The following is a 57,671-nucleotide window of genomic DNA, read 5'->3' as shown; positions in this document are numbered from 1 at the left end:
CGTTTCATATTCCAAAGGTTACGAGGAGACAATCCCATATCCGGAAACTGTTCTTTCAAGTCCACTGACAATCGTTTAACCACGCCACTACCATATCCACTCTCTAAATTTCTATCAAAGAGTAACTTCCCGATATTCCAATATACAGAATTGACGGTAGTGTTTACTTGCCGAGCAACGGTCGTGCGAGCAGTTTGAATCTCAGAAACCGCCTGCTGCAATATTTGAGCGTACTCGTTATCATTTATTCTTATTTCTTTTGCCATATCATGAATCTTTTCAATGCTAATCTATTATATTTTCTTCAGTAACACCTTCTTTGTTATTTTTTTCAACAAATAACATCGGTAACGGAGCACCAGCATATCGGGCATTCTCATGCCTTAACACCCTTTGGGTACGGTGCAAATGTCCGAGTGCCGTGTATGCAATCTTTTCGTCGAATACTTCAGACGAAAAACACTCTAACCTTCCGATAATAGTGCGTTCGGCACGGTTCTTTTCCAAAATCTTCGAACACGTAGCCTGCAAATACCACATTACAATGAAAGGTTTACTTTTGTCCGGCATAGGTAGTATATCAAAAAGTTCTCTGTACATCACTTGCACTCCTTTCAGCCGATAGGTTTGGGATATCAAACAAATCTCCGGCAATAAACAACCCATCCACCTCGTGAACTTTCACTTGCTCTCGAAGCCACGTCAAAAATAGAGTATGTTCACCTTTACGGTCATATTCAAAAAACGTTTGCCCTAAATGCCAATCTGCGGTATGGATTATTTTCATTTATTATTATTTATACCATTCTTTTTTTATCTCATCTATTTTGAGATCTTTCCATTCCTCTTTCCATAATTTCCAATAAGGGATATCATTTGACGATGGTTCTGGGCTACAACGATCTATTTGAACTATTGAAGGTAGTATAACTGATTCACCTATTAATATACACTCTCCGGCTTTGAGTGTCGGCATTTTATCAATAAGATTTCCAAGTGTATCCGGCAACAGTCTCTTTACATAATTTTGATCGTTTGGATTTGTTAATCGCATGGCTAAAAAATTGTTACACTGAGAAAATATTGTTTCTGATATTTCAGAAGGTCTCTGACTAGCTAAGAGTAAAGATACACCATATTTACGTCCCTCTTTTGCTATTCTTTCAATGGAGTGTTTAGATGACCGATATTTTGCCAAATCACTATTGGGAACATATTTGTGAGCTTCTTCATACACAAGTAAGATAGGGACATCGTTATTAATTCTTTCCTCACCATTCTTTGAGCATCTTAGTCGTTTATAAAAATAACCATATTCAAATATTATCCTTGAAATCAAAGAAACGGTAATACTTAACACATCAAATGGAACCCCACTTAAGTCTATAATTGTGATATTGGAATGTTTTGTTTCCTCATAAGCAATTAAATGCTTTAAAGTATCTTCGAATGTAACGTCTTCTGTGATTTCACCTAAAAGAAAATTTAATCTTTTATCATTAACTTTACTTTTTATTCTAGAGATAAATTTGTCAATGCTTCCGTCTGCGTACGTACCCTTTGAATAATTTTGGCTCTTTGGCTCTTCAAATGTATATATTTTCGTAAAGTAATGATTAATTTTAGCTGACTCATCATTAAAACACTGATGCGCTTCTTTTATTGCTATTTCATTTGTCTTTTTATAATCCTTCGTTTCTCTAGAAAGATTTGACAAACAAGTGATTACTTCATTTAAAATAAATTTCACGGGTGTATCAAAAGATATATTTTCTAGTTCTGAATTATATTTTTTCTTGTTTTCAGTTATCACTTTTTGTAACAAAGAAGCCTGATTGTAATTATTAAAATCTCCTGATTCTAAAAAAAGCTCTTCCAATTCATCCCCATTAAGAAGCCAATATGGGAGTATAAGATTATTGATATCAATAAAGTTTGCATCTGGAAATGCTGATTTGTATTCTGAATGAATATCAAATATTATAATATGAGAATTATTCAAACCAGAATATTCTCCTGTTTTTTCATGTGTAGCACTTTGAATTAGTTTCGCTACAGTATGGGATTTCCCTGAACCTGTTGATCCTACGATGGCAATATGCTTATTGAAAAACTTATTACCATTTACAGGAACCGAAATATCTTTATTTGTAGAAAGTTTAGAGAAAGTGAACTTGTCTTTTGCCTCAAGAGATTCTTCATAAATTTTAGAAATTTCTTCTTTCTTAGCAGGCTCAACTTTTTTAGGTGGAATAGCTATTGTATCTCCACCACGCTCAAACTTGTCACCACGAATCAATCCTAAGGGATTAGCTTCAAGAATATACTTTCTTGTTGCATTTCCTTCCTTATCTGCTCCAACTTCAATGGAAAAGTTCTCAATAATGGCAATTAACACAGCATTATCATTGTCTGCGATTCTTAAATATGAACCAACTTTAAGCTTTTCTTCTGCTAAACAGAAATCTTCTAATTTATCTACTGATATTTTTACTTTATTGGGAAATACAGATATTACTTCTGCATTAATTTTTTCTTGTTCTACCATAATAATTATATTATTTTATTGATATGAATTGTTTGTTCAACTAATATCTTGATATGTTCATGGTTCGTATTTTCATAAAAAGGTATTCTTGTATAAAATTGATAAATCTTTCGAGTCTTTTGTATACTATCTATTACAGAATCTAAATCTTCCTTATTGTACAAGATTTTAAGTTTTAATCCATTGTAACAAGTAGCCTTTTTAACAATTGAATTGACTGAAAATTCAGCATCTTTATAATCGTAGCCATCTATAAAAATAAAGTTGTCATCATGTAAACTTTTTAAAATATTTTTCAATCTATTCTCAGGTAAACCATATAGATATACATAAGGGCAGAATGGACTTGGATTTTTTGCTTCTATTTTTGAATATTTATTTCCAATTTGGATTAGTAAAGATTTTATTTCTGTATCAGAAATTATCGAGTCGCACTCTATAACAAAAAAACGTTCAAAAGGAGATAAATTTAAAGGAGAAAAATATTCTCTTTTAATCATTAAGCAATATTCTTTGATGCTTTTTTTTATCAAGAACCACTGGTTGAAAAATATATCCTTACTATTGATTTTATCAATAAATTCACGTTTTGTTATTCTTCTTTGAGAAATATCCGGATTTATCGATAATTCTTTTACTATTCTTAATGAATTATTGTAATAAAAGTATTCTGCTTCAAAATCATTACAGCTAAAGAGTCTTTTTAGTTCATTAAAAATATCAGTCTCTTGCTGTTCAAACTCTCTTGCTGCAATATCTATCTCCAAATTTGATAAAAATGATATTATTTGTTTATCTTCTATCGAAAGACCTTTAAATGCTTTTAGACTTATAAAGTTACTTTTAAAAAATTCTATATTAATAGGTAATATAAGTTTATCTTGACCTGATTTGTAATACCCATAAATCTTATATTTTATACCATTATTAGCTTTTGATAGATAATGATCTAACATATATCGCAATGGTTGAGCTATAACAGAATGATTATATTCTGTTCCTGCATAATATTTGCATTGAATAGCAGTACTTTCATCAACTGTTTTTAAATCAACATCCTCGATGCCTTCAATACAAATGGAATCAGTTTCATTATTGCATTTTAGTAACTGAAGGATAAAATAGTCAAATTGATAATAATATCCTTTGATTGTTGCTATTGCTGAACGTTCTTTTGCCATATTTAAAAGGTTAATTTCGGTAATCCATTCACTATCTCCATCATCTCTATACTTAATAAAATAACGCTGAGGAGCAAATCCAATATATAGCGGGGATTGTCATGTTCCGTTGCCCAGTCATTAGGATTATTAGTGATGCCGCTATCTTTGTGAGTGATGACGGCATAACGCTCCATAATCCATTCGATAGCACTTTTGCCATTTACTATGTATTCATAAGCTGTGGCTGGTAGATTTTCAATCGTTATCTGGCTGTTGTATATAATTTTGCTTTTATCCGTTTTGGAGGGAAAGCGCATCTTTTCAACTTGATAATTGATTGTCTCCATCTCGCCTGATTGCATTACTTTTTCTATTTCGCTCTGCGGAATGGTATTATAGGTCACAATGACTCCGGTTGCCGAAGGACGATTCTCATAGTTCAAATGCAATTCCGCTAAGTTTCTTCCTGCTTTGCTAAAACTCCAAAAATCAAGGGCTTCATCCACTAATGGAATACGGGGCAACATCTTTTTAAGGTCGGCGGCAAAGGCGGTGCGATATTCCGTGCTGTGCAGAATGCCGTAAACATAGTAAAAAATATCTTCTTTACTCACATGTGGACCGTAGGCTTTGCGACAACGTTCTGAAATGAAATCGGAGATGGCATCACGACGAATATAATTATTCTGAATGGTGTCCTCGGCATCATCAAACAAAGTTTTACTCTCAATTTTACGTTCCTCATAGTGATACATTGGGAAACATTGAACTCCAGCCTCAAGAAAATTCAAGTCAACAATCGTTTCAGACATTAAGAAACTGTTTAAAAATGAATTAAAACAATTACTATATAATTATATATCATATTGAATATCAGTTAATTAACCGATATATTATTTAAAACCTAGTGGTTACTAAAACATTAAGTTATGGAACAATATTCAACCAACCTCACTGATAAATAGTGGCAATTTATAGAAAAAATAGTGAATACGCAAAAAAGAAGACGAAAATATTCTGTGGTCAAATTATTATATATCAGCTATCGATATTTAATTTTCCAATTCTTTATTTCTCTTTTTCCACAGCTGATAACTGTTAAAAATATTTTGCCACAGTACATAGCTTCCCGGGCCAACAGAAGACAAGGGGTTCAAATAGGTGTAAGACATCCAGATAGCTAACACGGTATTTTTTTGTCCCAAGGCTTGTCCAGCGCTAATACGGTCATTGTATTTCTTGCCGATGCGCTTTCCCCAATAAAACTGCGCGATACAGGTTATCAAGCCGCCTAAAGCGATCAGGATTTCTACATAAATCTCCGCCTCGCTATTGACCAAGGATTTCACGGTCTGCCCGGTCACGATAGCTAGAGCGACGGCCCAGAGGTAAAAGGCCATGTCTCGAAGCCCCGCAAGGAAGCGATGGATAGGTGGTATGAATCTACGCAAGAACAAAGCGAGGAAAAACGGGAATAACAGCAATGGAAAGACTTTTCCCAAGATCTTCAAGAATGCGGCGAAGAAAGTAATCTCGGCATGCGGTTCCACTAATGGGAAGACCAGCGGCACGACAATCGCTGCCAATAGATTCGATAATAAGGTATAAGTAGTCAGACTAGAGGCGCTTCCCCCTAATTTACCCGTAATCACGGCGGCCGCCGTAGCGGTTGGGCAAATCAGGCAGACCATCGCTCCCTCGAACACATCCCGGTATTCCTCTCTCATTGGCAGCCAGAGCAATAAGGCGGCAAGCACCAAACTGGAAACCGCTTGGATAAGCAATAGCCAACCATGCCAAGGGCTGGGCATCAATTCCCGGACAGAGATCTTACAGAAGGTTAAGAGCAACTGCGCAAAAATCAAAAAGGGCGTCAGATACGCTATTAAAGTGTACATGAACGGCTTTGTAGGCTCCAGAAAAGTAACATTGGCGAAAACAAAATACCCTATCGCACCCGCTAACATGGAGATAGGGAGTGTCCATGTCTTGAAGAATTTCAACATAACGCCTATTCTTTTAATTCGGGATGCAAAATAACATCTTTCCACCGAAAGAGGCAAGAGAAACGGGGATTAATTAGGGATAAAGAGAGACGGGGCATGCCCCGTCTCTACATTAGATATTCTTACAGCTTACTTTTAATGTCCTTATCCCGTAACGAGGGATAGAGAGACGCATTGAACTGGCGCCTTTCTTCTCGGTGACGGTTAAGTCCTCAACCAGACGGTTATCCAATTCCACCAAGCTCGCTTTCACGTCTTGTCCTTGGAAGGTTATCGTTTTAGGGGAGGCATCGCTTTGGGCATTGAATAGGCGGATGTAAAGGTCATTACCTTTATAGACCATGGAGACCAACTCGTAGGCATTATTCTCTATCCGGAAAAGGGAACCGGATGTCAAGGTAGCATCGCCGTCCAAGGTTGCGACCAAAGGCTCATTGCGTCGTTCGCTTTGTGTCCAAATACGGCTTTTCTCCCAAGTTCCGGCATGAGGGATCAAGGCATACGAGATCTCGGTCGGACGGTCTATGATATAATCCCGGCCCCACAAGCCTTTACCGGCGTATTGTACGTTCAAGGCCAATGGGAAATCCTTACCATGCGCATAGCTGGTCGTATGATCCGTGAATAATGACAGACCGCAAGAGTTATCCTTGCTCGCTACATCCACCCAATTCAAGATGATATTATGCTTGATGCTATCCCAACGATTGAAAAAGGTATTCTCCAACCGGCTCTCGCAAACATCGAACGGAGCATCCTTATAAATCTGTTGGTTGGCGATCTGGATAGGCAGATATACCAGAAGTTTGTAACGGTCGTCATAGAATGACTTACGAGGATTATCCGCACGGAATTCGATACCCGGCTCACCAATACGAGGGCTTCCTATCCAATCCAGCTTAACACTCATATCGATGCGAGGCTCTCCCTGCGTTAACCGGATCGTTTGGGTAAATGAATACTTTCCAATCTTGCCTTTCACAGCTACCTTCACGAATAAGGGCCCTTGCTCCAACACGCTCACCTCAGCCGGTTGATCCATACTGGAAAGGAAACCACCCTCATCGATAAAATATCCCCGAAGCTCATTGAACCCACGTTCATTCCGGTTATCCACGAATTCCTTGCCTCGTACGGCTTTCGCTTTCAAGCTTTCTATTACACCTCCTTTAGAGGGGTTTAGCACCAAGGTGTATAAATCACTTTCCATGCGAAACGTACCGTCTTTCTGTCTCTCAGCCTTCAAGGTTCCGGACTGTTTATCCTCTGCCTTCCGGATCGCATAAGAGGCATAACCGGCAGAGGGGACTTGCGCACGAAACAAGAGTTTTGAAACGCCGTCTTCCGTCAGCCATTGAGCCGGCTGTTTCTTCCCTCGCTTATCAAGAACCACCCAATCTGAGTTTCTCCATGAGGCGGGAACTTCCACCGCCACCAATTCATTCCGGTCGGTAGCCAAGGTATTATATACGTACACCGTGGATTCACCTTCCTTTTCTTTCAATAAGGACAAGGCGTTATCAATTATCTGACGGCTGTTTTGAATGGTCACCCCAGTCCAATCCGTAACCGTCTCCGCCCATGTCTTTTTCCCTTGTAGTTGATTGTAAGGAACGATCCAGCAATCATGATGCTGCGACAATAAAAGCGTGCGCCATCCCTCATCGATACGTTCGGTCGGCCATTCCATGCCTTTGTATAAGCGAGCGTAAGCCGCCATTTTCTCCGCACGCACGATAGCGTTCTCGGCTACCCGTACCTCTCCGGCCAAACGCTGCATGACCTGCGTTCCCCACATCAAGCCACCTAGGACATCCTCTTGCGAGAAATGCCAATCATCCTGAGTAGTCCCGACGGAACAGTCTTGGATGTAATTCCGCCAAGTCTTATAGGCGGTCGGCGTATAATAGCCCGTCGTATCCTGTCCCAGCCAAGGGCCTTTATCCCAACCATGGCTCCATGAGGCATCTTGGATACACATGCCGACCGGGTGCTGGATACCGGCATCCAAGCATTTATGGATGTAGTCCTCCGTATTGAACCACGAGATGGATTGCCAGCAAGAGCCGGGTTGTAAATCCTCGCAGGCGTAACGGGGGACGGTGGTAAGTCTCGTACCATCCGGCCCTACCCAATTCACCAACTCACCTCCGTAGGCGCTTACGTAGCCACCCCACATCGTATTCGGGTTCTTAGTAGAGGCATACGAGAAGCCGAATGACTTCAATATATAGGGCAGGCAACTGGTAAAGCAAGGCTCCTCCGCCGAATAGGTGGTGAATACCGCCTCGGGGAAATGTTTCCGGATCAGCCGTATTCCATATTCGAATTGGCGGATAGCGCTCTCGCCGGATGTCCCGAAGAAATAACTTTGGGCATAGGTCGGGTTTACGTACTCGATCCGCCCGCTCTCCACGGATTGATCCTTAAATAAGCGCTTGAAAGCCTCGTAACCTTCGGGGTCTCGTTGCCGTACGACTTCCCATGATTCAGGCTCGATCTCGATATTGATATTCCAGTTGGGATTCTGCCTTAATTTCTGGGCGATAAAGGCGGTTTGTCCCACCGGGTAATGCCCGTAGATACCGCCATGATAGCCATCGATGAAATAGGCTTGTTGGGCATCCGCCCAACCGGCCAACAAGAATTGGCTTAATACGAATATCGCTAGTTTCTTTTTCATATAATATGTACTATTAATTCACATTTAGAATACTTCCAGTCGGTGGAAGACGGGGCACGCCCCGTCTCTACAAGTCTGTAAATTTCTTGATCTCTATTTGCAAGGGGATTGGTTTATTTTGCTCATAGATCCGGTCGACCAGATCCTGTTGCTCATTCACGCAATCCTCACGAATCCCCTTGTGCATGTATTGTAGCCAAAGGTCGCCGTTCCATTGCAAGAAGATGTCGTGGGGACGGTATTTGCGTAAAGTGTCCACGGCAGCCTCGTCGCAGGCCCAAAGCATGCCCGTCTTCCGCATCAAGTTATATTCCACCCAATAGAACTCGCGCATCTTACGCTCTTTCAACCAGCGTTCCTCGTTCATCTGGCGGATCTTCATCGCTTGTTTATACTGCGGGGTATTCTGAAGAAGAGCCATATTGATGCCTCGCTCCAACTCCCTCGCCGTAAAACGACCGATAAACTCCCCACCGATCGTCAACCCGTAATATCCATCCGACAAACCGCTCACGGACAATCCCTCATAATTCATCTCATCCATAAAAGGGATAACACTCAAGGCATCTGCCTGCGTATGTTTCTCATTATCATAATAAGAGGTATCGATAGGATACGGAAGCGATTTCGCCTCGTACGTAAAAGTAAGGTTATCCGAGGAAACAGACAAATCCGAGACACGGCAATTATCCGAGCGAGTCACCTTTTTCCCCGCTCCGTCTATCCGGATATCGGCTACCAGCTTACCGGCCAGGCCTTGCGCTTTCAAGAAAAGATAAGCCATGACCAGATGTCCGTCCGTAGAGGGATGTATACGATCCTTCCCGCATAAGGTATACATGGAATCCGCCGCTTGCTCCCATTGGTTGATCGCTACCATCGGGCGATTGAAATCCACGAATCCCCATTGATTCTCCCGGGCACGGGCATTCAGGAAATCCACGATCTTCAAGATCTGCGTATTCTTCCCCGGGAAAGCGACCTTATTGAAACGGGAAGTCTCGTCATAAGGAGAACTTCCGATCAAGATTTTCCTCACCTCCGGATACTTCTTATAGACCTCCTCGATAAGAGCATAATCCCGACAAGCTTTCTCTACCCGGTTCCGAGCGATCGTATCGGCCCCCGGCTTCCGAAAATCCATATAGCCGACATCGTTCATGCCAAAAGATAGCGTCACCACTGTAGGCTCATGTTCGAAAACCTTATCCAACCGCTGGTAAATCATCTCGGCTACATCCCCACCTACTCCCTCGTTAAAGATATCGATGCGTTGATCCGGGAAACGGGTCATATAGTACAGCCAGATATATGAATGATAATGACCACCGCAAGTAATGCTGTTTCCCACGAAGGCGATCCGATCTCCTTTCTGAAACGGAGCTATCGACTGAGCATATACTCTTGCAAGACCTGATAAAAGCAAACAGACAAACAAAACATATCTTTTCATCTCTATTTCTCTCTTCTCTAATTTTCTGTGATGAATAATATATACCGTGTTAAAAAATATTACTATCAATAGTAATCGTATTTATCATGGATAATAATCCGGATTACTACGGATAGTAATATCCTCCCACACACCTCTAGTCTAGAGAATCGCCCGCTTACTTTTAGCGAACGACATCCTCACCGAGCAGAGGGTTCAGTTCTTTCTCACGCAAAGGTACCGGGAAAACCAAATCCGATTCTTTAAACGGATACGTATGATTAACCGCCTGATAGCCGAATAAATCAACCATTTGCTTCGATACCGGATCAAACGCACGGTGAGTACGCAACATATCATACCATCCTGTAAACTCATAACAGAGTTCCCACGCACGCTCTTTCAATACTTGATCAACCGTGATCGAAGTTGGTCTCGCCTCATCAGGTAACGCACGGTGACGAACTTGGAAATAAGCATCAACCGCCGTAGCGTCAGAAGTAGATCCTCCATCCAAGGTAGCTTTTGCCTCCGCACACATTAATAGAACATCCGCATAACGGTAAACCGGGATATTCGCCCCGCTCTTTCCTGTAGATTCCGCATTCTCATCCCAATATTTGCATAGATAAGGAACATCCAAAGTAATCGTTGTCTCCGGATCACCATATTTGGGTTTAGAAGTATAGAAAAACTCCTCATTCCGTTTACGAATATCTTGGTCATCATAACTTTCATAAAACTCTTTACGAGGAGCCAAACCACCCCCATAAGCCGGAGTAATGGAAATCGGTTGTTCCGGATAAGGCAAAAGGCCAAAATGGAAAGGAGCCCCGGCATCTTGCGCCTCACGCTGGATCATAAAAATATGCTCACCACTATTTTCGTTCTCTAACGCACGTAAATCCTTATAATCAGCGAACAAGCTAAAGGCTCCACTGTCAATAACCTCCTTGGCTTTCTCGTAAGCCAATTGATAATACTCATTTCCTTTTTGAAGCGGATAACCTGCCATTGTCAAATAAACCTTGGCTAAAAGGGTTTTGATCGCTCCCATAGAGACATGGCCTGTTTTATCACTCCAATCCAAACCGGACTGCTCCGCCTTTTTCAAGTCTTCCACGATCTGGTTATAAATATCTTCCTTAGGAGACCTTGGAATCTTCACCGTATTCAAGTCTACCGTAGGTTCCGTCTTCAACGGGATATCCCCGAATAATTGTACCCCTTGAAAATAGTAATACGCCCGCAAGAAATAAGCCTCTCCCAGATACTTCGCTTTCTGGCTCTCGCTAATAATATCCGTAGCGGAAACATTTTGAATCACGCTATTACAATTTTCCAAAGGAAAGAAAGTAGCCTTCCAGAAGTTACGAATAATGCCGTTACTCTCTTCCAAACCGGAAAGCAACAAGAACTGGTTCTGCTCATTACCGGCCGCACGAGGACGATAACTAGTACCTACAAGATATTCCAAGTTAAAAAGGTGAACTGTGGCAATCTCGAGGTCGGAACTCAACAGATCATCAAGCCCGTCATAAGTGCCATCCACAGCCGCCTTTATCTGGTTCTCTGTCGTATAATATTCAGAAGGACTCAAGAAGGTTTTCGGGTCTTCCTCTAAAAAATTCGTACAGGATGTAAAAGCCATTGTCGCCGAAAGCAAGCCACACATCCATACATGCGCTTTATTTTTCATATCTTAGTTTTTTACGAAGTAAAGATTAAACAATTAGAAATTAACACCTAAAGTAAATGAATACGTACGAGGTTTGGGATAGGTATAAAAATCCACTCCTTGCTCAAATACAGCATCATAACTCGTCACCTCCGGATCACTACCAGAATAGTTCGTAATCAAGAACGCATTCTCCACATTGAATCCCAAGGATAAACTCTTGATGTGAGCGGCAGAAAGCATACGGGAACTAAAGTCATATTTCAAGCCGATATTACGTAAACGCAAGAACGAACCCGGCTCACAACTCCAAGAATCTACGTCATTCTCATATCCATCTCCCGGAAGGCGCAAGCTAGGCACCATCGTGTTTTGGTTTTCCGGCGTCCAAGCGTTCACCGGAATGTCCGCATAAGCATTGGAGAATGTCACACGGTTACCCATCAACTGGCGAGTGAAGTTAATCAACTTATTACCATACACCCATTGTAAATCAAACATAAACGTGAAGCCTTTCCACGAGAATGTATTTGTCATATTCATCTCGAATTTAGGAGCGCCATTTCCGATATAGTCTTGGTCTTCACCATCCTTCATTCCATTACCATTTTTGTCCCAATACTTGATATCGCCGGGTTTCTTATTATATTTAGCGGCTTCTTCCGCCTCATCGGTTCCCCATGTACCTAGGCGAACATAGCCGTAAAGGGCATTTAAAGGATGTCCCTCTTCAATACGTCCTCCCCATTTACCAATGATATTATCATTTATATCCAGTACCATCGATCGGTTCATCGTATAATTCCAAGAGGTAGTCCATAAGAAATCACGGCTTTGGATATTGCGTGTATTCAAGCTCATCTCAAGACCTTGATTACGGATCTTACCCAGATTTGTCATAGTTTTCTCATATCCCGAGTTAGAAGGCAATTGTAGCTCATACAATAAATCAGTCGTAATCTTATGATAATAATCCGCCATAAACTCGATACGCCCATTAAAGAAACTCAAATCGATACCCGCATCAAGTTGTCTGGATTTCTCCCAGCGTAAATCCGGATTTGCCATACTTTTCAACGTAACGATCGTCGTCATATCCTTGCCAAAAGGAAGGCGTTTATTCTCATAACGTGCCATAGACGCATAATCACCGATTTCCGCGTTACCCACCGTACCGTAGCTCAAACGGACTTTCATATCATCAATCACCTTTTTTGCGTTCTCGAAGAAATTCTCATTGGATACACGCCAAGCGGCCGAGAATGAAGGAAAGAAACCATATTGGTTATTCAAGCCAAAACGAGAAGAACCATCCTCACGGAAAGAAGCGCCCAATAAGTAACGATTGTCAAAATTATAGTTGATACGGGCATAGTAAGAATTCATTTTATTATCCGTATAGTCTGAGCCAACCTTAGAACGTACGGTGCCGACTCCCATATTATTGTACTCAAAATAATCATCGAAGAAATTCTCGGCCCCTAGCTCGCTTTTCTCTGTTTTTGAGTAATACCAACTGGCTCCCGCTACGACATTCAAGTTATGCTTATTCCAGCTTTTATCAAAAGTCAAGTAGTCCTCATTCGTCCACGACATCGTATTTCGATGTGCTTTCTCCGCTTTACCCTTTTGAGTATCTCCATAGCCGAATAAGGTACTCGGGTTATAAGATGAATTGATATAAGAACCATCCTGGCGGCTGAAGCTAGTCGTTAACTTTAACCAAGAGGTAATCTTAAACGTACCAATCACGTTAGCCAACGTGTACTGATTCTTATCGATATTCTTACGTTCCTTTAAAATCCTCACGGGATTCTCCGTATCTTCCGCACCTGGATAATCTCCTTTACGGGAATAGGTACCATCCTCATATTGAACCGGAAGGAACGGTAATGCTTCCAATGTATACCGAGAGATCGCATTCTCCGAGTTTCGGGCATTACTAGATCCAACATTCAACATGGCCTGTAAATGGAACCATTCTTTCAAATCCCATCCGACATTGATAAATGCGTTTAACTGACGTTTATAGGTCTCCAACATTATACCTTGATTATCTTTGTAACTTACATTCGCCACAGCGGTCAGCTTATCGCTTCCTCCAGAGAAACTAAGTGAATGCTGATGAGAAAAAGCCGTACGAGTCACGGCATCCTGCCAATCCGTATCATATTTCGGAGTCCCGTCCGGATTGAACAGGTCATTCTTATGCGTAAACATATTGCTCGGATCCAGATGGGGAGCGATACGTCCCGGTTGAGCCTCATAAGCACGCTTGAATACATCCAAAGCCTCTTCCGCATTTAAGACATCGACTTTACGAGCTAACGTTCCTGCTGACAGAACTGTATTATACGAGATATTCGTCGTATTTTTCTTACCTTCCTTTGTTGTTATCACCACAACGCCATTCGCACCTCTCGCACCATAAATAGAAGAGGAAGTAGCGTCTTTCAAGATATCGATAGACTGGACAATATTCGGATCAATCTGGTCCGGATCCACGCCAACCACACCATCGACCACATATAGCGGTGTATTAGAAGAATTCAAAGAACCGATACCACGGATTTTTATCGCAGGACTACCACCCGGCGCACCAGAATTCAAGGCGATATTAACACCAGCCACCTTTCCGGCCAATCCTTGGAATACGTTCGTGGCATTCGGACGCTCCAATAACTTCTCCGAGTCTACGGAACCCACTGATGTTGACAAGTTTCGTTTCAACATCGTACCATATCCAACGACAACGACCTCTTCAAGCGCCTTATAATCCTCGGCCAACTTCACGTTAAACAGTGTACGATTCCCGACCTCGATCTCTTGCTCCGCATAGCCGATATAGGAAAATGACAGGATATCGTTATTAGCCGCATCCAAGCTAAACTTTCCATCCAGATCCGTAACCGTACCGACCGTCGTACCCTTTATCACGACATTGGCCCCGATAACCGGTATGCCATCCGGATCCGTAACGATACCGGAGATCTTTTTCTTTTGTTGCTGTACGGCGTCTTTCTTCAAGATCGTGATGTGCTTACCTGATATGCGGTAGGTCAAGTTCGTGTTTTTCAACAACTCATTCAACACGTCGGTGACTTGGCGATTCTTCACCTGTATATCCACCTGCTTACTATTATCGATATCCTCGCTCTTATAGAAAAACATGAACTCGGTCTGTTTCTCAATCTCCGAGACGACATCATAGAACGTCCCGTTCTTTACTTCTACCGTAACTTGAGCTTTTTGCGCATAGGTATCCGCCGAGACATGCAATATACCCAGTATTAAAAAAAGCAATGTGATCTTCATGATTGATTTAATTTTTTTAGGCAATAGCTCATCGCTATTCCAGACTTTTTCCATAAGTTTGTAATTATTTTTTATTAATGACTTACCTTGCTCGCTACTTTTTAGAGGACAGCGATAAAGGTGATTAAACGAATAATGAACGTCTAAGAATCGGGGGTGAGTGGTGTCAGTCCCGATTCTTTTTTGTGATCAGGTATTTGTCATAGGCAATTCGAATGTTTAAGGTTATACATCTATTATTTTGTTATTTGCTCCTCGCCGATATCAGGATATCTTTTCCGTCTTTCGTGAAAGTGAATTGTTTCTCCGAGTTAATAATATCTAGCACCTCTTGTATACCTTGATCCAAGGAGAAGGTTCCTGTGTAGCGGATGTTCCGCAGACTGTCATGCGCCAAGCGGATATTTACCCCATAGTAATTCTCCAGACGTTTTACGATAGAGACTAAGGTCTCATCCTTGAAACGATATTTCCCTCCTACCCAAGCGTTCGAGATCGAGGCATCTGTCTCTGACAAGAAAATAGAGCCGGTCCGGTTATCCGACCGGGCTTGTTGATTCGGCTTTAGCTTCATGCTACTCATTTTCCGTCCTTGAGCGTCAAAAGATTCCAACAGGATACTACCACTTAATAAGGTGGTGACGCTAAAGCGATCATCGTTGAAAGCCTGTATATTGAATGAGGTTCCGAGTACCGTGATTTGTTGGTTCTTTAGTTTTACGATGAAAGGTTTCGAATGATTCTTCGCAACCTCGAAATAGGCCTCACCCTCCAGATGAACCACACGCTCATCTCCATTAAAAGAGGTGGGGTATTTAAAACGGGTGGAGGCATTGAGTATGATCTTACTGCCGTCGGATAGCAATAGCGTGTTCGCACGTCCGCCTTTTTCCACTACGATCTCGTTATATTCCATATCGCCGGCATATAAACGATTGCTTATCCATTGATTCATACCCACACCTATTCCCATAGCGATTACGATAATCGCCGCATATCTCAAGAATGAAAGCCAGAACTGTTTGCCAAGGACCTTGGATTTCACAGATACGCCAGAGATCGCATCCAGCTTTCCAGCCATTCGCTCCCAACTACGCTCCACGGAATAATGGTTCAAGAACGCCACTTCTTTCCGAGTGTCAAAAAGCCCCTTAAGCTCAAAGAAGTGGGCTTTATTAGCGTCACTCTCATGAATCCAAGCATCCAACACTCGAAGTTCATCCTCTTGAATCTCGTTCTGCAAATAGCGTATGATCAGTTCTTCTATCGAATTATTAGATTCCATTTTCTGTTTCATTTATAATATATACGACCGGTTTCCTCTTTTTACTTACGTATTCTACCGTATTTTCATCTAAAAAATAAAACCAGTGCCAGAAGCGCCAACACATTCCGTATGATCTTCAATCCTTTATAGAGTTGCGCCTCTACCGTACGTTGAGAGATATTTAGCATTCCTGCGATCTCCACTGATTTCTTCCCGTCCACATAAGCCAACGTAAAAACCTCTCGGCATCTGTCCGGTAACTTGGCTATTTCCCGGTAAACGGAGTCCAGACGCTCTTTCTCCAGCTCCGCCGCATCCGACTGATTATAATAATCTATCTCCTCTATCTTTAGTCTACGAGCAACCTCATCCGCATAAGTCATTTCTATTGATTTATGCTTTAGGTAATCGAGGCAAGCATTTTGAACGGAACGGAATAGGTATGTCTTCAAGCCTTCTTCCACGGAATAAATCTCTTTCTTTTGCCAGATCTTGATGAATATATCATGCACTAAATCTTCCGCCGTATCGCTATCCACATATTTCGAGGCATAAAAGATCAGTCTGGGGGCATTCTCCAGATATAATAATTTAAATTTATCCAACTCATGGTTCTTAATAATATAGTCTTTCATGCTCAATGTGGACATTTCTTGTATTATATTAGACAGTTCAAGGCTTCTCCTTTATCTATATACGATCATAGAAACAGATCTACTTACGCCCACACGAAAAAAATAACACAAAAACAAAAAGCCCTATCCGAACTTAATCAGATAGGGCTTTCAGATTATTCTATCGCTAGATATTATCTCAACGGGATATATTGTACAAACGCCTCGATCGCCTCATAAGAAGCCAAACCTAATTGGCGATACAACTCTGCGGTAGCACGGTTGCGATCTTCGGCACGCTGCCAGAACAAACGCTCGTCGTCACCCAGATACGGAGCGCTCTCGGCCTGCGATTGATGCTTCAAAATAGCGTTACGTTTGAAGCGCAACTCCTCCGGACTGATAGGTACGGCCATCTCAATATGGTCCATTTCCCATTCTGCCCATGCGCCGCGATACATCCATACACGGCAGTTCTTCATCCATTCCTCGTCTTTCACCTCGTCGATAGCGGCCAGTACGGCATCCAGACAAACCTTGTGGGTTCCGTGCGGGTCAGCCAAGTCACCGGCGACAAACATTTGATCCGGCTTGATCTCGAGCAACAGGGCCTTTACGATATCCTTGTCGACCTCACTCAAATCATTCTTTTTCACTAATCCGGTCTCGTAGAACGGAAGATCCAAGAAATGAACATGATCGTCCTTCACGCCCGAGTAGCGGCAACCGTGACGGGCCTCCTCCCGACGGATCGTTCCTTTCATAAAGAGGACATCCTTCCGCTCCGGCTCGCCGTTCTCCACCTTCTCGTAACGCAGGTAGTTGATGATCTCGTTCGCCTTATCCTTCACGGCCGAGTCGGGAGAGTATTTCTCACATACATCACGCAAATACTCGCAATAACGGATTACCTCCTCGTCGCCTACGGCAATATTACCGGAAGTCTCGTAAGCCACATGCACATCATGATGCTGGTCGCACAAACGACGCAAGGTTCCGCCCATGGAGATCACGTCATCATCCGGGTGCGGACTGAATACGATCACTTTCTTCGGATACGGGTTAGCACGCTCCGGACGATTGGAATCGTCGGCGTTCGGCTTGCCACCCGGCCATCCGGTAATCGTATGCTGGATATCATTGAATATCTTGATATTTACGTTGTAAGCGGAACCATATAACGCCAATAGCTCACCCAATCCGTGCTCGCTATAATCCTTGTTTGTCAATTTCAAGATCGGTTTGTCCGTCAACTGACACAACCAAACGATCGCACGGCGGATCAACTTATTATCCCACTCGCAGCTAGTCACCAACCAAGGATGGCTGATACGAGTCAAGTCGTAAGCGGCGGAAAGATCGATCACGACCTTGGCGTTCGGATGATTCTGCAAATAGCTGGAAGGAACGGCATCGCTAACCTTGCCCTCAACGGTCTTAGCGACAATGCTAGCCTTATCCTCGCCCCAAGCCATCAAGATCACGCTGCGGGCGTTCATCATCGTAGAGATACCCATCGTGATGATACCTGCCGGGACATTCTCCTGCGAAGGGAACGTACGGGCAGCCTCCTTGCGAGAAGCGCCTTCCAACAAGACCATACGGGTACGCGAGCTGATCGTCGTTCCACCCACGTTGAACATGATATTGCTGGAGTTACCGATACCTAGCAACATGCAATCGATACCTCCCACGGATTGGATCGTCTCCTCATACTGGCGACAGAAATCTAGGATAGCGTCTTTCGGCATGCTTCCGTCCGGGCAATAGATATTCGCAGGATCGATATCGACCTGATCGAATAACTCCTCTTTTAAGCGAGCCAGATTTCCGGCGCTGGGATTAGCCAATGGATAGAACTCATATTCCACGAAAGCGATCACGTTGCGAAAACTTAATTTCTCCTCTTTATGCATACGGATCAACTCCTTGTAAACGCTTAGCGGAGAACGTCCGCCGGGTAAAGCGATCACGAAGGGCTTACCGATATCTTGTTTTTTACGGATTTGTGTTGCTATCTCTTTAGCGATAGCGAAAGAACCTTCCTCGGCCGATTCATAAATGTTTGTCGGAATCTTTTCCAAACGGGTTAAAACTGAATGCTCGAAAGCATTTTCCGGGCGATAATACCGCAACGGTATACGCGTCAGAGTAATTTGAGAACTAAGGTTCGTTTTCATGTTTAATTATTGATTTAGTATTACAATCTTACTTGAATCACAAATATATGAAATAAGTACTGATTTCGCCATACGTTGATAGAACAAATTTATTAGCCGAAAGGTTTGATCTATATCGCCTAAAAATAAAAAAGGACCGTCCCGGCCAGCCAAGACAGCCCCTCTCTTTATTATTAACGTGTTTAGACCAATGTATTTGTCTCTGGAACTAAGTTTCCCATGCTCCATACCGCACGCACGTTCAACTTACGATCCAAGATCACGATATCCGCATCCTTCCCTCTTTGCAAGGTTCCGGTGCGATCGCTTACCCCCATCAGGCGGGCCGGAGTCTCGGAAGCCATACGGACTGCATCGGCCAAAGGAATGTCAGCCTTCTGCACCATCGTACGTACCAGTACGTCCATCGTGGCGATACTTCCCACCAATGAAGAATGATCCGCCAACTTGCATACGCCATCCTCAATGATAATGCGGGGATCGGATAACGGCTTACCCTCGTTGGCTGCGCATGAGAGAGCGTCCGTAACCAAGCAAGTACGTTCCACTCCTTTCAGCTTATAGACCAATCGGAGGATCGTAGAGGGTAAATGACGCCCGTCAGCAATCACCTCTACCGTCATATCGTCCATCAAGAAAACACTTTCCACCGTTCCCTCGTACTTATATTCACGACGCTTATGGAAACCAGGCATGGCGTTATAGAAATGAGCCGCATGCGTGAAACCGGCATTGTAAGCGGTCTTAATATCATCAAACTCCGCTTCCGTATGCGAGATAGCGGATAGGATTCCCCTCGACTTCAAGTATTGGGCGAACTCAAGCGCACCCGGTATCTCCGGGCTGGAATCCCAGCGCTTGATGCAATCCGTGCGTTCCAATATCTCTTTATATTCTTTCGGGTCGGCGGGATTCTCCTTATCGATAAACAGGCTCGCCGCCATCTTCGGATTCAGATACGGTCCCTCGATATGCAATCCCAAGATAGGGCCGTCTTTTTTCCTCATCATCTCCTCGCATACGGCCACCGCCTTATCGATCACCCCGATTTCCGGAGCCAACACGGTAGGGAATATCGTCGTGGCCCCATGCTTCTGATGGGCAGCTACCGCACCGTGGAAAGCCTCTTCCGTACATTCGGAGAAGTCGAAGCCCCCACCGCCATGGATATTCATCGCCACGAAACCGGGAACGATCGACATTCCTTTCGCATCCACCACCTTGGCGCCAATCACCGCTAAATCGCTATTTGTAACCTCCAATATCTTCCCGTCGCTAATCAATACGGAACCATCCTTCATCCATCCTTGCGGCGTAAGGATATGGCCATTTATAATCTGTGTCAACATAATCGTTCTTGCTTAGAATAGTTTATTCGTACCTTCAACCAACTTACCCATCGCCCAGACCGCACGGACATTCAAGTCACGGTCCAACAAGACGATATCGGCGTCTTTGCCCCGCTGCAACGTTCCCTTGCGATCGGATACGCCCATGATACGGGCGGGAGTCTCCGAGGCCATACGCACGGCATCCTCCAAGGGGATCTCGGCCTTCTGCACCATCGTACGGATCAGGCGGTCCATCGTGGCGACACTACCCGCCAAGGCCGAGCGGTCGGCCAACTTACACACGCCATCCTCGATGATGACACGGGGATCGAAAGCGACTTGGCTATCACTGGCAGCGCAAGCCAAGGCATCCGTGATCAGACAAGTGCGTTCCACACCTTTTATCTTATAGACCAGACGAAGGATCGTAGGCGGCACATGGATACCATCGGCCACGACCTCGACGGTCATATCATCGAGTAGATAGATACTTTCCACCGTTCCCTCATACTTATACTCGCGGCGTTTATGGAAGCCCGGCATGGCGTTATAGAAATGGGTGGCGTGGGTATAACCTACCTCATAAGCGGTCAGGATATCCTCAAACTCGGCTTGGGTATGCCCTACCGAGGCGAGCACGCCTTTCGAGGTGATATATTTACCAAACTGCATCGCTCCCGGAAGTTCCGGAGCGGCATCCCAGCGCTTGATACAATGCGTTTCCTCCAGCAAAGGGATATATTCCTCGGGATCGGGATTCTTGATGTTCTCAGGGATTTGTCCACCAGCCATTTTCATATTGAAATAATGTCCTTCTAAGTGAAGCCCCAGAACCGGGCTATCTTTCTCGGCCATCAGTTTCTCGGTGGTCTCGGCGGCGGCACGGATCATCGGGATGGTAGAAGAGGATAAGGTGGGGAAGATACTGGTAGTACCGTGTTTCATGTGTGTGGCCACCGCCGCATGGAAAGCTTCCTCGGTGCCTTCCATAAAATCACGGCCTCCACCTCCGTGCACGTGAATTTCCACGCCTCCGGGGACGATGTACATACCTTTGGCGTCTATCAAGGTTGCCCCCACTACCGCTAAGTCGCAGTTTGTCACTTCTAAAATCTTCCCGTCGCTTATCAATACCGAGCCGTCTTTCAGCCAGCCTTGCGGGGTAAGAATCTTTCCATTAATGATCTGTGTTAACATGATATGTGTTTTAAGCTTTCGCGTTTCTTTGGATAGCAAAGTTAAGGACTTTCTTTTTAAAACGAGTAAGCTATTAGAGGTTATTTTCAAAGAATAATCAAAATGACACTTTGTAATCCGAACCTCCGGAGAATCGAATATTCCGGGCCCTAAGTACAGCTCGCCTCTAAATCCGAAAGAAAATTTCAGTAATCAACTAATGGCCAACACCATACCCCAAAACAGCCTTTTATTCTAGCGAAATCAATTCATCCTAATTCATATCAAAGGGAGAGATTGGTATCATTTATAGGGTTACAATACGGTTCTAGCAGGGTAAGAATGCCTATTCACAAGTAGTCATAACCCTATTCTTGAGTAGTCACGATGCCCAACGGCGGCATATGCGTCGGCCGATGGCAGTACTGGCGTAGCCCAATGCGGCCTATCACGCATGGGAAAAGGGATATTCTCCCTTTTAAAAGCCAGCTCTCGCACTCTCTCTTCCGCTATTTCGCATCATCAACGGCAAGCACTTGTCACGAAAACAGGAGTATTTGAATCAAAAAGATCAGATAAGCTGCCTTTCACTGGCTAGCAGCCTTTTCATGAATCCTGCGTATTCAACTCTTCCAACTCCATTGTCCGTTCGGTCCATAGATCCATCGCATCGGAAAGTTCTTTTTTTAGGGCAGAATATTCACCGTAGAGAGAAGCGTCGGAGGCACCTTCCGGCGTAGCCAGCTTCGCCTCGATAACGGCAATGCCATTCTCAAGCTCCGAGATACGGGCCTCGGCCTCGGCAACAGCTTTCTCCGCTTTCTTAATCACTTTACTCAGTTCCTTCCTTGCCTCATAGGAGAGCTTGTTATGGGATACCTGAGCCTCACCGGTACCGGACATGGAAGTACTCGTCCCAGTAGAACGTTCCAATTCACGCAAGCTATCCATTTTCTTATGCTCCAAGAAATTATAGATGCCGCCTAAATGCTCGACGACTTTCTGGTTACCGAACTCATAGACCTTATCGACTAGGCCATCCAAGAACTCACGGTCGTGGGAAACCACGATCACCGTGCCGTCGAACTCCCTCAAGGCGTCTTTCAGCACGTCTTTCGAACGCATATCCAAGTGGTTCGTCGGCTCATCGAGAATCAGCAGGTTGACCGGCTCCAATAACAAGCGGATCATCGCCAAACGGGTACGCTCGCCACCCGACAGGACTTTCACCTTCTTATCGGAGGCCTCGCCGCCAAACATGAAAGCACCTAGGATATCCCGTATCTTCAAACGGATATCCCCTTGGGCTACGTAATCGATCGTATCGAAAACGGTAAGGTTCTCGTTCAATAGCTGCGCTTGGTTCTGGGCGAAGTAACCGATCTTCACGTTATGGCCTAATTGGAGCTTTCCGGTGAAATCGGCAATCTCTCCCATGATACATTTCACCAAGGTAGATTTACCCTCGCCGTTCTTTCCGACGAAAGCTACTTTATCGCCCCGATTGATTGTCAAGGTCACATGGTCGAAGATCAGATGATCGCCATAACGCTTCGCCACCTCCTCACAGATCACCGGATAGGAGCCGGAACGGGGAGCGGGCGGGAATTTCAGTCGCAGCATGGCTGTATCCACATCATCTACCTCGATACGTTCCACCTTCTCCAATTGCTTGATGCGGGATTGTACCTGTACAGACTTCGTGGCTTTATAACGAAAACGCTCGATGAAAGCTTCGGTATCGGCCAGTTTCTTCTGTTGGTTCTCGTAAGCGCGTAGCTGCTGCTCGCGGCGTTCGCGGCGAAGTACGACGTACTCCGAATATTTTACCTTATAATCGTAGATGTTCCCCAACTCAATCTCAAGGGTACGAAACGTGGTATTATCGATAAAGGCACGGTCGTGCGAGACTAAGATCACGGCGTTGGCACGGGTAGCGATAAAGTTCTCCAGCCATTGGATGGACTCGATGTCCAAGTGGTTCGTCGGCTCATCCAGTAGCAAGACATCCGGCTGGCGGAGCAAAAGCTTAGCTAGTTCGATACGCATACGCCATCCACCGCTGAACTCGGACGTCGGGCGATCGAAGTCCTCACGGGAGAAACCTAACCCGATCAACGTACGTTCCAGCTCGGCGTGATAATTATTGCCGCCCATCATCTGAAAATGCTCGGTCAAATAAGTGACACGGTCTATCACCTTTTGATAACCTTCCGACTCGTAATCCGTACGCTCCGCCAATTGGGTATTCAAGCGGTTGATCTCCTCCTCCATCTCATGGATATGCTCGAAAGCGCACTCCGCCTCCTCCCGAACCGTACGGGTATCCACCAATTGCATGTGCTGGGGCAGGTATCCGATCGTGACCTCCTTCGGCACGCTAACGGTTCCCGATGTGGGTGATTGCAGACCGGCGAATATCTTCAACATCGTCGATTTACCCGCTCCGTTCTTGCCCACTAGGGCGATACGGTCCTTCTTGTTTACCACAAATGAAATGTCATCAAAAAGCGTGAAACCGCCAAACTCAACTGTTAGTCCTTCAACCGAAATCATACTGTCTCTTTAATTTATGACCGCAAAGATACAACAGTTCAAGGTTTACTCACAAACTTTTCAATTAATATCAGCACATCCTTATGCAACGGAAGGGCCGGATCGGTATAGGTAGCCATCTGTTTTTGCTGATCCATCGTATCGCAAGTCTTCATCAGATGGTTCATATTCCCGATCAAATGGTAATCGGCCGAAGGTTGGGATCGCTTCAATAGTTCGGCGTCTTTTACGGATACTTGCATATCCTTATCCCCTTGCAAGATCAACACCGGGACTTTTAGTTTCTTGATGATTTCCTGCGGATTATACGTATACCATGAGATCATATAAGGCTGTACCGACGAGCGGAACAGGGCTTGCAAACCGATCGGCACGTCCGGTACGAGCTTCCCTTCCTTCAAGGACGTGTTTATGGATCTCACCATATTCCGGATCACTTCCGGTTGACCGGCCATCTGTTCCTCTATGATCTCATAAGCGGGACGCCCCGCACCCGCCACCGAAATGTATCCTTTCACTTTCGGATTATCCACCGAAGCCGCCATACCGACCAACGCTCCCTCGCTATGCCCCAACACATAGATTCCGGAGATCCGTTTGTCCTTGCTTAAATAATCGATCCAGCCTCGTGCGTCCTTGATCCCGTCCTCGAAACGCATGGAATACTCATCCTTTCCGGCCGAGGCGCTCGAAGCGATACCCCGCTTATCATAACGCAGGGAAGCGATACCCTTCCCTGCCAGCCCTTCCGCCAAATATCTCAAGGAATTATTCTTACCCGGCAAGGCGGCGGAGTTCCCGTCCATATCCGTAGGGCCGGAGCCGGGGATGATCAATACCACAGGATAACCGGACTCCTGATTGGGAGTTACCATCTTCCCTTTTAATACCCCGGTAGACGTATTCAACACCACCGGACGCTCATTCAACCGTACAGGCAACTGGGGCAGACCAGACAAGGATACGAGAAGAAAGCAAACGAAAGCTATCAGTTTCTTTTTCATAACGGAATCAATTTATATACTTAAAGCACACATGAGACATACAATCTCAGTATCCGCCAAATGTAACTAAAAAAGGGGAAAACCTCTCGGCCTTCCCCCTTCTTTATCTAACATCTTTATAGGAAATTAATAACCCGGATTCTGTTTCAAGTTCGGATTCTTATCCATGCTTGTTTGAGGAATCGGCAAGTAACGGTTACGAGAAGAGAACTGGCGAGTCTCAATAACAGCCGTACCCGTGATTTCCGCACGTTTAGTAGGCTCAGACTCCCCATAATTAATCGTTCCTGTAACACGTAACAAATCACCATTCATGACTTTCTCGGCAAGCATCTTTCCATCTTCCTGCCAACGGACGATGTCCGCACGGCGCAAGCCTTCGCCGGCCAACTCTACCGTACGCTCACGACGGATCAATTCACGAAGTTTATCCTTCGTCCCATATTTAGCCTTATCCACTTCCCCCATTCCTACACGCTGGCGGATCTGGTTCAAATAACCATAGATCTCATCAGAAGGACCGCTCAGCTCATTCGCGGCCTCCGCATACGTCAATAGAACCTCCGCATAACGGAATACGATCGGACAAGCTCCCGAACTCCAAACATCTCCATATTGATCCATCGGATCCAAGTATTTCGCCCAAGTCAAAGCACTCTTGGAAGCATTATCTGTATAAGTCGGGAAGTTCTTGTTGACAGTACCATCTTGAAGTTTCTCATCCAAAGTATTCAAGACATCACCTCTCCAGTCACGTCCCGGATATAAAATGGTCATGGCCATACGAGGGTCGCGATTCGCGAACGGATGCTTTGCGTCATAAGTCTTCGACTCTTCTTTCGTCAATCCATCTGACATTTCATACATATCCACCAAATTCTGGGTCGGGACGATAGAAGACCAACCTTGGTCAACATTATTATACATTTGCCCGATGGTTCCCAATCCGTCCAACGTCTCAATATTCTGATCCGCTAGGATTATCTCTTTAGAATCCACTCCCGATACCTTAAAAAGATTCGTATAATCCGGATCCAACTCATACTGCTTCAAATCAATGATTGCCTTAGCTGCGTCTTTTGCCTTTTGCCAATCACCATAATACAAAGCCTCACGCATCTTGATAGCTAAAACAGCACCTTTAGCGATATAGCCACGAGCCTCCGGAGCCTCCGCGATCCCAGCTAAGGCCTCGTCTAAATCCTTAGCTATATAATCGCGTACCTCTTGTTCCGTATTGCGTTCCACTTTAGCCTCGTCCGCACTTGAATAAGAACTAATAATAGGCACACCACCATACCACCAATTCATCAAGAAATACTTATAAGCACGGATCGCTTTAGCTTGAGCCACATAATTAGCTTTTACAGCGTCACTAGAAAACGTCACCTTGTCTACATTCTCCAAGAATGTATTCGCCTTACGAATCGACTTGTAATCATAAAGGATCTGCCCAGGATTAGAACTAGACAATGACCCATCCCCCCACGGGCGGAATCCTTCCCAAGGGAAATTATTATAGCCTATATCTGAGCCACAATCCAGATAAAGCAACGTATTTCCATCTAGCAAATCCTTATAACAGCCTACTATGAAGCCCTTCGCATCCGCCTCTGTCTGCCATGTGGTAGAAGGAGCCAACTGATCCTTAGGCACCGTATCCAGAAAATCTGAACACGAAGTAGATAACGCAGCCATACCAGCCGCCAACATATATATTGATAATCGTTTCATAAAATCTTCTATTTAAATGGTCTTAACTAATTAGAATGTCACATTTACGCCAAAAGAATTTGTCATCACTAATGGGTAGCTAGACAAACGGGAACTAACAGTCTCCGGGTCTACGTTCAATGGCATAGAATCTATCGTAAACAAATTCTCCGCAGAATAATAAACACGTACATTCGACAAACCGATAGCGTTCAGCACACTCTTTGGAAGCGTATATCCCAATTGCAATGTCTTCAGACGCAGGTAACTGGTATTAATTACCCAGAAATCAGACATCACGTTAGAAGCCTCACTCGGAGATTTTCTAGACTCCGCTACACGCGGCATACTTGCATTGGTATTTTCCGGTGTCCAGCTATCCAGCCATGCAGTAGAAGGATGTCCGGCACTACCCGAGAACTCACCAAACGCTTCTTTCGTAAACGCACGGCCTACATTAGCCGCACCGGTGAAGTTTAAAGTCAAGTCAAATGCTTTATAGCCTACATTCAAGTTCAAACCAAATGTAACAACTGGATTGATAGTCTTAGACAATACACGGTCATCCGCATCCAGCTTTCCATCTCCATTCGTATCTACATAACGTAAATCACCAGCTTGGAAATCCTGTCCGAACGGGTAGCCGTCTTTTCCTTTATAGGTATCCATCCATTGCTGTGCCTCCGCGTCAGATTGGAAAAAGCCATCAGCCTTATATACATAGTAAGAATCGATTGGCTTTCCAACAAAACGCCACAAATCACCGTCATCAGGATTTGTCATACGGTCTACACCTCCTAAATCCTCGATCTTGTTCTTATTATAGGCCATATTTCCCATCACATTCAATGACCAGTCATTCCACTTATTGTTATAACCTAGCTGTACCTCGACACCTCGGTTACGCATAGAACCCACGTTATCGAAATAAGGATCCAAGCCAAACTCAGTCGGGACCGGTACCTCCATGATGATATCCGTAGTCTTGCGATCATAGTAATCAAACGTGAAAGTCACATGATTAATAACCGCATCCAAGCCAATGCCCCAAGTCGTAGATTTCTCCCATGACAAATCCTCGATACGATAGGCTTTCTGATAATATCCCGTCGTCAAGTTGCCTCCCATAGGATAATTACCATCCAAATTATAAGTCTGCATCCAAGGATAATATTGGTTCTCCCAAGGATTCGATTTATTTAAGGCGTCTTGATTACCTAACATACCCCAAGAAGCACGAATCTTCAAACTGCTCAACCAATCATGCGTACTTTCCATAAACTCCTCCTCGCTGATACGCCAAGCACCGGAGAAAGAAGGGAAATATCCCCAACGATGTCCCGGAGCAAAACGAGAGGAAGCATCCGCACGGAAGTTTGCCTCTAATAAATATTTTCCCGCAAAATCATAATTAATACGCCCAAAATAGGAAAGCATGGCAAGCTCTCGGCTCAAACCATCATTTGTTTGTGTAGAAGCCCCACCGGCATCCATATCATTCAGGCTATTACTCGGGAAATTATTCCTCTGCATCTGATTCTTGCTAACCTCATACTTCTCCGCATGATAACCTACCATCACTTTCAAGCCATGCTGACCAAAGTTCTTGCTGTAATTCAGCAAAGCATCGAAATTATAACGTTTCCAATTCACGAAACGTTCAACCAAGGAAGTGGTACGAGACGCAGATGCCGGATCATCCGGTATGCTCAGAACTCGCTCCGTATGACGTTGGTCCTCGTTCACATAGGCACCCGTCACAGTAGCCTTCAGCCCATCAATAATATCATAATCAACAGAAAGTGCCCCCGTAAAATTCTGGTTACAATTATCCACCGTCTGCCCGGAATCCAACCATGCGATAGGGTTACCATCGTTAGTTTGTCCGTATTTGCCATCCTTATCCTTGACAGGAATCATCGGACTAATAATATTCAATTGACGGATAATCTGGTCGGAAGAACCACCATAATAGCTAGCATTCGGATCCGAGAAGTCATTCTTGATGAAAGACATGTTCATCCGAACAGCCAGTTTCTTCGTCAACTGCATATCCAGATTCGTACGTCCGTTAAACTGTTTACGATCTGAGTTAGGAAGGATACCCGTCTGCCCTAAATATCCGGCCGAAGCCATATACTTCACGTTCTCCGCACCTCCTGTAATACTAACATTGTGCTTATGCAACAAACCTGTCCGATAAGCCTCATCATTCCAGTCCGTATTAGGATGTCCGTAAGGATCAGAGCCATCTTCAAACATCCGGATGTCCTCGTCACTATAACGTCCCGGCTCGAAACGATTCCACAAACGTGCGTAATCGGCTGAGCTGACACGATCAATCATGGAAGTAGCTTTCGAGGCACCCACATATCCGTTATAAGAAATACGAGGAGCACCCGTCTTACCACGTTTTGTCGTGATCAAGATAACACCATTAGAAGCCTTCGAACCGTAAATAGCGGCGGAAGAAGCGTCTTTCAATACAGAAATACTCTCAATATCATTCGGATCGATATCATTCATGGAGCCACTCTCGATACCATCGATCAAGATATATGGGCTGGCAGAGTTCAAAGTACCGACACCACGGATACGGATCGTACTACCATCCTGTCCCGGACGGCCTTGACCCGAGGTAACGGTTACACCCGGCATCATACCTTGAAGACCGGAAGACACGTTGGAGATAGGACGGCTTGTCAACTCCTTGCTATCCAATTGGGCTACCGCTCCCGACAAGTTCGCCTTCTGTTGCGTACCATAACCGACAACGATCACCTCATCTAATTTCTGGGTATCTTCCTGCAAGGACACATTGATGGAAGGCTCTCCATTATATTTGAATTCTTGAGTTAGATAACCGATAAAGGATACTTGGATCACATCCCCATTCTTCACATCCAACACGAAATTACCATTCATGTCGGTTACAGTACCATTCGTAGTACCTTTTACAACTATTGACGCTCCGGCCACAGGGCCAAAACTGTCACTAACCGTTCCCTTCAAACTACCTTCTTGCTGGGAAATACCTACCCTCGGAGTTATCGCCGCACGATCAGAAGCATGAACCACACCCCCGGAACAAAACGCTGCAGACAATAGAACAAAACTGACAGGTCTTACAATTTTCAACATAAGAATCGTTTTTTGTTTATTAAATAGCTGTTACTATTATAAGACTTAAGGCATACTATTTTAGATCTCGTTTCTTATAATATTCACTCTTCTAAATCATTAATGTATAATTATAAATCCTCGGTTAACTACCATGAAAGCACTTCTTCATCGTTCTGGCGGAACTTATAATCATTAGACGCAGCAAATATAGCACTATTTTTAATTATAAAACAAAAAAGACTAATTTTTCGCATACGAATCTAAAACAACACCACCTAGTTATTAAAATATTTAACAAACAATCTTTCCAACCATAATCTTTTTTAGTATGGAGCTATGGGCATCAAAGAGGTATATGGTTTGAAATTCAAACATGAAGTTAGTGTATATTAGTAATAAACGGAGTTCCGCCAGAACTACGTACTTAATAGAAGCTTGATTAATATTAAGGCACTTATTCCATTTATTCCTTTATAACCACTATTTATCATGAAAAAGTTGTTATCTTCGTCCCTTGTAATAACTAATTATTAAATTATGAAAAAGAAAAGCTTAACTTTATTACTAGCGACTACGGTGGCAAGTAGTATCCTATTTTCGTCCTGTATAGGATCTTTTGGTTTAACAAACAAACTTTTAACGTGGAATAGAAGCATCGACAGTAAGTTTGTTAATGAGCTAGTGTTCATTGCTTTCTGGATTGTCCCGGTTTACGAGATTTCCGCTTTGGCTGATGTCCTTGTGATCAACTCTATCGAATTTTGGAGCGGAAGTAATCCTGTAGCAGATGTAGGTAACGTTAAAACAATCGATGGTAAAGACGGTGTTTATACCGTAGAAACAAAAGTTGACGGATACCATATCCAAAAGGAAGGCGACGAGAAAGCGCTTGACTTAGTTTTCAACGAAGCAGATCAAAGCTGGAATGTAGAGGCTGACGGTGAAAGCACAAAATTGTTAAAATTCAATGGCAATGACGAAGTTGTCATGTACCTACCGGACGGAAAAGAAATGAATGTCGAGTTAAGCCAATCTGGGGTTTTAGCATTCCAGCAAGTAGCTAACGGATATTCTTACTATGCAGCTAAATAATTGAAAATTGAGAATTGAGAATTACGTAGAGTCACTTCTAATTTTCAATTCTCAATTCTCAATTTTCAATTCCCCAGTGCTAATCTAAATAAAATACGATGAATATGAACTCTATCAAAAAAATGATGCTTTCCGGAGCATTAGGTTGCCTTATTTCCGGAATGGCTTATGCGGACGGTTCTTCACCCCAACCCGTAAAACCTTATTGGCAAGACATTCAAGTCGTAGCCGTAAACAAGGAAAAACCCAGAAGCTCCTTCATGAGTTATGCGGACCGGGAAACCGCCCTCACCTCTCGATTTGAGAAAAGCCCGTACTATTCCCTATTAAACGGTACTTGGAAATTTTTCTTTGTCGACTCTTACAAAGATCTTCCTCAAAATATCACAGATCCTTCCGTTAATACCTCTTCATGGGATGATATAACCGTTCCCGGAAACTGGGAAGTACAAGGACATGGCGTAGCCATTTATACGAATCATGGTTACGAGTTTAAACCAAGAAATCCCCAACCTCCATTATTGCCGGAAGCGAATCCGGTTGGCGTATACCGCAGAGACATCGAGATACCCGCAAGTTGGGATAACCGGGATATTTATTTACACATCGGCGGAGCTAAATCCGGCCTTTACGTATATTTAAACGGGAAAGAAGTGGGTTATAGCGAGGATTCCAAAAATCCCGCCGAGTTCCTGATCAATAAATACCTGCAACCCGGAAAGAATGTGCTTACATTAAAGATATTCCGTTGGAGCACCGGTTCTTATTTGGAATGTCAGGATTTCTGGAGAATGAGCGGTATCGAACGTGACGTATTCCTTTGGTCTCAACCCAAGGCCAGTATTCAAGATTTCCGTGTCGTCTCAACCTTGGACGATACGTATACGAATGGAATCTTCAAACTGGCGGTAGACTTAAAGAATCATACCCAAGAAACGAAAAATTTAAATGTCGGATATGAGCTTTTGGACGCAAAAGGTAATCTTGTGACCTCCGAGGCTAATGATATATGGGTAAGTCCTGCAAGTCCTCAAACAGCATCTTTCGAGTATGATTTAAAGAACGTAGCCCCTTGGAGTGCCGAGCATCCGAATCTATACAAATTATTGATGACGATAAAAGAAGAGGGTAAGGTAATCGAGGTAGTTCCATTCAACGTTGGTTTCCGCCGGTTCGAGATGAAGCAAATTGACCAAGTAACGGAAGACGGAAAACCTTATACGGTCTTATTGTTCAATGGGCAACCGGTTAAGTTCAAGGGTGTCAATATCCATGAGCATAACCCGGAAACCGGACATTACGTAACCGAGGAACTCATGCGTAAGGATTTCGAGCTGATGAAGCAAAACAATATCAACGCTGTCCGCCTATGCCACTATCCGCAAGACCGTAAATTCTATGAACTCTGCGACGAATACGGATTGTATGTTTACGATGAGGCGAATATCGAGTCTCACGGTATGTATTACAGCCTGAAAAAAGGCGGCACTTTGGGTAATAATCCGGAATGGCTGATCCCGCATATGGACCGTACGATGAATATGTACGAACGAAACAAGAATTATCCGAGCGTTACTTTCTGGTCACTCGGAAACGAGGCTGGAAACGGATACAACTTCTATCAAACTTATTTATATCTGAAAGACAAGGAAATAAATAGCATGAATCGTCCGGTGAACTACGAACGTGCCCTTTGGGAATGGAATACGGATATGTACGTACCTCAATACCCGAGCGCTGAATGGCTAGAGGAAATCGGGCGTAAGGGTAGTGATCGTCCGGTAGCTCCTTCGGAGTATTCACATGCGATGGGAAACTCTTCCGGTAACTTATGGGATCAATGGAAAGCTATCTATAAATACCCGAACCTGCAAGGCGGATTCATCTGGGACTGGGTGGACCAAGGTATCTTGGAAAAAGATAAGAATGGACGTGAATATTATACCTATGGTGGTGACTATGGAGTAAACGCCCCTAGTGACGGAAACTTCCTTTGCAACGGTATAGTAAACCCGGATCGTACCCCGCATCCCGCTATGGCAGAGGTTAAATACGCCCATCAAAATATCGGGTTTGAGGCGATCGATTTAGCGAACGGTTTATTCCGCGTCACGAACCGTTTTTATTTCACAAACCTAAAGAAATATATGGTCCACTATAGCGTAACAGCCAATAATAAAGTTGTACGCTCCGGTAAAGTCTCTTTGGACATAGAACCGCAAGCTTCTAAGGAATTTACGGTTCCCGTAGGCAACTTAAAGCCACAAGCAGGTACGGAATATTTCGTAAACTTCAACGTAACGACCGTAGAAAAAGAGCCGTTAATCCCTATCGGACACGAAATCGCTTGCGATCAATTCCGCTTACCGATCGAAAGCACCAAGAAGGCGTTTAAGACCAGCGGCCCTAAATTAACGGTTTCAACCAATGGAGATAACTTATCGGCATCCTCCTCAAAGGTAAACTTCGTGTTTAACAGGAAGACAGGAATCGTTACTTCTTATAAAGTGGATGGTACGGAATATTTCAGCGAGGGTTTTGGTATCCAACCGAACTTCTGGCGTGCGCCGACCGATAACGATTACGGAAATGGTATGCCAAAACGCTTACAAGTATGGAAGGAAAGCAGCAAGAACTTCAACGTGACAGACGCTACCGTCACTATGGATGGCAATAACGCCGTGGTTAACGTGAACTATTTATTGCCGGCAGGAAATCTATACATTGTTAATTATACGATCTATCCAAGCGGAGCTGTAAATGTGGCCGCCCGTTTCACATCCACGGATATGGATGCCGCCCAAACCGAGGTATCGGAATCTACTCGCACGGCAACTTTCACTCCGGGACGTGACGCCGCCCGTAAAGAGGCTTCCAAATTGAATGTTCCCCGTATCGGTGTTCGCTTCCGCTTACCGGCAAGCATGAATCAAGTGGAATATTTCGGACGAGGACCTGCTGAGAACTACTTGGATAGAAACGCCGGTAGTATGGTCGGCTTATATAAATCTACAGCCGAGGAATTATATTTCCCATATGTACGCCCGCAGGAAAACGGTCATCATACCGACACTCGTTGGGTATCACTTAGTACCGGCAAGAAAGGCTTGTTGATCCAAGCGGATAATACGATTGGATTTAACGCTTTGCGTAATTCCATAGAGGATTTCGATGACGAGGAAGCAACTGGGCTACCCCGTCAATGGAGTAATTTCACACCAGAGCAAGTAGCGAACCATGATGAAGCCGCAGCAAAGAGCGTATTACGTCGCCAGCATCATATCAACGATATCACGCCTCGCGACTTCGTTGAGGTTTGCGTCGACTTGAAACAACAAGGTGTAGCAGGTTATGATAGCTGGGGTTCACGTCCGGAACCAGCTTATACATTACCCGCAAACCGGGAATACAACTGGGGCTTTACCCTTATTCCGCTTAAATAAAGAAAAGTCATAACTTATCCATAAAAAAGGGAGTGTATTAGGCTTAATCCAATACACTCCCTTTGTTTATACTACTGCAACGGCTTTGCAGCACTACTGCAAGGCGGGTTGCAGTAACGTATCCTTATTTAATCACTTCCTTCAAGGTATTCTGTAAGTCTTCTCCAGTGATATTCTTGGCGATGATCACCCCATTCGGATCCAATAACACATTTGCCGGAATACCTCGTACCCCATAAAGAGCAGGGATCTCAGAATCCCAATATTTCAAGTCGGAAACGTGAGCCCAAGTCAGATGATCGTCTGCGATCGCTTTCTGCCATTTAGCCTTATCCTTGTCCAAGGATATACCTACGATCGTAAAGTTCTTATCCTTATATTGCTGGAAGGCATTTACCACGTTAGGGTTTTCCTTGCGACACGGGGGACACCAAGAGGCCCAAAAATCCAATAACACATATTTTCCCCTAAAGTCCGACAATGACACAGAAACTCCTGCAGTATCCGGCAAGGAAAACTCCGGAGCGACTTGTCCGATCTGTACGTGTTCTAATTGTTTGATAATACCGTCCAAGTCCTTCACATAAGGACTATTCGCCAATACCGGGGAAATCTTCGCACGAGTCGCCTTCAAATCATCCAAAGATAATTGGTAGGTAAAATAACGATATAGATAGAACGACGCCGCCGGAGAATCTGGATATTTCGAAATCAAACTGTCAATATCATACCCTTCCTCAAATACCTTCTCCGCATTTTCTTGAAAGACATCATTCACCGGTGAATTCTGTACGGTAATAGTCTCCCCGTCATTCCCGATCTTGACATTCATATCCGTATTCTCCAAGAAAAGTTGAACCGGATAGTTCATGCTCTCGGTTGCCAAACCGAATAGTAAAGGCTGATCTACCTCACCTTTAAAGGTGAATTTCCCATCTTTGATCTCCGCCGTATCCACGTCAAAGAACATTTTATTACGGAATGACTTCAAGTAAATTTTACCGTCGGGCATATTCTCTACCTCACCATTGATAACATATCCTTTTGGAACTTCTTGGCAACCAACCACCAAAAGGCCGGCAAGCGCCATCATACAAAATTGCTTCATTTCTCTATTCTATTTATTGATTACTTAAACCCAGGGTGATGATAACGTCCCTTTTTCAACGAGATCTTACCATATTCTATCGCACGCACCGGGCAACGATGAATGCAGGCAACGCACTGAACGCAAGAATCAGCCCATTCCGGTTTTCCGTCACCCGACAGGGAAATCGTACCGGTCGGACAGACCTTCGCACAGATACCGCAAGAGATACAGGCATCCGTAGCATAAAATCGGTTGCCGCCTATCGCAAAGTGAGTGAACAACGGATAGACCATATAGCTCTTCAAAAGAGGGACACTTCCCGCATAATACAAAGAGGGATTTCTCTTCTGCCGGATCGCCTCTACGATCTCGCCTACACGTTCCGGCGCTTTTTCCAGTTTCTCAGTCTCTACCATCTTACTATCCACGTCGAAGCCGGGCATCAAGACATAATTGTTCGGCATTTGTACAGAGAATCCTCCGGTTACGGCAATTCCCCGCCTCGCCAAGATGCTCCGCATGATCCGATCCGTATATCCACAATCATCACCACAAGTACAGACGAAATAAACCTCTTGCCCCTTATATCCGGACAGGATCAACCGGGAAATAAAGCGGGGCACCAATACAGCCGGCCCCCAAGAATGGACAGGAAACACAAAAAACACTTTCTCCCTCTCCCCCAATGGATAAGCATTCTTACCCTCATTCAACGCATCGGCAATGGAAACCAACGGCTCATCGAAAGCCGTCCCTAACGCTTCCGCAACCCAACGGGAGTTTCCTGTCCCTGTAAAGTAGAATATCATGCGCTCATTTTTTAGATGCAAAAATACATAATATCCAAATATATACGCTATCTTTATCTAGTTTAAGAAACCTAAAAAACAAATCTTATGACAACGATGGAATTAAATTTACGGAAAGAATATCTCTATGACTTGATAAAAGGCATGGATGAGGAAAGATTATCGAAAGTGGAGACCTATATAAAACGTTTGTGCTCTCCTACTTCCAAAAAGGCAACGAACTACCCTTGGACGCCATCGGTAGAAGAATTAGAATCTATGATAGCCGAATCTGAAGAAAACTATGAGAAGGGACTTTATATAGAGGAAGAAGAGATGAATAAGTTTTTTGAATCGATGAGATGAAACAAGCCATTACAAAATATTGTATTGTATAGAAAATGATGATTTCATCCACATTGTAGTCGTTTTCGATTGCAGGCAAACCCCCAATAAATAAATATCTTTTTTCAAATAAAAAAACAGCTATATCAAAAGTATTATAACCGGACGTTGGTTTCACAGAAAAACATCTATTTGTAAAGTCTACGTTACCAACGCCCGATTATAAAAACTTACACTCTTAGGAGATGATCAGATCTCAATATCCCAAATACCCGCCGAACGTTCTAATTCGACCAAGGCTGAGCTGTAATTAAACAGCGTCTCAATATACTGAGCTTGTACTTCATCGTAAGTACGCTGGGCGTCCAAGACTTCCAACAAAGAGACTTCCCCCCTATTATAGCTGTAAATCTTGCCATCCATCACCTCACGGGCTTGCCTTAAAAGCCCATCCTGATAATGATTGACTTGCTCGGCGAAAGATTGATAATTGCGATATGCCTGCATCACCTCCGTCTGCACTTGCAAAAGAGCCTGCTTATATTGCGCTTCCGCTTGTTGCTCCCGATAACGAGCGGCACGAACCGTCCCCTTATTGAAATTAGAGAATTTCAAAGGAACAGCGATACCTGCCGTCACTCCGGTAAAAGGAGGCGCCGGGGCTTCCTCATTATAAACCCGGGCATTACGGCTTACGGCGATAGACAAATCCACATCCGTATTCCGCTCCCGGCGAGCTACTTTCAAGGCTCTAGCGGCCACTTCCTTGTTTTTTAAGGCAGCTACCAAATCCGTACGCCCCTCGCTTGCCGCCGTTATTAAGTCAACAAGGATAAAATTCCGAGGCTCCATACGTAACTCGGCCTCTGGGTGAAATAAAGTATCCATACTGAAAGTCCCCGTCAAGAGGTTTAAGTTCGAGAAAGCATTCTTTAATTCCGCACCGGCTTGCAACAACTCGTTCCGCAAGACCCCGGCCTCCACCCGGCTCTGCGTAGCGTCCACCTCACGGATTTGCCCTAAAGAGAAACGGATACTGTCGCTCTCCGCCAATGCCCGGATATTCTCATAGGCATTCTCCTTTACTTTATACAACTCATGTTGCTTTAAGGCTTCCATATAGGCAATCGTAGCGTCTGCCCGGAGATTCCGGAAATAATCGGCCAACAATGCCTCGGTCAACTCACTCTCGCTACGTGCCAATGAGATATTCGCACCCCGTTTCCCAAAAGAGAAAGTTTTGCTCAGTTCTACCTCAACACCTTCTCCCATCTGCAAGGAATTATTCTCATTATTGAAATAAGACACGGAAAGATTCGGATCGTTAAACACCTTTGCCGCCGTTACCTCGGCCTTAGCGGCCGGCACATTCAATTTCTCCGACGCATACTCAAGGTTACCTTCCGCAACCCGCTCCATATATTGCCGATACGTAAGCGGAACCATGGTCTGGGCATTCGCGGATAAGCATCCGCAGAGTAACGACAGGATTATATATTTCTTCATATCTTCTAATCTAAACATAGTACATCTTTTTAATTCCACCGCCGGATTAAGCGTGCAGCTCTTTTTCCTCCGATACCGGCGTCAAATCCTTCCCCTCATAATGCTTCTCGATCATATAGTATAAAGCGGGAAGCACATAAAGCGTGATTACCGTAGCAAATAAAAGCCCGTAAACGATTACCGTAGCCAAGGGACGCTGCACGTCCGAACCGATCCCCGTACTGACAGAGGCAGGAAGCAATCCCAAGACCGCAACCGTAGCCGTCATCAAGATCGGACGGAAACGGTGCTTGGTTCCCGTTATCACCGCATCTTTCAAATCCCGCTCCCTCGTACGTAAGTTATTGATATGGGAAATCATGATCACGCCATTTTGGATAGCGACACCGACCAAGGCGATAAAACCAACCGCCGAGGAAACATTCAACGTCATTCCCCGCACATTCAACGCCAGCATACCACCAAACAAAGCCAAGGGAACGACACTCATCATCAAAGCCGCCTGCCGGAATTTACCGCAAGCCGCAAACAACAAAAGCAGCATCAGCCCCAACGCCAAAGGAACCACAGCCCCCAAACGGGCATACGCACGATGCTGGTTCTCGAACTGTCCGGCCCATTTCAAATGCACGGAATCATGATCGTATTTCACCTCTTTATCGATCAACGCATTCGCCTTATTCAAGAACGCCGTCAAGTCCACGCCACGTAAATTAACCCGTACCGTCAAGTGCCGCTTATTCATCTCACGAGTAATCGTACTGGCACCAGTTGTCATCTTAATCTCCGCTACTTGCGAAAGAGGAATCTTTGTTCCGGAACCGGTAGTCAGCAATAGATTTCCGATACGTTCGGGAGAATTGCGGCTAGCGTCATCGAAACGACAAATCACGTCATAACTTTTACTTCCGACAAATATCTGGGAAATAGAAGCTCCACCGATCGCTAACTCAATCAAATCAGCCACATCCGACACGTTCAAGCCATACTGGGCGATACGGGCACGATCCGCGATAATCTGCAATTGCGGCAACGGAGGCTCTTGATCTACCGCTACGTCGGCAGCACCCGGTATTTCCTTCAACACATTAGCGACTTGATCCGCAATATGGCGACTTTCCGTAATATCATCGCTATAAATCTTCAGCGCCAAATCACTATGAGCCCCAGCGATCTGATCCATCACCATATCGATGATCGGCTGGGAGAAACCGACCGAGTAGCCGGGCATAGTCTCCAACTTAGCCGCCATTTCCTCGATCAGATCCGCTTTCGTCTTACCGAACTTCCATGTACTATAGGGTTTCAATCCCACGCCACACTCCACATGAGAGAGTGAGAACGCTTCCGCCCCCTCATCATCGCGACCGACTTGAGTCATTACATATGAGACTTCCTTAAACTCTTTCAAAGTCTTCCGAAGCTCCGCCCCCATCTCCTTCGATTTCTCAATGGAAATACCCGGAGGAAGCTGTACCTGTATCCAGATCGCCCCCTCATCCAACGGAGGCAAGAAGTCTTTTCCTACGGTATAACTTAAAATCCCCGCTCCCAGCAATATCGCCAGTAACGGTACAATAACCCGTCTTGGCTTCTCCATCAATCGGACAATTTGTGAATGATAAGCCGTGGAAAGTTTCTCCAACCAACGATTATGGTAAATCTTTCCCGGCTTACGATACGCATAAAAGGCCAATCCCGGAATCAAGAACAAGGCCACGCACAAAGCGCCCAGCAAAGCATACCCTACGGTATAAGCCATCGGCGTAAACAATTTTTTCTCAATATGCTCAAAAGCGAACAAAGGAAGATAGGCGGTTATAATAATTAATGTAGAGAAAAAGATCGGGCGAGCCACCTCAGTCGTACGGCGCAAGATCGAATCCTCCGTCAATACCTCATCCGGATGCCGTTCCCTTTTCTTCAAGACCGTCTCCATCATCACGATCGCTCCGTCTACCAAAATACCGAAGTCTATAGCGCCTAAGGAAAGTAGGTTTGCGGGGATATTCGTAACATGCATCAAGATAAAGGCAATCAATAGAGACAAGGGAATAGTTAAAGCCACTAACAAAGCGCCACGCCAACTCCCCAAGAATAAGATCAGTACTAAGACGACCAGTACCATACCCTCGAACAACGTATGCGATACAGTATGCAAGGTCGTATTAACCAAATCCGTACGATCCATAAACGGATGGATACGGGTTCCCTCGGGAAGTGTCTCGTTATTTAGTTCTTCTACCGCCTTATGCACATCATCCAACACCCGGGACGGGTTCTCCCCCCTGAGCATTTGCACGATACCTTCCACGCCATCGGAATAATCACGGGTATCGTCCGTAAAACCTAAAACACCCTTACGCTCCAAGTTTCCGTATTTCAGTTTACCGATATCGTTTAAGTAGACCGGAACGCCATTCACGGTCTTGATCACGATATGTCCCAAGTCTTCCAAGTCCTTAACCAGACCGATTCCACGGATCACATAACTCAAATCCCCCCGGCTTAACATACTACCACCGGCGTTCACGTTATTCTTCTCTATCTTTTCCGTAATATCCCCTAAGGTAATGTCGTATTGCTCCATCTTATAAGGGTTCACCTCGATCTGATATTGGGTAGTGATACCGCCGTAATTACTTACATCCGCTACACCCGTAACCTGTTTCAGTCTCGGAATAATTACCCATTTATGCAAATCGGTCAACTCCCTCAAGTCCAAACGGTCACTTTCCACCACATAACGAAAGATCTCTCCCGTCGGCGAAGTCAAAGGATTTAAGCCGGGAACCGCATTATAAGGAAGCTCCACGTCTACCAACCGCTCTTGTACACGTTGCCGGGCCCAATAATCCTCAATACCATCATCAAAAACCAATACGACCGTAGATAAACCAAACGTATTCTTGCTACGCATTACGTTTAGTCCCGGCAGACCATTCATAGCCCGCTCGATCGGAATACTGATTTGTTGCTCGATCTCCTCGGCGGCCAATCCGGGAACCTGCGTCACGACTTGCACGGTGGTATCGGCGATATCCGGATAAGCATCTATCGCCAACCGCATCCAAGAATAATAACCAACGATCGCTAAGAACAGAAATAACACGAACATCAGTCCTCGCCGATGTATCGCCAAGTAAATAATCCTTTTCATAATCCGTTAGCGTGCGTCAAGTAAATAAAACGCTCCCGTAACTACGATCTCGTCACCTACGTTCAAGCCGGATAAAACCACCGTCTTGCCATCTTCAGTAAGGCCGGTCTCGATCTTTTGTTTCCGGTAATCGTTATTCCCCAATTCCACCAATACGTACATATTCTCCTCTTCCTGCAAGATAGCGGAAGTAGGTATACGAATCACCTCCGCCTCACGGTCGCTCAACTTGACCGTGCCGTACATCTCCGGTTTCATCAAACGGGTACTGTTATCGCACTCGATCAAGACCTCCACCGAACGGGTATCGGGGTCCAGCATCTCGCTGATATGATAAATCTTTCCCGATATCGGTTTATCCGGCATGGCTACCAACCGGATTTCCACCTCATCCAAAGCCTGTATTAAACTCAAATCCTTCTCTTTTACATGGGCGACCACCCATACCTTTCTCAAATCGGCGATGACAGCTACAGGCTCGGCGTCCTCTTTCATATATTGCCCGATTACGATCCGATCTTTCACGACCTCACCGGCTATAGGCGAGCGAACGATCAATGGTTGCCCCAAAGCCATTTCATCCGGATTAATCTGAAAGACTTTCAATGCCGCTACCATATTCTCATAGTCTTTTTTCTTTAACTCGTAATTCACCTCGGCCTCTTCCAATTCCTTTTGGACACCAACCTTGTTTTTCATCAAGTCTTTCTCCCGATTCAAGCTTTTCAAGGCCAGTTCCATCTCTTGGCGAGCTTGGTAATAAGATTTCCCCGCCTCATAAACTGCGGGAGCGCTAATCTCGAAGATCGGACTACCCGGGCCCACTTTTTGCCCTAAGCGAACGAACGATTTCGTAATTCGCCCGCTTACAGGTGAAGCCACCTCCGCATAATTAGAAGGAATCGCCTGTACGACCCCCGAGGTGGTAAACTCCATACGGTAAGGTTCCTGTTTAACCGTTTCCTTTGTCAACTTGGATAAAACAGGAGATTCGGAACCGATATGTATAATATCTCCTTTGAGTGTTACGGCATGCGCAGACTCATCCTCTTGCTTTTGGGTATGGCAAGAGCATAATACTATCGCTGGAAGCAATAGTAAAAATATAGATTTCATATAAGATGCGTAAAATGTTTAGTATAAAAAGTGATTCTAATGCTTGATTCAAATTACTATACCAAACGAGGGAGGCGCACGGGATTCGCCACGCCGCACAAGACGCAAGACAACCTCATTCTTTAGAAAGACGAGCACTACCATCAAAAGCGCCCAAGCCATAACCAAAGGCAAGTACGGAATTAACTCCATACACAATTCGGTCAGCTCTTCAATCGTATTAAACGCTACCGTACTATGCTCATGATGAGGCAAGCCATCGGCTCCCGGCAGATAGGGATGAGAGTGAGTGATACTATAGTTTAGGAAATGATGCGTATGGGTAAAGGCCGTGCCACCCACGTAGTAACTCATAAAGAGTACTATCAAGAGGGGTCTTAACCACTTCAAGCTACGCATTGTTTTCATTCGCCATCTGTTTACTCCGCAAAGTTATAAAAGAAACTGCCATTTCATTTGCAATAAGTCAAAATTTATTCCTTTATTTGCATACACTGAATAATAAACAGTCATATCAATGAAATAAACACTACTTTATGAGAAAAATCTTACTTGTTTGTGCGGCATTAGCCTGCATGACAGTCTCCCCTGTACCAGCTCAGGACGCTGCCGTAAAAAAAATCATCGAGATGGGTCAGAACGATAATCAAGTGATGCATCAGCTGGATATCCTTACGAACCGCTTTGGCGGACGTTTAATAGGTTCCGACGCTTATGAGAACGCCGCCGAGTGGATGGTGCGTGAGTTTAAGAGTTGGGGACTCGATGTCCAATTAGAAGAGGCCGGTACCGTCCCTGTCGGCTTTAATCGAGGACCTTGGTTCGGACGCTTGTTGAGCGACAACGGAATGATCCTGCATTTCGCCACCCCTTCTTACACTTCCGGAACGAAAGGCGTGCAACGTGGGCATGCGGTGATGGAGCCTCGTAACGACGAGGAGTTCCAGCAAATCAAAGGAAGATTGAATGGTGCTTGGGTTCTTATCTCAGGGAAAAATGTAGGTTGGCCTATCGACCGCTCCGCCTCGGGAGATTCCATCCGTGCGGAGATCAAGAAAGAGAACAACGAGATCATGAAGAAAAACAATGATCTAAGACGCCGCAACTGGGAAAACGGGGAGAAAAACGAGATGTTGTCTTATAAGGAATTCCCCGGATTATATTATAAGGAAATGTGCGAGGCCGGAGCTTTAGGTTTTATCCAATCCTCCACCGTACCTATCCGTGCGTTATACGACCGGAAAATGATGAACGACCCGAATACGAACTTCGACAATCTGCCGGAACTTCCGGATATCAAATTAGACGAGCATCAATTCGCGATCATCGAACAAATGGTGAAAGAGAGACGTACATTCGAACTAGAGTTCGATATTCGTAATCATTTTAAATTAGGCCCGGTTAAATACCATAATGTCGTAGCGTCTATCAAAGGCAGCAAATACCCGGACGAATATGTAATTATCAGCGGTCACCTAGATGCTTTCGACGTGGCTACCGGAGGCATCGATTGCGGTACTGGAATCGGACCGATGATGGAAGCCGCTCGCATGATCGCCAAATCCGGAGCCAAGCCTAAGCGCACGATCTTATTTATCGGATTCGCCGGTGAGGAATTTGGCTTATTAGGAGCACAAGCTTGGGTGAAAGCGCATAAGGATAAATTACCCAAAATCGCTAATTTGTTCAATCGTGACGGTGGCCCGGAACCTCCTGTCGGTATCTCCGTCCCTCAAGCCATGTATGATGATTTCGTGAAGATCAGCGAACCCATCCAAAAAATCCGTCCGGACTATCCTTTCGAGGTAAAAGTTCGTGAACCCCGTAAACGCCCGACACGCATGGGGGGAACAGACGCATCAGTTTTCGCCATCGAAGGTGTCCCCACATTAGGTTTCACCACAGAGGATTTCAAAGGATATGATTTTGATTACGGCGAAATCTGGCATACGGAACGGGATTTATACACAAAGAACATCCCCGAATACCAAGAACATACGGCTACGGTTACCGCTATCATAGCCCTCGGTGTAGCGAATCTGGATAAGCAATTATCAAGAGAAGGTTTATATACCGAAGAGTAGGTCAGCACGATCGCTATTATAAGGAGTTTACAATGCCTATTGTAAGCTCCTTATGATGGGCATCATAAAAGACTTACAATGCCCATTATAAGAAATAGAAAAAGGATATGCCCTAATAGACATATCCTTTTCTCATTCTAGGGTGAAAGATGGGGCTCGAACCCACGACCCTCGGAACCACAATCCGATGCTCTAACCAACTGAGCTACTCTCACCATATAAAAAAACCTTTCATTCTTCACAGACGCCTTGGTTCATAAAACCTTGTTTTATTCATAACAAGATTTTTATCTAAAAAACCACAATGGGTGAAAGATGGGGCTCGAACCCACGACCCTCGGAACCACAATCCGATGCTCTAACCAACTGAGCTACTCTCACCATATCCGCCTTTCAAAGGATTCCCCCTTTAAGACGGCGCAAAGATAGGTATAAATTCTGATTACACAAACCTTTTGCGAACTTTTTTATCCATCCACTTACTTATAGATCGCTTTCTTTCCCGCTAACAATGTGTTACGCATCAAAGAAATGATTGTCATAGGCCCTACGCCACCCGGAACCGGAGTGATATAGGAACATTTAGGAGCGACCTCGTTAAACAAGACATCTCCCGTTAACTTAAATCCGCTCTTGGTTACGCTGCTTGGCATACGGGTTGTTCCCACGTCAACGATCACGGCGCCTTCCTTCACCATATCCCCTTTCAAGAATTCAGGAACACCTAAAGCCACGATAATAATATCAGCAGACAAGCACATCTCCTTCAAGTTCTTAGAACGGCTATGGCATACGGTCACCGTACAATCGCCCGGATAAGATTTCTGCATCATCAAGGTAGCCATCGGCTTGCCGACAATATTGCTGCGTCCCAAAACCACGCAATGCTTTCCTTGCGTCTCGATATGATAACGCTTCAATAATTCCAAGATACCGGCAGGCGTAGCCGATACGAAACAAGGCAAACCGATAGACATACGTCCCACGTTAATCGGATGGAAACCGTCCACGTCTTTACGATAATCGATCGTCTCAATCACCTTCTGCTCGGATATATGTTTCGGAAGCGGAAGCTGTACGATAAAGCCATCCACATCCGGATCATTATTTAACTCATCGACCTTACGAAGCAATTCTTCCTCCGTAACATCCTCCTCAAAGCGAATTAAGGTAGACTTAAAACCAATCTCCTGACAAGTCTTGACTTTACTAGCCACATAAGTCTCGCTACCACCGTCATGGCCCACCAAAATAGCGGCCAAGTGAGGGATCTTACCTCCGGCAGCCTTGATCTGGGCTACCTCCTCAGCCATCTCCTTCTTCATCTGAGCGGAAACGGCCTTACCATCCAGCAATTGATAATGTTGTTCTTCCATATTATTGATTGTCTCCTGTTAATTAACGTCTGAACGAGGGCTTCATCGAAGGTAGCTTCATCTTCCCCGACTTTGCGGAAGTAAGCATACGCATCATCTTACGGGTCTCATCAAATTGCTTGATCAGCTTGTTTACCTCCTGGATGCTCGTACCGCTACCTTTGGCGATACGCTGACGGCGTGAGCCATTCAAGATAACCGGATTGCTACGCTCATCCGGAGTCATCGAATAAATGATAGCCTCGATACTCTTGAACGCGTTATCATCGATATCCACGTCTTTCAATGCCTTTCCTACGCCCGGGATCATGGATGCCAGCTCTTTCAAGTTACCCATCTTCTTGATCTGTTGGATCTGGGAGATAAAGTCGTTAAAATCGAACTGGTTCTTAGCGATCTTCTTCTGCAAACGTTTCGCTTCTTCCTCGTCATATTGCTCTTGCGCACGTTCCACCAAAGACACGATATCACCCATGCCCAAGATTCGATCCGCCATACGTTCAGGGTGGAAAATATCCAAGGCATCCATCTTCTCGCCCGTACCGACAAACTTAATCGGCTTATCAACAACCGTACGGATCGACAAAGCGGCACCACCACGGGTATCACCATCCAACTTCGTAAGTACGACGCCGTCGAAGTTCAGCCGCTCATTAAATTCCCTTGCGGTATTCACGGCATCCTGACCCGTCATGGCATCTACCACGAACAAGGTCTCATCCGGCTGGATAGCGCTCTTGATAGCGGCGATCTCGTTCATCATCTGCTCATCGATAGCCAAACGACCGGCGGTATCCACGATCACGACGTCATTGCCTTTAGCCCGTGCCTCGCGGATAGCGTTCATAGCGATCTCCACCGGATTCTTATTCTCCAATTCCATGTATACCGGAACACCTACCTGCTCTCCGACTACACGCAACTGCTCGATAGCTGCCGGACGATACACGTCGCAAGCGGCTAATAATGGTTTCTTATTTTTCTTGGTCTTTAATAAAGACGCTAGTTTACCTGTGAAAGTAGTCTTACCCGAACCTTGCAAACCGGACATCAATATAATGGCGGGATTTCCCTGCAAATTCACGTCAACCGCCGTGCCACCCATCAAGCTGGCCAACTCATCGTGAACAATCTTAACCATCAACTGACTAGGCTTAACCGATGTAAGCACGTTCTGTCCTAAAGCCTTCTCTTTTACCGTATCCGTAAAACTCTTGGCAACCTTATAATTGACGTCGGCATCCAACAACGCTTTACGCACATCCTTCAATGTTTCCGCCACATTGATCTCGGTAATCTTGCCTTCGCCCTTCAACAGTTTAAACGATCTGTCTAACCTTTCGCTTAAGTTCTCAAACATAATTCGTATGTGTATTTATATTATTTTCTACTGGATTAAGGGGCAAAGGTACGAAAAAGAGATGAGTATGCGATGAAAGCGATCTCGAAATTCTTCACTTCTCAACGTTTTAGTATACGGACCGAATTAAGAACCGCCAGCAGAGACACGCCTACATCCGCAAAAACAGCTTCCCAAAGCGTGGCAAAACCGAAGGCTCCCGCCACAAGGACTATCACCTTCACGCCAATAGATCCCACGATATTCTGACGGACGATATTCCGGGTAGCACGTCCGATAGAAATAGCTTCCGCTACTTTAGAGGGCTGGTCCGTTTGGATAACCACGTCCGCGCTCTCGATGGCCGCATCCGATCCCAATCCTCCCATCGCAATACCGACATCACTTAAAGCCAGTACCGGCGCATCGTTCATCCCATCGCCCACAAAGGCAACCAACTTATCCGACTCCGCCGTCAATCGCTCTATATAAGCGGCTTTATCCTCCGGCAGCAGATTACCATACGCTTTATCGACACCCAAACGCTCAGCGAATTGATTCACGATCTCTTGCTTATCCCCGGACAACAAGCAAATATCTTTAACATCCAGATCCTTTAACCGACAAATCGCATCCACGGCATCCTTCTTCAAGGTATCCGAAAGGAGAAGATGCCCCGCATATTTCCCATCGATCGCACAAACCACCACGGTAGATACACTATCAGATAATTCCTTCGGGACAGAAATACCACGTTCGGTCAATAGACGGATGTTACCGACAAGTACCTGCCGACCGTTCATGATAGCCTCGACACCATGACCCGCCAGTTCCCGCATGTCAGTGATCTCCATAGGTACGCTATCTTTTCTTTCCGCATAACGAACTACAGCCTGCGCTACCGGATGGGTACTTTTCCGCTCTACTGATAACAAAACACTCAAAAGATCAGAAGCCGGGATACCCGTGCTTTCCACCGTTATGACCTCAAAACGCCCGGTAGTCAATGTACCAGTCTTATCGAACGCTACCGTATTTACCCGTGTGATCGCATCTAAATAATTACCGCCCTTAAATAATATCCCGGCACGAGAAGCGGCGCCTATACCACCGAAATATCCGAGCGGAACACTTATAACCAAGGCACAAGGACAAGAAATAACCAAGAAAACCAATCCCCTATATAACCAATCCGAGAAAACATACTGGAAAGAAGGTGTCACCATCCCTACCAAGGCTGGAACCGACACGATTAGAAACGACAGAAGAATCACGATTGGGGTATAAATCCGTGCGAAACGCCGAATAAACAATTCCGCCGGCGCTTTCCGCTCCGAGGCATCTTTCACCAAAGCCAAAATACGAGCCAAGGCACTCTGCTCGTACGGCCGATTCACTTGTATACGTACCGCCTGCCCCTGCACGATCATTCCGGCAAGCACCTCCTCACCCTCACGGATAGAACGAGGCATACTTTCCCCGGTTAATGCCGAGGTATCGAACTGTGCCTCGGCTTCCAATAAAACGCCATCCAAAGGCACACGTCCGCCGGGTTTCACCTCGATCCGCTCGCCTACTTTTACATCCTTCGGAGATACATTCATATATGTACCCGTCCGCCATACATCCGTTCGTTCCGGCCGGACATCTAACAAGTCACTGATATTCTTCGAGGCTTTATTCACGGCTAGAAGTTGCAACCTCTCTCCTACCGTATAGAAAAGCATCACGGCTACGGCCTCGGGATACTCCCCAATACAAAACGCCCCAATCGAGGCGATCGCCATTAACGAGAACTCACTAAAAAAGTCTTTCCGCAAAGCCGCTTCCCAAGCTTCTCGCATAACAGGAAGTCCTACCGGCAAAAAAGCGACCAGAAACCAAATGGCCTCTATCCAAGACTCAGCAAACCAACTTATCCCCGAGTACTTCCCGATAAGTCCTATCACCAACAAAACGAAAGAAACCGTCGGCATCCATAAACCGGAACTTCCGTGCGAATGGCAATGTTCGCATCCACATGTTGTACTCATAATCTTATCTATTTTAATTATTTACTTCTTGATTACGGTACAAAGGTAAGAGAAGGGAGTTGCAACTTGATTGCAAATTATCAGGGTTTCTGGGAACGTCGCTTATTACACAATGGGCAAACACCCTTTACCGTATAATTAATGGTATCCATTATATATCCTTCCGGCAATTGAGCGACCGGGATCTTGATATTATTTAAACAAGAGGTTTTACGGCATACCTCGCAGAAAAAATGAATATGCCTATCACCCACTGGGCATGTCTCCGAACGGCTCTGGCATATCTCATATTTTATAGAGCCACTACCATCTTCGAAAGAATGGATCGCATGATGTTCCAATAACAAGGCCAATGAACGGGAAATGGTCGATTTATCCAACGTCTCCAACTCCGCCTCCAATTCGAACAGGGAAGCCGGGCTGGTTCGTTCTGATAATTTTTGCAAGACAAGGATCCGTGCGGCAGTAGGCCGTACTCCTTTTCCTACCAACATATCTTCACATTGCTTCGTGGACATGAGTTACCTTTCTTATTTGATTACAATACAAAAATACGAACAATTTCCCAATATTCACAGTTCAAAAAAAGACGTACGTGTTTTTTCCCCTCATATACTTATATTCTTTTATTTTGCCAAGAGGCTTTCTTTAAATAGATTACGCTAGCGACGAGCAATCCACTATAGTAAATAGCCTCTGTCAAGAAGCATACGGCTACCGGCAAACGTAAACGCATCCCCGCGACATATACAAAAAGCACATACAGAATCAATACCGCCGCTTCCATAAAAAGCGCAGAACGTGTATTTCCCGTACCCGACACCCCGTTGAACGCCACATTAGCTACCGATCCGATCAATAAAGAACCGACAATCACGTAGACGGATGGAACCGAGGCCGCCACTAATGAAGCGTCATTCGTATAAACAGACACGACCCATCCCGGCATCAAACTGACAATAGCGGCAAACACGACCATAATGCCCAACGATAACTTACAGATCTTCCAGATAGTCGGTATAACTTGATTGATCGCTCCCGCCCCGATACTATTACTCACGAACGTGTTTGTCGTGGTCGCCAAGGAATTAACGGGAATCAACATCACGACGTAAATACTACGTACGATATTCGCCACCGCCAACTCCCGTTGCCCCAAATGCTCCACAGCGATAAAGAACATAAACCAAGTAGCGATAGACAAGAAATATTGCAGCATCGTGAACACGGAAATATCCAGCACCCGTTTCAACAAGCCAAAATCGAAAGAACGAATCTGGTTAAGCGCATATTTACGTATATCTACGGTAAGTCTCGTGTAAACCACGAAAAAGAGAATCGATACCGCCTCGGCTATGACGGAAGCGATAGCCGCCCCTTGAATACCCATCTTTGGAAATCCGGCATGTCCGAAAATCAAAAGATAATCCAGTAAGACATTCGTCATTGCCATCAAAACTGCGTTCAATGTCAACACCTTTGTACGGGTAATACCTATAAAAAGAGCCCGGAACATCACGTTCACGAAAGAGAAGAAGAAGCCAAACACACGCCAATCCAAAAATTCCTCCGTGGCATTCAAGATAGCGTCCGAAGAAATCAATACACGCATCACGTCTCCCGCGAAAAAACGAGAAAACAAGAACAATATAGCAGCCAGCGACAATAGGAAGAAAACGCCTTGTATCATGACAGGCCCTATCTGGTCATAACGTCCCTCTCCGTTTCTACGGCCAATCACGATTTGAGATCCCGTACTAAAACCAAAGGCGATCGTAAAAGCGCAGATATAATAAAGTCCTCCCATAGCGGAAGCCCCCAACTCGACTTCACCAACCCTACCTAGAAAAGCCGTATCAGTCACGTTTATCACGTTTTGCGCCAACAAGCTCAAAAAGATCGGGTAGCTAACATTCCATATATTCCTGTTCGTGTACATAACTCGCTCATTACTTAAATTTATGAAGATAAAAAAAGCCCGCCGCATCCCGACGAGCTTTTCTTATGATTAGAGATCTCTACAAAGCCTAGCGTCTGCTATATCAACTTATTTGTCGCCGTATCGGGAAATACCACGGAAGGCTTGAATGTTTTCGCCTCCTCGAAATCCATCATGGCATACGACATAACGATAATAATATCTCCGGGTTGAGCCTTACGGGCAGCCGCTCCGTTCAAGCAAACCACTCCCGAGCCACGTTCGCCCTTGATAATATACGTCTCAAAACGTTCTCCGTTATTATTATTCACGATCGAGACCTTCTCGTTCGCAATCAAATTAGCGGCGTCCAACAAATCCTCGTCGATAGTGATGCTACCGATATAGTTTAAGTTAGCTTCCGTTACCGTTACCCGGTGAATTTTTGACTTTACTACCTCTATAAACATGTATGACTTATAATTAGTATTTGATATTGTCGATCAAACGTACCTCTCCGCAATATACCGTGATGCAACCTACCGGATAATCGGTATCCGACCAGTTCTTGATAGACTCTAACGTATTGCCATCTACGATCTCGTAGTACTCAACTTCCATGACAGGATCGCTATTAATCGTATTGACAACATAGTCAATCACTTCTTGTACGCTTTTTCCGGGCACAAAGGTAGTACTTTCTTTTAATGTATGAGCAATTAACGGAGCTTTTTGACGTTGTTCCGGTGTCAAACGGGTATTCCGGCTACTCAAGGCCAAGCCATCGCCCTCACGAACGATCGGACAAGCATTGATCGTTACAGGGATATTCAATTGTTTCACCATCGCCCGGATCACAGCGATCTGCTGGAAATCCTTTTCCCCGAAATAAGCGTTATCCGGCTCTACGATATAGAACAACTTACTTACTACCTGCGCTACACCGTTAAAATGCCCCGGACGCTTAGCGCCTTCCATTACCTCAGATACCGTTCCCAAATCAAACGTACGGGTATCTGGCTCCGGATACATCTCTTCTACAGAGGGAGCGAATACATAGTCACAACCGGCAGATTCTAATAACGCACAATCAGCCTCCAACGTACGGGGATACGTTTCCAAGTCGTGTTTGTCATTAAATTGGGTTGGATTTACAAAAACACTGACTACACATACATCATTGTTTTTCACGCAATGTTGTACCAAGCTAAGATGTCCATTATGCAGTGCTCCCATGGTAGGAACAAAGCCAATTTTCTTATTATCCTGCTTTGCCTCAGCAAGATAAGCCTTCAAATCTTTAATACTATTTACTATTTTCATCAGATAGATGCTTAATTGACGGTGCAAAGCAACTAAATAATTACCGTAAATAAAAGATTTTTCGTATCTTTGTAGCGTCTTTATAAAACTAGTTTACAGAATGGATGCAAAAAAAATCTTGTTTATAGCCCAAGAAATCACTCCCTACCTTCCCGAATCCGAGATCGCGACAATATGTAGAAATTTGCCGCAAGGAATTCAGGAGCGTGGTCGCGAAATCAGGACATTCATGCCAAAATTCGGAAATATCAACGAGCGCCGCAATCAGTTGCACGAGGTTATCCGTCTGTCTGGTATGAATCTTATTATTGACGACACGGACCATCCTCTGATCATTAAGGTAGCATCCATTCAATCGGCCCGGATGCAGGTTTACTTTATTGACAACGAGGATTTCTTCCAACGGAAATCCACGGTCAGCGATGAGAATGGAAATGAGTATGAAGATAATGACGATCGTTCGATCTTCTATGTACGCGGAGTATTGGAAACCGTAAAAAAATTGCGTTGGATTCCTGATGTAATCCATTGCCATGGCTGGATGTCAGCGTTAACGGCTCTTTACATCAAGAGAATGTATGCCGATGACCCGTGCCTGCGTAACGCGAAAATCGTTTATTCGATCTACAACGATGACTTCAAGAACCCGCTAAACAAAGATTTCGCGACAAAACTGAAGGCGGACGGAGCCAAAGAAGCTGACTTGAAGTTAATCAAGGCAGATACAAGTTTTGTGGGCCTAACCAAATTAGCGATTGATTTCGCTGATGGTGTAATCCAAGGTAGCGAGACGATCAATCAAGAAGTCCTTGATTATATCTCTGCCAAGAAAGATACTCCTTTCCTTCCCTATCAGTCACCGGAAACTTATATGGACGAGTTCAATAAGTTCTACGACGTGGTATTGGATTCTAACACGAAATAATAAATGTAGTAATGAAAATCAAGCTTTTAATACTTGGACTTGGCCTTGGTGCTAGCATTTTGGCCGGGTGTAATGATGATTTTAGTTCGATAGGAACAAGTATTCAGCCAGGCGACGATACAATTGCGGTATATATGGACACGTTCCAGATACAAGCCACTACGGTGCAATTAGATTCTATTTACGCAAGGTCTACTAGCGCCCAGTTGGGTGAACTCTACGATCCGCTGTATGGTAATCTTGTATCGGATTTTATGTGCCAATTCTATTGTCCGAATGATTTTCAATTTGCACATACACCTTATGAGGGAAAAATTGATTCAGTGGAATTCAATATATATTATAATGGTTCCAATAAAAACGGTGTATGGGTAGGAGACTCCTTGGCGCCTATGCGTGCGGAGATCTTTAAAATTACAAGTCCGTTACAAAAGAATTTCTATACAAATATTGACCCTAAGCAATATTGCAATATGCAAGAGTCAATGGGTGCTCAAGCTTATACGGCTTATAACACAAGTATATCCGACTCCCTTAGAAACTCTGATGGTTACAGCCCTCATGTAAGCATTAAAATGCCTACTGAGTTCGGACAAAAATTTTATGATGAAACGATTAATAATCCGGGTACATTCAAGAATCAAGAAACTTTCAATGAGTTTTTCCCGGGGCTTTATGTAACAACAACCTTCGGTAGTGGTAATATATTGTCCGTGGCTAGCTCTGTCCTTAAGATATATTATAATTATGCGGTTAAAAGCACAGCAGGAAAAGACTCTTTAATAACCACGTGGGAAGCTTTCTCCGTCACTAAAGAGGTTATTCAGCTAAGTCGTTTCAAAAATACGGATATGAGTCAATTGCTACAACCGAACGACAGCTATGCATTCTTTAAGACTCCTGCCGGCGTTTGTACACGCATCGTTCTTCCGACACAGGAAATTACTCCGATCATGAAAGAGCGTATCGTGAATAATTTACCACTAGAGTTAAAAGCGATGCCGCAAGAAGATTGGCAATATGTGCTGGCTCCTCCTCCTTATTTATTGATCTTGCCGGAGGATTCTGTAAAGAGTTTCTTTGAGGGTAGTCAAATTGACAATAATGTAACCTCGTTTCTATCCAAGGCTTACGATGCGACTACTCGTACGTACTCATTCCCGAATCTTGCCAATTTATTAAAATATCAGATGGAGAATAATCCGGACAAAGATTTGAGCCTACTTCTTATCCCTGTTCAACGAACAACTACCACAAACAACAGTTACGGTCAAAGTACAGTTGTTACAACAGCCATCACGAATTATCTAGCTCCTTCAGGAGTAAAGATACGAAAGGATGAAGAGGTGATGAAAATTGGTATTACATCATGTAAATATGTCAGATAGCAAAGAATCTATATAATAAAAAAGCGAGATGAAAAACATCTCGCTTTTTTTATATCCGTATCTCTAAGGCAAAAAATAACGGGTCCCTAAAAGGACCCGTCACTCTCCAAAAATAGTCTAGTCAAATCAATTAACGACTTATTTCTTCGCCGCCTTCTTTTTTAATTTATCTAATTCTTTCTGTAGACTCTCGATTTCCTCTCCTTGATTCTTAATCGTAGAAAGCAATGAATTCAATTCCTCATTCTCTATATTCTCCGGGAATTCCGCATTTACACGAACAATGAAATCGGAAAGAACATTCATATAGTTATTAAATGCATCATACGGATTATCGTAAGGGCTAAAGCCACCTTGTCCCATATGCTTTGTACTCATATAATAGAAATGGTCACTGCTCTGCAGATAGTACCAGTCCTGACGGATACGACGAGTCTGAGACAAACGAACACGTTCACCGATCTCATTAATCTTACGGAACGCTTCCTGCTGCAATACATTTCCTAACCAAGAACTACAATCTCTCTCCTCATCTACCCAAGAGATCGGATAAGGAACGGAGATAGAGTCTACCGGCTTGATCAATGTAAATACTTCCGATGGAGTAGAGAAGCTAATCCCCTTATCCGCAGCAAAACGAGGCAAAGCCTTGAAGAACTCAAAAATACCGGTTGAAGCTGGATGCAAAGATCCCAGCACCTCATAATTCATAAACAAATTAATGATTTGCTCTGAATCCGGAGTAGCAGCGATCCATGACATATACTTATCGGCTGTCAAAGGATACTCATTCCAACTATAATCACTGAAACGGTTCGATAAATCCTCGCTGAAACGGTCATTCTTCAATAATAAACTCAACTTCGGAGCTACGCAAGAAGAATACATATAGTTCGGACTCTTCCAACCTAAGATATGCTTAGCACCCTCCGTCAACATCCCCTTATAGCCCATCTCAGAAACCATAGCGGAAATATCATCCGAGTAAATCAACTCCGTATTACGGAACACTTTCGGTTTAACCCCGAATAAAGTCTTGATCTTATCTTCTTGTTTCTTTACTTGATGCTTGAACTCCTCCGGATCTCCCAAGGAAGAAAGAGAATGAGCATAAGTCTCAGACAAGAATTCCACATTCCCCGTAGCCGCCAATTCCTTAAAGCTATCGATCACTTCCGGAGTATAAATCTCCATCTGCTCCAACGCTACGCCGGAAATAGAGAACGCTACCTTAAACTTACCACCACTGGTCTTAATCATCTCCAAAATAGTCCGGTTAGCCGGCAAGTAACATTGTTCAGCTATACGATGGATAATCTCCTCATTCTGGAAATCATCGTAATAGTAATGGTCGTTACCTATATCGAAGAAGCGATATCTTTTTAAACGGAACGGCTGATGTATTTGAAAATAAAAGCAGATCGTTTTCATAATATTGTTTGTTTTATTTTTGTCTTGTCGTTAATTTATTTGTTACCTATCACATTGTCGTAAATACGACGAACCTTTTGTCCGGCATATTCCCATTTGATATTATCCACCTCTTTCTTACCTTCCACTTTCAAGAACTCATGCATGGCAGGATAAGTAATAATAGAATACATGGCATCCGCTAACGCCTCAATATCCCAATAATCCACCTTAATCGCATAATCCAAGATCTCGGCGCAACCGGATTGTTTAGAAATGATAGAGGGTACACCACATTGCATGGCTTCCAACGGAGAGATACCAAAAGGCTCAGAAACCGAAGGCATCACATATACGTCACTGGCTTTCAACACCTCATAGACCTGCTTGCCCTTCATAAATCCGGTAAAGTGGAAACGATCTGAAATATTACGTGCTGCGGCCAAACGAATCATTTGATCCATCATATCACCACTACCAGCCATCACGAAACGTGCATAAGGAGCCTTAGCCAAAACCTTTGCGGCAGCCTCAACGAAATATTCCGGCCCTTTCTGCATCGTGATACGACCTAAGAATGTAATAACCTTATCCTTTACACCCTTTTTATCTGGGATCGCTAAAATCTCAGGACTTAAAGGCTCTACGGCGTTATGTACGGTCGTTACCTTAGCGGGATCTTGATGATATTTCTCGATCACCGTCTGACGAGTCAAATTACTCACCGTTATGATATGATCTGCATTGTCCATACCATTCTTCTCAATCGCATAGACATCCGGATTCACATTACCACGGCTACGATCATAATCCGTAGCATGAACATGGATTACCAAAGGCTTACCACTCACATTTTTAGCGTGAATACCCGCCGGATAAGTCAACCAGTCGTGCGCATGGATGATATCATACTCTTCCGTACGAGCGATTACTCCCGCAACGATCGAATAGTTATTGATCTCTTCCAGAAGATTATCCGGATAACGTCCGGAAAACTCAAGGCACCCTAAATCAGTCACATGACGATAACTGAAATCCGCATAAATATGATCCCTGTACTTATAATACTGGTCAGCGTTCATTCCCGCTTTGGAAACCCGTTGCTGCACATATTCACGGTCAACATCCTTCCAAACAATCGGAACTTGGTTGACACCCACTATCTTTAGAAAGCTCTGGTCTTCATCGCCCCAGGGCTTCGGTATACAAAAAGTAATATCCATATCGGGCTGCATTGCCATGCCTCGTGTCAAACCGAAACTGGCCGTTCCTAAACCGCCCAAGATATGAGGAGGAAATTCCCATCCAAACATTAATGCTTTCATAATGGTACTTAGTTTTATTCGGCGTTATACTTCTTCAACAAATCCACAACACGGAGGATAGCCGCAACATTCATCGCAAAAGAGACAGCTCCACGTCCGGTAAACGGTGGGTTACCATCAAACAATTCCGGGATCGTCCCGATACAGTGTAATGACATCTCCTCCTCCAAGCTTATCAACATACGTTCAGCAAAAGCAACGCCACTCTTTCCGAATACTCT

41 protein-coding genes, 2 tRNA genes and 1 pseudogene (1 of these 44 cut by a window edge) are annotated in these 57,671 nt (G+C 44.4%); 6 read left to right on the top strand and 38 right to left on the bottom strand.

Annotated elements, in window-relative coordinates; genetic code table 11:
- From QVP94_RS14760 to QVP94_RS14665, 20 genes are all read right to left on the bottom strand, one after another.
- Positions 1–266: the beginning of a PDDEXK nuclease domain-containing protein gene (locus QVP94_RS14760; RefSeq protein ID WP_005861764.1), read on the bottom strand. 772 nt of this gene lie to the left of the window's left edge; 266 of the gene's 1,038 nt are visible here — the first part of the coding sequence; it begins with the start codon at positions 264–266; the stop codon falls past the left edge of the window.
- A 19-nt stretch (positions 267–285) separates the two neighbouring features.
- Positions 286–600, bottom strand: coding sequence for an exonuclease (locus QVP94_RS14755; protein WP_011965932.1), 315 nt, complete (start codon positions 598–600; stop codon positions 286–288).
- Entirely contained in the window at positions 581–787 is a 207-nt protein-coding gene (locus tag QVP94_RS14750) for a metallophosphoesterase (RefSeq protein ID WP_005861762.1), read from the bottom strand. The genes QVP94_RS14755 and QVP94_RS14750 overlap by 20 nt, the downstream gene beginning before the upstream one ends.
- A gap of 6 nt (positions 788–793) precedes the next feature.
- Positions 794–2,548, bottom strand: coding sequence for an anti-phage-associated helicase HerA (gene herA / locus QVP94_RS14745; RefSeq protein WP_005861761.1), 1,755 nt, complete (start codon positions 2,546–2,548; stop codon positions 794–796).
- A 5-nt stretch (positions 2,549–2,553) separates the two neighbouring features.
- On the bottom strand, positions 2,554–3,729 hold the full coding sequence (locus QVP94_RS14740; protein WP_005861760.1) for a DUF4297 family anti-phage-associated protein: 1,176 nt from the start codon (positions 3,727–3,729) through the stop codon (positions 2,554–2,556).
- 2 nt (positions 3,730–3,731) lie between these two features.
- Positions 3,732–4,523, bottom strand: coding sequence for a type ISP restriction/modification enzyme (locus QVP94_RS14735; protein ID WP_022192900.1), 792 nt, complete (start codon positions 4,521–4,523; stop codon positions 3,732–3,734).
- A 240-nt stretch (positions 4,524–4,763) separates the two neighbouring features.
- Positions 4,764–5,717 (bottom strand): transporter, encoded by a 954-nt coding sequence (locus tag QVP94_RS14730; protein WP_005861757.1) that lies wholly within the window; start codon positions 5,715–5,717, stop codon positions 4,764–4,766.
- A gap of 112 nt (positions 5,718–5,829) precedes the next feature.
- A complete protein-coding gene (locus QVP94_RS14725) occupies positions 5,830–8,400 on the bottom strand; it encodes a glycoside hydrolase family 38 C-terminal domain-containing protein (protein WP_005861756.1) in 2,571 nt (856 codons plus the stop codon).
- A 67-nt stretch (positions 8,401–8,467) separates the two neighbouring features.
- Positions 8,468–9,853 (bottom strand): SGNH/GDSL hydrolase family protein, encoded by a 1,386-nt coding sequence (locus QVP94_RS14720; RefSeq protein ID WP_005861754.1) that lies wholly within the window; start codon positions 9,851–9,853, stop codon positions 8,468–8,470.
- Positions 9,854–10,016: 163 nt separating this feature from the next.
- Positions 10,017–11,531: a RagB/SusD family nutrient uptake outer membrane protein gene (locus tag QVP94_RS14715; protein WP_005861752.1), complete on the bottom strand. Its 1,515-nt coding sequence runs from the start codon at positions 11,529–11,531 to the stop codon at positions 10,017–10,019.
- A gap of 33 nt (positions 11,532–11,564) precedes the next feature.
- Positions 11,565–14,825 carry a TonB-dependent receptor gene (locus QVP94_RS14710; protein ID WP_224202097.1) on the bottom strand — a complete coding sequence of 1,087 codons (3,261 nt, stop codon included), beginning with the start codon at positions 14,823–14,825 and terminating at the stop codon, positions 11,565–11,567.
- A gap of 244 nt (positions 14,826–15,069) precedes the next feature.
- On the bottom strand, positions 15,070–16,110 hold the full coding sequence (locus QVP94_RS14705) for a FecR family protein (protein WP_005861748.1): 1,041 nt from the start codon (positions 16,108–16,110) through the stop codon (positions 15,070–15,072).
- Between the two features lie 65 nt (positions 16,111–16,175).
- Positions 16,176–16,742 (bottom strand): RNA polymerase sigma-70 factor, encoded by a 567-nt coding sequence (locus QVP94_RS14700; RefSeq protein ID WP_005861746.1) that lies wholly within the window; start codon positions 16,740–16,742, stop codon positions 16,176–16,178.
- Between the two features lie 158 nt (positions 16,743–16,900).
- Positions 16,901–18,886, bottom strand: a complete 1,986-nt coding sequence (locus QVP94_RS14695) for a glucosamine-6-phosphate deaminase (protein ID WP_005861744.1) — start codon at positions 18,884–18,886, stop codon at positions 16,901–16,903.
- Positions 18,887–19,068: 182 nt separating this feature from the next.
- Positions 19,069–20,235 carry an N-acetylglucosamine-6-phosphate deacetylase gene (nagA, locus tag QVP94_RS14690; protein WP_005861742.1) on the bottom strand — a complete coding sequence of 389 codons (1,167 nt, stop codon included), beginning with the start codon at positions 20,233–20,235 and terminating at the stop codon, positions 19,069–19,071.
- A gap of 12 nt (positions 20,236–20,247) precedes the next feature.
- On the bottom strand, positions 20,248–21,414 hold the full coding sequence (gene nagA / locus QVP94_RS14685; protein ID WP_036629182.1) for an N-acetylglucosamine-6-phosphate deacetylase: 1,167 nt from the start codon (positions 21,412–21,414) through the stop codon (positions 20,248–20,250).
- Positions 21,415–21,999: 585 nt separating this feature from the next.
- Positions 22,000–23,949 carry an ABC-F family ATP-binding cassette domain-containing protein gene (locus QVP94_RS14680; protein WP_005861738.1) on the bottom strand — a complete coding sequence of 650 codons (1,950 nt, stop codon included), beginning with the start codon at positions 23,947–23,949 and terminating at the stop codon, positions 22,000–22,002.
- Positions 23,950–23,987: 38 nt separating this feature from the next.
- On the bottom strand, positions 23,988–24,953 hold the full coding sequence (locus QVP94_RS14675) for an alpha/beta hydrolase (RefSeq protein ID WP_005861736.1): 966 nt from the start codon (positions 24,951–24,953) through the stop codon (positions 23,988–23,990).
- 126 nt (positions 24,954–25,079) lie between these two features.
- Positions 25,080–26,687 carry a RagB/SusD family nutrient uptake outer membrane protein gene (locus QVP94_RS14670; RefSeq protein ID WP_005861734.1) on the bottom strand — a complete coding sequence of 536 codons (1,608 nt, stop codon included), beginning with the start codon at positions 26,685–26,687 and terminating at the stop codon, positions 25,080–25,082.
- Positions 26,688–26,717: 30 nt separating this feature from the next.
- The gene (locus QVP94_RS14665) at positions 26,718–29,807 is read right to left on the bottom strand and encodes a SusC/RagA family TonB-linked outer membrane protein (RefSeq protein ID WP_008780795.1); all 3,090 of its coding nucleotides are present in this window, start codon (positions 29,805–29,807) and stop codon (positions 26,718–26,720) included.
- Between the two features lie 519 nt (positions 29,808–30,326).
- Here QVP94_RS14665 and QVP94_RS14660 point away from each other — a divergent pair.
- Positions 30,327–30,881 (top strand): DUF3332 domain-containing protein, encoded by a 555-nt coding sequence (locus QVP94_RS14660; protein WP_005865883.1) that lies wholly within the window; start codon positions 30,327–30,329, stop codon positions 30,879–30,881.
- Positions 30,882–30,985: 104 nt separating this feature from the next.
- Positions 30,986–34,324, top strand: a complete 3,339-nt coding sequence (locus QVP94_RS14655) for a glycoside hydrolase family 2 TIM barrel-domain containing protein (protein WP_022192899.1) — start codon at positions 30,986–30,988, stop codon at positions 34,322–34,324.
- Between the two features lie 124 nt (positions 34,325–34,448).
- Here QVP94_RS14655 and QVP94_RS14650 read toward each other — a convergent pair whose 3' ends face one another.
- Positions 34,449–35,432, bottom strand: coding sequence for a TlpA disulfide reductase family protein (locus QVP94_RS14650; RefSeq protein WP_005861726.1), 984 nt, complete (start codon positions 35,430–35,432; stop codon positions 34,449–34,451).
- A 20-nt stretch (positions 35,433–35,452) separates the two neighbouring features.
- Positions 35,453–36,223: an EFR1 family ferrodoxin gene (locus QVP94_RS14645; RefSeq protein ID WP_005861724.1), complete on the bottom strand. Its 771-nt coding sequence runs from the start codon at positions 36,221–36,223 to the stop codon at positions 35,453–35,455.
- Between the two features lie 87 nt (positions 36,224–36,310).
- Here QVP94_RS14645 and QVP94_RS14640 point away from each other — a divergent pair, with 87 nt between their 5' ends.
- Positions 36,311–36,568, top strand: coding sequence for a hypothetical protein (locus QVP94_RS14640; protein WP_009276550.1), 258 nt, complete (start codon positions 36,311–36,313; stop codon positions 36,566–36,568).
- 228 nt (positions 36,569–36,796) lie between these two features.
- On the opposite strand, the gene QVP94_RS14635 is transcribed toward QVP94_RS14640, so the two are convergent.
- Genes QVP94_RS14635 through QVP94_RS14620 form a run of 4 tightly spaced genes read right to left on the bottom strand, consistent with a single transcriptional unit; the run spans position 36,797 to position 42,728 of the window.
- On the bottom strand, positions 36,797–38,071 hold the full coding sequence (locus tag QVP94_RS14635; RefSeq protein ID WP_022192898.1) for a TolC family protein: 1,275 nt from the start codon (positions 38,069–38,071) through the stop codon (positions 36,797–36,799).
- Between the two features lie 28 nt (positions 38,072–38,099).
- Positions 38,100–41,213, bottom strand: a complete 3,114-nt coding sequence (locus tag QVP94_RS14630; protein WP_022192897.1) for an efflux RND transporter permease subunit — start codon at positions 41,211–41,213, stop codon at positions 38,100–38,102.
- 6 nt (positions 41,214–41,219) lie between these two features.
- Positions 41,220–42,329, bottom strand: coding sequence for an efflux RND transporter periplasmic adaptor subunit (locus QVP94_RS14625; protein WP_022192896.1), 1,110 nt, complete (start codon positions 42,327–42,329; stop codon positions 41,220–41,222).
- Positions 42,330–42,377: 48 nt separating this feature from the next.
- Positions 42,378–42,728 (bottom strand): DUF8478 family putative metalloprotein, encoded by a 351-nt coding sequence (locus QVP94_RS14620; protein WP_502685450.1) that lies wholly within the window; start codon positions 42,726–42,728, stop codon positions 42,378–42,380.
- A gap of 137 nt (positions 42,729–42,865) precedes the next feature.
- On the opposite strand from QVP94_RS14620, the gene QVP94_RS14615 reads away from it, so the two are divergent.
- Positions 42,866–44,413, top strand: a complete 1,548-nt coding sequence (locus QVP94_RS14615; protein WP_022192894.1) for a M28 family metallopeptidase — start codon at positions 42,866–42,868, stop codon at positions 44,411–44,413.
- 141 nt (positions 44,414–44,554) lie between these two features.
- Here the strand turns inward: QVP94_RS14615 and QVP94_RS14610 are convergent.
- From QVP94_RS14610 to panC, 9 genes are all read right to left on the bottom strand, one after another.
- A tRNA-His gene (locus QVP94_RS14610) sits at positions 44,555–44,628 on the bottom strand.
- A gap of 92 nt (positions 44,629–44,720) precedes the next feature.
- Positions 44,721–44,794 (bottom strand) — tRNA-His (locus QVP94_RS14605).
- Positions 44,795–44,892: 98 nt separating this feature from the next.
- On the bottom strand, positions 44,893–45,789 hold the full coding sequence (folD, locus tag QVP94_RS14600; RefSeq protein WP_022192893.1) for a bifunctional methylenetetrahydrofolate dehydrogenase/methenyltetrahydrofolate cyclohydrolase FolD: 897 nt from the start codon (positions 45,787–45,789) through the stop codon (positions 44,893–44,895).
- Positions 45,790–45,811: 22 nt separating this feature from the next.
- Positions 45,812–47,149 carry a signal recognition particle protein gene (gene ffh, locus QVP94_RS14595; RefSeq protein WP_022192892.1) on the bottom strand — a complete coding sequence of 446 codons (1,338 nt, stop codon included), beginning with the start codon at positions 47,147–47,149 and terminating at the stop codon, positions 45,812–45,814.
- Between the two features lie 101 nt (positions 47,150–47,250).
- Positions 47,251–49,161, bottom strand: a complete 1,911-nt coding sequence (locus QVP94_RS14590; RefSeq protein ID WP_022192891.1) for a heavy metal translocating P-type ATPase — start codon at positions 49,159–49,161, stop codon at positions 47,251–47,253.
- A gap of 80 nt (positions 49,162–49,241) precedes the next feature.
- Entirely contained in the window at positions 49,242–49,679 is a 438-nt protein-coding gene (locus QVP94_RS14585; RefSeq protein WP_008774104.1) for a Fur family transcriptional regulator, read from the bottom strand.
- A 98-nt stretch (positions 49,680–49,777) separates the two neighbouring features.
- A complete protein-coding gene (locus QVP94_RS14580; RefSeq protein ID WP_008774105.1) occupies positions 49,778–51,100 on the bottom strand; it encodes an MATE family efflux transporter in 1,323 nt (440 codons plus the stop codon).
- A gap of 98 nt (positions 51,101–51,198) precedes the next feature.
- Positions 51,199–51,549 (bottom strand): aspartate 1-decarboxylase, encoded by a 351-nt coding sequence (panD, locus tag QVP94_RS14575; protein WP_005861624.1) that lies wholly within the window; start codon positions 51,547–51,549, stop codon positions 51,199–51,201.
- A gap of 13 nt (positions 51,550–51,562) precedes the next feature.
- On the bottom strand, positions 51,563–52,402 hold the full coding sequence (gene panC / locus QVP94_RS14570) for a pantoate--beta-alanine ligase (RefSeq protein ID WP_022192890.1): 840 nt from the start codon (positions 52,400–52,402) through the stop codon (positions 51,563–51,565).
- A gap of 100 nt (positions 52,403–52,502) precedes the next feature.
- Here panC and QVP94_RS14565 point away from each other — a divergent pair, with 100 nt between their 5' ends.
- Positions 52,503–53,327, top strand: a complete 825-nt coding sequence (locus QVP94_RS14565; protein ID WP_005861620.1) for a glycogen/starch synthase — start codon at positions 52,503–52,505, stop codon at positions 53,325–53,327.
- An 11-nt stretch (positions 53,328–53,338) separates the two neighbouring features.
- Entirely contained in the window at positions 53,339–54,715 is a 1,377-nt protein-coding gene (locus tag QVP94_RS14560; protein ID WP_022192889.1) for a DUF4270 domain-containing protein, read from the top strand.
- A 138-nt stretch (positions 54,716–54,853) separates the two neighbouring features.
- On the opposite strand, the gene QVP94_RS14555 is transcribed toward QVP94_RS14560, so the two are convergent.
- From QVP94_RS14555 to QVP94_RS14545, 3 genes and pseudogenes are all read right to left on the bottom strand, one after another.
- Positions 54,854–56,146: a glycoside hydrolase family 57 protein gene (locus QVP94_RS14555; RefSeq protein WP_005861616.1), complete on the bottom strand. Its 1,293-nt coding sequence runs from the start codon at positions 56,144–56,146 to the stop codon at positions 54,854–54,856.
- Between the two features lie 35 nt (positions 56,147–56,181).
- The gene (locus QVP94_RS14550) at positions 56,182–57,450 is read right to left on the bottom strand and encodes a glycosyltransferase (protein WP_005861614.1); all 1,269 of its coding nucleotides are present in this window, start codon (positions 57,448–57,450) and stop codon (positions 56,182–56,184) included.
- Positions 57,451–57,464: 14 nt separating this feature from the next.
- Positions 57,465–57,671 (bottom strand): annotated as a pseudogene (locus QVP94_RS14545) (4-alpha-glucanotransferase); the annotation flags it as partial.

This window comes from Parabacteroides sp. CAG:2 (assembly GCF_000436315.1).
Classification (GTDB): Bacteria; Bacteroidota; Bacteroidia; order Bacteroidales; family Tannerellaceae; genus Parabacteroides; species Parabacteroides distasonis.
The sequence above is the reverse complement of the archived record's forward strand: the minus strand, read 5'-3'. Positions and strand labels throughout refer to the sequence as shown.

Bases quoted from the DNA above. Each gene is read 5' to 3' on its own strand.
- QVP94_RS14625 (WP_022192896.1), bottom strand. From the start codon at position 42,329: ATGAAATCTATATTTTTACTATTGCTTCCAGCGATAGTATTATGCTCT.
- QVP94_RS14555 (WP_005861616.1), bottom strand. From the start codon at position 56,146: ATGAAAACGATCTGCTTTTATTTTCAAATACATCAGCCGTTCCGTTTA.
- QVP94_RS14645 (WP_005861724.1), bottom strand. From the start codon at position 36,223: ATGATATTCTACTTTACAGGGACAGGAAACTCCCGTTGGGTTGCGGAA.
- QVP94_RS14705 (WP_005861748.1), bottom strand. From the start codon at position 16,110: ATGGAATCTAATAATTCGATAGAAGAACTGATCATACGCTATTTGCAG.
- QVP94_RS14665 (WP_008780795.1), bottom strand. From the start codon at position 29,807: ATGTTGAAAATTGTAAGACCTGTCAGTTTTGTTCTATTGTCTGCAGCG.
- panD (WP_005861624.1), bottom strand. From the start codon at position 51,549: ATGTTTATAGAGGTAGTAAAGTCAAAAATTCACCGGGTAACGGTAACG.
- QVP94_RS14590 (WP_022192891.1), bottom strand. From the start codon at position 49,161: ATGAGTACAACATGTGGATGCGAACATTGCCATTCGCACGGAAGTTCC.
- nagA (WP_005861742.1), bottom strand. From the start codon at position 20,235: ATGTTGACACAGATTATAAATGGCCATATCCTTACGCCGCAAGGATGG.
- QVP94_RS14740 (WP_005861760.1), bottom strand. From the start codon at position 3,729: ATGGCAAAAGAACGTTCAGCAATAGCAACAATCAAAGGATATTATTAT.
- QVP94_RS14725 (WP_005861756.1), bottom strand. From the start codon at position 8,400: ATGAAAAAGAAACTAGCGATATTCGTATTAAGCCAATTCTTGTTGGCC.
- QVP94_RS14680 (WP_005861738.1), bottom strand. From the start codon at position 23,949: ATGATTTCGGTTGAAGGACTAACAGTTGAGTTTGGCGGTTTCACGCTT.
- QVP94_RS14730 (WP_005861757.1), bottom strand. From the start codon at position 5,717: ATGTTGAAATTCTTCAAGACATGGACACTCCCTATCTCCATGTTAGCG.
- QVP94_RS14580 (WP_008774105.1), bottom strand. From the start codon at position 51,100: ATGTACACGAACAGGAATATATGGAATGTTAGCTACCCGATCTTTTTG.
- herA (WP_005861761.1), bottom strand. From the start codon at position 2,548: ATGGTAGAACAAGAAAAAATTAATGCAGAAGTAATATCTGTATTTCCC.
- ffh (WP_022192892.1), bottom strand. From the start codon at position 47,149: ATGTTTGAGAACTTAAGCGAAAGGTTAGACAGATCGTTTAAACTGTTG.
- QVP94_RS14660 (WP_005865883.1), top strand. From the start codon at position 30,327: ATGAAAAAGAAAAGCTTAACTTTATTACTAGCGACTACGGTGGCAAGT.
- QVP94_RS14585 (WP_008774104.1), bottom strand. From the start codon at position 49,679: ATGTCCACGAAGCAATGTGAAGATATGTTGGTAGGAAAAGGAGTACGG.
- QVP94_RS14550 (WP_005861614.1), bottom strand. From the start codon at position 57,450: ATGAAAGCATTAATGTTTGGATGGGAATTTCCTCCTCATATCTTGGGC.
- QVP94_RS14670 (WP_005861734.1), bottom strand. From the start codon at position 26,687: ATGAAACGATTATCAATATATATGTTGGCGGCTGGTATGGCTGCGTTA.
- QVP94_RS14615 (WP_022192894.1), top strand. From the start codon at position 42,866: ATGAGAAAAATCTTACTTGTTTGTGCGGCATTAGCCTGCATGACAGTC.
- QVP94_RS14750 (WP_005861762.1), bottom strand. From the start codon at position 787: ATGAAAATAATCCATACCGCAGATTGGCATTTAGGGCAAACGTTTTTT.
- QVP94_RS14655 (WP_022192899.1), top strand. From the start codon at position 30,986: ATGAACTCTATCAAAAAAATGATGCTTTCCGGAGCATTAGGTTGCCTT.
- QVP94_RS14755 (WP_011965932.1), bottom strand. From the start codon at position 600: ATGTACAGAGAACTTTTTGATATACTACCTATGCCGGACAAAAGTAAA.
- QVP94_RS14650 (WP_005861726.1), bottom strand. From the start codon at position 35,432: ATGAAGCAATTTTGTATGATGGCGCTTGCCGGCCTTTTGGTGGTTGGT.
- QVP94_RS14675 (WP_005861736.1), bottom strand. From the start codon at position 24,953: ATGAAAAAGAAACTGATAGCTTTCGTTTGCTTTCTTCTCGTATCCTTG.
- QVP94_RS14710 (WP_224202097.1), bottom strand. From the start codon at position 14,825: ATGAAGATCACATTGCTTTTTTTAATACTGGGTATATTGCATGTCTCG.
- QVP94_RS14720 (WP_005861754.1), bottom strand. From the start codon at position 9,853: ATGAAAAGATATGTTTTGTTTGTCTGTTTGCTTTTATCAGGTCTTGCA.
- QVP94_RS14620 (WP_502685450.1), bottom strand. From the start codon at position 42,728: ATGCGTAGCTTGAAGTGGTTAAGACCCCTCTTGATAGTACTCTTTATG.
- QVP94_RS14700 (WP_005861746.1), bottom strand. From the start codon at position 16,742: ATGTCCACATTGAGCATGAAAGACTATATTATTAAGAACCATGAGTTG.
- QVP94_RS14715 (WP_005861752.1), bottom strand. From the start codon at position 11,531: ATGAAAAATAAAGCGCATGTATGGATGTGTGGCTTGCTTTCGGCGACA.
- QVP94_RS14635 (WP_022192898.1), bottom strand. From the start codon at position 38,071: ATGTTTAGATTAGAAGATATGAAGAAATATATAATCCTGTCGTTACTC.
- QVP94_RS14735 (WP_022192900.1), bottom strand. From the start codon at position 4,523: ATGTCTGAAACGATTGTTGACTTGAATTTTCTTGAGGCTGGAGTTCAA.
- QVP94_RS14560 (WP_022192889.1), top strand. From the start codon at position 53,339: ATGAAAATCAAGCTTTTAATACTTGGACTTGGCCTTGGTGCTAGCATT.
- QVP94_RS14640 (WP_009276550.1), top strand. From the start codon at position 36,311: ATGACAACGATGGAATTAAATTTACGGAAAGAATATCTCTATGACTTG.
- QVP94_RS14695 (WP_005861744.1), bottom strand. From the start codon at position 18,886: ATGAAAACGAACCTTAGTTCTCAAATTACTCTGACGCGTATACCGTTG.
- nagA (WP_036629182.1), bottom strand. From the start codon at position 21,414: ATGTTAACACAGATCATTAATGGAAAGATTCTTACCCCGCAAGGCTGG.
- folD (WP_022192893.1), bottom strand. From the start codon at position 45,789: ATGGAAGAACAACATTATCAATTGCTGGATGGTAAGGCCGTTTCCGCT.
- QVP94_RS14565 (WP_005861620.1), top strand. From the start codon at position 52,503: ATGGATGCAAAAAAAATCTTGTTTATAGCCCAAGAAATCACTCCCTAC.
- QVP94_RS14630 (WP_022192897.1), bottom strand. From the start codon at position 41,213: ATGAAAAGGATTATTTACTTGGCGATACATCGGCGAGGACTGATGTTC.
- panC (WP_022192890.1), bottom strand. From the start codon at position 52,402: ATGAAAATAGTAAATAGTATTAAAGATTTGAAGGCTTATCTTGCTGAG.